The organism is Streptomyces sp. NPDC057424, from assembly GCF_042803315.1.
Lineage (GTDB): Bacteria > Actinomycetota > Actinomycetes > Streptomycetales > Streptomycetaceae > Streptomyces.
On record NZ_JBHVCP010000022.1, the window covers coordinates 56146 to 111781 of the forward strand.

Below are 55636 nucleotides of genomic sequence, written 5' to 3' on the forward strand. Positions count from 1 at the left end.
CGCCGTGATCTTCCGCATGTCCTCGTTCTGCGCGACGGTGACCTGCGCGAGGTGCGCCTGCAGGATGGAGTTGAGCAGTTCGTCGAAGGCGGCGATCTGCTCCTTCGCCCGCAGCAGATGGTCCGAGACGTCGCGGAAGTACGCCTGTATCTCCGGGTCGACCACCCGGATCGGCCGTGTGGCGAGATCTTCGAGCGGCCGGCTGAGCGGCACCACCGCCCGCTTCAGTTCGAGCAGTTCACGCTTGAGCTGGTAGATGCGCCCCGGGTCGGTCCGCGCGCCGGTCTCCGAGAACACGTCCGTCTCGACCTGGTCGATGTCCGCGTGCACCGAGTCCGTGACCGTCAGGTAGTCGTCGACCACGTGGTCCGCGATCGCGTGCAGCACCGCCGACGGGCCCTTGGCGAGCTGGCCGGGATCGGATTCCAGCTCCTCGCGCAGCGGGCCCAGCGAACCGTGCCGGCCGTGCCGCACCGTGATCACGAAGTCCGCGCCGACGAACACCATGATCTCGCCGGTGTTCACCACCTCGCTGGTGGCCGTCAGTTCCTCGTGTTCGACGTAGCAGACCGTCTTGAACACCGCGAAGAGCGTCTCGCCGTAGCGCTCCAGCTTGGGGCGCTGGTGGGCCTCGACCGCGTCCTCGACGGCCAGCGGGTGCAGGTCGAAGAGCTCGGCGATGCCCGCGAACTCCTGATCGGTGGGCTCGTGCAGACCGAGCCAGACGAAGCCCTCCCGGGTCTTGCGCATCCGCTCCACGGTGTCCGCCAGATCGCCGTGCGCGGGGGTGCGGACGCCCTCCCGGTACGTCACGCAGTTCACCACCGAGGAGCCCAGCGGGGACCGGGCCGGGTGACTCAGGTCGACGCGCGGGCGCCGCCGGGCCAGCCGAGCCACCTTGCGAAGACCACCGACCCCACCGAGGCTCGTGACCTTCCGCAGATTCCCTGCCATGGACATCCGGATCTCCCTGCGTGGAACTCATCGCGCCGTTCCTGCGCCTTGGCGCGTCAGTCTGCCAGGCCTGCGTGAGCTGCGGGTAAGCCTGTGGAAACGACCCAATCCGCTTGGTTCCCCGCTGTGGACGAACGACGCGCGGCGCCCCGGTCCGGCCCGGTGGGCGCAGGCCCCTGCCGGGCGGTTCTCGGTGGGGTGGCGTCCGACGCGGTTCTCTGTGCCGGAGAGTCGACGGGTATGGATAAGTCGGACAAGTGGGATGATCGCGGCATGATGCGAACCGACGGGCACCTCCTGGACCACCGGCAGACCGAGGCGGCAGAGCACTTCAGCGCCTTCGCCGCTCTCTTCGACCCCACGACGTTCCGGCACCTCGAAGCGCTCGGTGTCGGATCCGGCTGGCGGTGCTGGGAGGTCGGCGCGGGTACCACCGTGGTGTCCTGGCTGGCGAAGAAGGTCGGCCCGACCGGACGCGTCGTCGCGACGGACACCGACACCGCACGGCTCGCCTCCGCCGCCCGGCCACCCGTCGAGGTGCGGGCCCACGACCTCGGCGCGCAGGAGCCGCCGGGAGAGGGCTTCGACCTGGTGCACGCCCGCCTCGCCCTCGTGCACGTGACCGACCGGGAACGGGCGCTGCGGTCCATGGTCAAGGCTCTGCGCCCCGGCGGGCGCCTCCTCGTCGAGGACGCCGACCCCGCCCTCCAGCCTCTGCTCTGCCCCGACGAGCACGGTCCCGAGCAGCAGCTCGCGAACCGGCTGCGGCAGGGCTTCCGCCGGCTGCTCGCCGACCGCGGGACCGACCTGCCGTGCGGCCGCGCCCTGCCGCGACTGCTCCGGGACGCCGGGCTGACCCGGGTCCACGCCGACGCCTACTTCCCCCTCGCCTCGCCGGCCTGTGCGGCCCTTGAGTCCGCCACGATCCGCCAGATCCGCGACCAGCTCGTCACGGCAGGTCTCGCGACGGACCAGGACATCGACCGGCACCTCGGGAACGTCACGTCCGGCGCGCTCGATCTGACGACGGCACCGATGATCTCGGCGTGGGGGCGCAAGCAGTAGCCGGTGGCCGGTGGCATCGGTCCGGACCGGGGCGGTCAGCCCGGCACGGGCGGTCTGCCGCCCACCTGCTCCACTGCTCGCGCGCCCGCCCGGCAGCCCTCCGCCGCGGCGTCCTCCGGCCCGGCACCCGCGAGCAGGGCGGCGAGGAACGCGCCGGTGAAGGCGTCACCGGCGCCGGTCGTGTCCCGTGGTGTCGCCGGTACGGCCGGAACGCGGGCGCGGACTTTCCCCGAGCGGGCCACGAGTGCCCCCTCATGTCCCTGCTTGGCGACGACCAGCGGCACGCGCAGGCTCAGCTCGGCCGCCGCCTCGGCCGCGTCCGGCAGCCCTGTCAGCAGGCACGCCTCGTCCCGGCTGGGCAGCAGTACGTCCACGCCCTCGACGAGCGCCAGGAACCGTTCGGCGCCCAGCTCCGTGAGGAAGCCGGCCGACGCCGGGTCCAGACTCACCGGCACCCCACGCGCGCGTGCGGCTTTCAGAGCCACCGTCACCAGAGCCCGGCTCGACTCGGAGAACAGGAGGTAGCCCGACAGATGCAGCCGGGCCACGCCGTCGAGCAGCGCGTCCGACCAGTCGGCGGGCCCGAGCCGCAACGACGCGCCGCTGTCCGTGAGGAACGTCCGCTCCGCCGAAGCACCCCCGTCGACCATGCAGATCACCGTGCCGGTCGGCGCCAGCGGGTCGACGACGAGCCGCGCACGCACCCCCTGCGTGACGAGCTCCCGCTCGTGCCAAGCCGCCGCCTCCGCCCCCACGCGCCCCAGCAGCCGCACGTCCCCCGCCCCCCGGTGCGCCGCCCAGCACGCCACATTGGCGCCCGCCCCGCCCGCCACCGTCCGGATCGAGGCAGCCGTGTCCGTACCGGCCGCGAGCGGTCCTCTGTGCCGCGCGACCACGTCGGTGACGACGTCCCCGACGACCAGCAGCCCCGGGCCCACCGCCGAGCCCGCCGCCCCAGAACCCGGTCCCGCTCCCGCGCCACCGGCCACCGTCATCCCCGGGCCCAGGCCGCCGCGATCCGTGCCGCCAGGCGTACGTTCCCGCGGACCGCCGCCAGGTTGGCGCTCAGGGAGGCGCCGTCCGTGTGCCGCACGAGATGGTCGAGCAGGAAGGGCGTGACCGCCTGGCCGGTGACCCCCTCCTCCTCGCACGCGTGCAGCGCGTCCGCGAGCACGCGTGCGTGCAGGTCCGGATCGAGCTGCTCCTCCTCGGGGACGGGGTGGGCGACGATCAGCGCCGACTCCGGCCCGTCGAGTGCGTCCTGAGCCCGCATGACGCCCGCCACCTGCTCCGGCGTTTCCAGCGTCCAGTCCACCGGATGCCCCGAGTCGGAGAGGTAGAAGCCGGGGAACCGGCCGGTGCCGTAACCGGCCACCGCGACACCCAGCGTCTCCAGTCTCTGCAGCGTCGCCGGCACGTCCAGGATCGACTTCACCCCGGCACACACCACCGTGACACGCGTGCGCGCCAGCAGCCCGAGGTCGGCCGACTCGTCCTGCGTCACCGTCCACTCCCGGTGCACCCCGCCGAGCCCGCCCGTCGCGAAGACCCGCACGCCCGCCAGCGCCGCGAGCAGCGCGGTCGCCGACACCGTGGTCGCCCCGCTCGCCCCGGATGCCACCGCGAGCGGCAGATCACGGTGGCCGAGCTTGCGGATCCCGTCCTCGTTCGCGACCCGCTCCAGCTGCTCCTTGTCCAGGCCCACATGAGGACGTCCGTCCAGCACGGCGATCGTGGCGGGGACCGCGCCCTCCTGCCGTACCGCCGTCTCCAGTTCCAGCGCCACCTGGAGGTTGCGCGGCCGCGGCAGCCCGTGGGCGATGATCGTGGACTCCAGGGCCACGACCGGCCGGCGCGCGTCGATCGCCTCCCGCACTTCCTCGGACACCACCAGCACCACGCGCCTGCCTCCTGTCAGCCGGTCAGTCGTCTTCCCTCATCTCTGGCGGGCGGCACGCCGGGCCAAACCCTTGCGGGCCGGCGGAGTCGTCACGAGCCTTGGGTGCATGACGGACCACACAGCACGTCTCGACCACGTCGTCCTCTGGGTGCGCGACCCGCTCGCGGCCGCCGACTTCTACGAGAAGGCCGTCGGCATGGAGGCGGTCCGGCTCGCGGAGTTCGCGGCGGGCGAGGTGCCGTTCCCCTCCGTGCGCGTCAACGACGAGACCATCCTCGACCTCATGCCGCTGAGCTTCGCGGAGCGCATGACGATGCTGCCCGGCTCCGCCGACAGCGCGGGGCACCCGGTCAACCACGTCTGCCTGTCGCTGTCCCGCGGCGACTTCGACGCCCTCCTCAGCCGCCTGGTGGAACGTTCCGTACCCATGTCCGACCTCGCGCACGACTCCTTCGGAGCCCGGGGCAGGGCCACGCGCAGCTTCTACTTCCGCGACCCGGACGGCAACGTCTTCGAGGCCCGGCACTACGACTGACCCGGCCCGGGTCTCAGAAGAGCGGCTCGGGGAGCACCCCTTCCAGGGCGAGCAGCCTCCGTTTGGTCTCCAGGCCGCCCCCGAAGCCGCCTATGCCACCGCCGCTCTCGACGACCCGGTGACAGGGCACCACCACCGGCAGTGGATTGGCGCCCATCGCCATGCCCACGGCCTGGGCGGCGCCCGGCTGTCCCACCCGGCCGGCCAGGTCGCCGTATCCGACGACCGTGCCGTACGGCACGCCCGAGGCCAGTTCGCGCAGGACCTCCCGGTTGAAGCCGGAGATCAGCGACCAGTCCAGCGGCAGGTCGAAGTCGCGTCGCTCACCGGCGAAGTAGGCCTCGACCTGGCGTATCGCCTCGGCCAGCAGCGGGGAGCCGGGCGCCTCGACGGGCTCGGTGCCCAGCCGCGACGCCAGCCGCTCGACCGCCCGGTCCCGCACCGCGTCCGTGGCGTGGAAGACGACGTTGACCAGGCCGCCCCGGCTCGCGGCCAGCAGCAACGGCCCGATCCCGCTCTCGACGACCGCCCACACGACCCGCGGCTCGACCCGCCCTTGGCTGTCCATACGCCCCACAGTAGGACCAGCCACCGACAACGCCGCCCGGGCCGGGCCCCGGATCAGCCGCCCACGGCCTTCCGCACCACATCCGGCTTGTTCGTGATGATCCCGTCGACCCCGTATCCGGCGATCCGCCGGGCCGTCCTCGTGTCGTCGACCGTCCAGGCGAAGACCTCCATCGGCCTGCCGTGCGGTCCGTCGAACGCCTGCACGGAGGACACGTACGCCGGGGAGAGCGAGCTGTGGGAGGGGTTGATCTGGTCGGCGAACTCGGCGTAGCCGAGCAGGTCCGACACCGGCGGCGTTCCCAGGAGGCCGGTTTTCACGCCGGGCTTCAGCTCGTGCACCGTCCGCACACTGTCCGCCCTGAAACTCTGCACGATCAGCCGGCCGGCCAGATGCGACCGGTCGAGCCAGCCCTCGTTGCTGAGGACCTTCAGTGTCTGCCGCTCGATGCCCGGGTACAGCTCCGGGTTCTTGACCTCCAGGAGCAGCTTCTGGTGATGACGCTCCAAGCGCCGCAAAAACTGCGCCAGTGTCGGCACGCGTGCGCCCGCGTACGCGGGTCCGAACCAGCTGCCCGCGTCCAGCCGTGCGATCTCCGCGGCGGTGAAGTCCTTCACCTTCCAGGGAGCCCGGCCGGGGAAGACCTCCTCGGCGTCGGTGGTGCGCCGCAGGTTGTCGTCGTGGATGACGACCAGCTCGCCGTCCCGGGTCCGCTGCACGTCGTTCTCCAGCCAGCGGATGCCCAGCTCCGCCGCTCTGTCCACGGCGGCCAGGGTGTTCTCGGGCGCGTACGCGGAGGCACCCCGGTGCGCGATGACCAGCGGCGACGTGTGCCCTCCCGCGGCCCGCGCGGGGAAGGCGGGGAACAGCAGGGCGGCGGTCCCCAGGAGTGCGGTGGCCGAGGCGGCAACAGCGCGCGCGTGCATGCGTACTCCTCGCGACGGGCGATCGGCGACATCACAGACAGCACAACTGTGACAGCAGAGGGTCAACGCGAGGGGGGCGCAGGATGGCCACACGTAGAACGGAGGTGACCCAACTCCGCTCACCGGTACCGCACAACTGCGGCAAGGGCGTGTTTCTTTGCCGGAAAGTCGTTCGACCATTCCGGTGGGGGTCATACTCTCTGCGTCAACCCTGACCGCTCGGCGGTCCTGGGAGGGGGCGCACATCAGGAATTCCGGGACGTACACGGGCGGGAAGGGCAGCCGCGCATGCAGGGCACGATCGACGGATTCAGCTATGGCCTGGTCACACCCCTGGTGGCCTACTTCATGGCCTGTCTCGGTGGCGCTCTCGGTTTGCGCTGCACCACGAGATCCATGCTCGTCTCGCAGTCCTGGCGGCCCGGCTGGCTCGCCCTCGGCTCCGCCGCCATCGGCTCCGGCATATGGACCATGCACTTCGTCGCGATGATGGGATTCACGGTCCGGGGGACCCCGATCCACTACGACAGGGCGATGACGTTCGCGAGCCTGGCCGTGGCGATCGTCATGGTGGGCGTCGGGATCTTCATCGTCGGCTACAGGGGAGCGCGCGGGACGGCCCTGTTCACCGGCGGGACCCTCACCGGCCTGGGCATCGCGTCGATGCACTACCTCGGCATGGCCAGCATGAGCCTGGACGGGCAGCTGGAGTACAACACCGTCACGGTCGGCATCTCCGTCGCCATCGCCATGGGTGCCGCCACCGCCTCCCTGTGGGCCGCCGGCCAGGTCAGGGGCTTTTTGTGGAGCGTGGGCGCCAGCCTCGTCATGGGACTGGCCGTCAGCGGCATGCACTACACCGGCATGGCCGCCCTCAGCGTCCACCTGCACGGCACGGCCGAACCCACCACGGGAGAGTCACCCGCGGCCCTGCTCGCTCCCATGCTGATCGGCCCGCTCGCCTTCCTGCTCCTCGCGGGCGTCGTGGTGATGTTCGACCCGCTGCTGGTCATGGGGAAGCCCACGGTCGTCCCCGTCGAGCACAAGCCCGGCATCCCCGCCCACACAGACGTCCGGCACTCCGCCCACCGCCTGCGGTTCCGCCCCCGCCGCACCGTGGAGCACCGGGTCTCCCGCACTCCGCAGAACCGCTGATCAGAGACCGTTGTCAGTGCGGGGTCGTACGGTGGATCCCATGCGGCCCGTTTCAAAGATCGAACGCACGGTGGCGCCCTTCGAGGTCGTCAGCCCCTACCAGCCGAACGGCGACCAGCCGACGGCCATCGCCGACCTCGCCCGGCGCATCGAGGCGGGTGAGAAGGACGTCGTGCTGCTCGGCGCGACCGGCACCGGCAAGTCCGCCACCACCGCGTGGATGATCGAGAAGCTCCAGCGCCCCACGCTCGTGATGGCGCCGAACAAGACGCTGGCCGCCCAGCTGGCGAACGAGTTCCGCGAGCTGCTCCCGAACAACGCCGTCGAGTACTTCGTCTCGTACTACGACTACTACCAGCCCGAGGCGTACGTCCCTCAGTCGGACACCTACATCGAGAAGGACTCCTCGATCAACGAGGAGGTCGAGCGCCTGCGCCACTCCGCGACCAACTCGCTGCTCACCCGCCGCGACGTCGTCGTGGTCGCCTCGGTCTCCTGCATCTACGGCCTCGGCACCCCGCAGGAGTACGTGGACCGCATGGTCCCCCTCCGCGTCGGCGAGGAGATCGACCGCGACGAGATGCTGCGCCGCTTCGTGGACATCCAGTACACGCGCAACGACATGGCCTTCACCCGCGGCACCTTCCGCGTCCGCGGCGACACCATCGAGATCTTCCCGGTCTACGAGGAGCTGGCCGTCCGCATCGAGATGTTCGGCGACGAGATCGAGGCTCTCTCCACCCTGCACCCGGTCACCGGCGAGATCATCAGTGACGACGAGCACCTCTACGTCTTCCCGGCCTCCCACTACGTCGCGGGACCCGAGCGCTTGGAGCGGGCCGTCAACGACATCGAGAAGGAGCTGGCCGAACGACTGACGGAGCTGGAGAAGCAGGGCAAGCTGCTGGAGGCCCAGCGCCTGCGCATGCGGACCACGTACGACATCGAGATGCTCCGCCAGATCGGCAGCTGCTCCGGCGTCGAGAACTACTCGATGCACTTCGACGGCCGCTCGCCCGGCTCCCCGCCGAACACCCTGCTGGACTACTTCCCGGACGATTTCCTCCTCGTCATCGACGAGTCGCACGTCACCGTCCCGCAGATCGGCGCCATGTACGAGGGCGACGCCTCCCGCAAGCGCACCCTCGTCGACCACGGCTTCCGGCTGCCCTCGGCCCTGGACAACCGCCCCCTGAAGTGGGAGGAGTTCCAGGAGCGCATCGGCCAGACGGTCTACCTGTCGGCCACTCCGGGCAACTACGAGATGTCCCGCTCGGACGGCTTCGTCGAACAGATCATCCGCCCCACGGGCCTCGTCGACCCGGAGGTCGTCGTGAAGCCCACCGAGGGTCAGATCGACGACCTGGTGCACGAGATCCGGCAGCGCACCGAGAAGGACGAGCGCGTCCTGGTCACCACGCTCACCAAGAAGATGGCCGAGGACCTCACGGACTACTTCCTGGAGCTGGGCATCCAGGTGCGCTATCTGCACAGCGACGTGGACACCCTGCGCCGTGTCGAACTGCTGCGTGAACTGCGCGCGGGTGAGTACGACGTGCTGGTCGGCATCAACCTCCTGCGTGAGGGTCTCGACCTGCCCGAGGTGTCCCTGGTGGCGATCCTGGACGCCGACAAGGAGGGCTTCCTGCGCTCCGGCACCTCGCTGATCCAGACCATCGGCCGCGCCGCGCGCAACGTGTCCGGCCAGGTCCACATGTACGCCGACAAGATCACCCCGGCGATGGAGAAGGCCATCGACGAGACCAACCGGCGCCGCGAGAAGCAGATCGCGTACAACACGGAGCGGGGCATCGACCCCCAGCCGCTCCGCAAGAAGATCAACGACATCGTCGCCCAGATCGCCCGCGAGGACATCGACACCGAGCAGCTGCTCGGCTCCGGCTATCGCAAGGCGAAGAAGGACGGCGGTGGCACCAAGGCGCCCGTGCCCTCCCTCGGCAAGGCCGCCGGTACGGACAGGTCCACCAAGGGTAAGGCCAAGGAGACGGTGCCGACCGACCGTCCCGCGGCCGAACTGGCCGGGCAGATCGAGGAGCTGACCGCGCGCATGCGGGCCGCCGCCGCGGAGCTCCAGTTCGAGATCGCGGCCCGGCTGCGCGACGAGGTCTCCGAGATGAAGAAGGAGCTGCGCCAGATGAAGGAGGCGGGTCTGGCGTGACAGCGTGCGCGTACGCGCAGTGTTGCAAGACCGACACAAAGTGCGGACCGGGGTACGTCACTGTCAGTGCCCCTGCGTAGGGTTCTGGTCAACCGCGACTACGCGGCAACAGGGGACGTTCGAGAGGGGAATCAGCGCGTGACCGTCAACATGACCAAGGGTCAGGCCATCAGTCTGCAGAAGAACGACGGTGGCAGCCTGACTGCGGTGCGCATGGGTCTCGGCTGGCAGGCGGCTCCCCGGCGCGGCCTGTTCGGCTCGCGCACGCGAGAGATCGACCTCGACGCCTCCGCCGTCCTGTTCGCGGACAAGCAGCCGGTCGACGTCGTCTTCTTCCGCCACCTGGTGAGCGACGACGGCTCGGTGCGCCACACCGGTGACAACCTCGTCGGCGGTGTCGGCCAGGGCGGCGACGACGAGGCGATCCTCGTCGACCTCGCGCGCATCCCGGTCCACATCGACCAGATCGTCTTCACCGTGAACTCCTTCACGGGGCAGACCTTCCAGGAGGTGCAGAACGCGTTCTGCCGCCTGGTCGACGAGACCAACGGCCAGGAGCTCGCCCGCTACACGCTCGCCGGCGGCGGCCAGTACACGGCCCAGATCATGGCCAAGGTCCACCGCTCGGGCCAGGGCTGGGCGATGACGGCCCTGGGCAACCCGGCCAACGGCCGTACCTTCCAGGACCTGATGCCGACCATCCTGCCGGTGCTCTGAGAGCACCCGGGCCCCCTGACCGGCTGGCCCGGCGGGCTGTACTCGACTCCACACAATGACACAGGGGGACGAAGGCGATGACGGCCGAGCTGGTGCGGGGGCAGAACCACCCGCTCTCCCAGTCCCGTCTCGAGATCCGGATCTCGGCCGGTACACCGATCGTGGCCGTGGCCGCGCTCGGCGACGAGAACGGCCGGATCCACGGGGCGGAGTGGGTGGCCCACCCGGGCGCTCCCACCCAGCCGGGTCTCGAGGTCTCCCGGCAGGCCGCCGCCGACCATCGCCTCGCGGTGGACCTGGACGCCGTGCCGGAGGCCGTCCACCGTGTGAGCGTGCTGCTCGCCCTGCCCGCCGGGGGGACGGGCCCGGCCCGTTTCGGCGCGGTGGCCGCCCCCTTCGTCGCCGTCACCGGCCTCGACGGCGGCGAGGTCGCCAGCTACACCATCACCGGTCTGGAGGCCGAGTCGGCCGTCATCGCCCTGGAGCTCTACCGCCGGCAGGGCGCTTGGAAGGTGCGCGCCGTCGGCCAGGGGTACGCGGGGGGCCTCGCCGAACTCCTCACCGACCAGGACCTGCCGCAGGCCCACCGGCTCGCCGGCAGCATCGACGACGCGGTGACCCAGGGGCTGGCCCGCTCGGTACAGGCGCCCCCGCCGCGCACGGCGGACGGCGACCGCTCCCGGCAGGCGGCGGCTCCCGCCCTCGGCCCGGACCAGGGCGGCACCGCGCCCCAGCCCGGACCCGTCCCACCGATGTCCCCTTACGGCGGTCAGACGCCGGGCGGTCCCGGGCAGCCCGCCCCGCAGCAGCCGTCGTATCCCCCCTCCACGCCGGACCCGAGCGCCGTCAACCAGCCGTCCGCGCCCGCGACCGGCGGCCCGATCGACTACAGCCACCCCCGCCGCCAGAACGCCGCTCCGCCCCCGCCCCCGCCGTCCGCGCCGCCGTCCGCGCCCGGGCAGCCCGCACAGCCCGTCGCGGGCGACGCGACCGGCTGGTCCATGGAGGAGCGGCTCTACAACCAGGTGTGGGGCATGTTCGAGGACCTGGCCCGCACCACCGCCGCCTACCGCAGCGCTGTCGACTTCGCCGAGTCACGCATGGACAAGGAGCTGGAGCAGGTCCTCTCCGACCCGCGCAGCCGGATCGGCGGGCAGGGCGACGCCGCCCGAGAGGCGGCCCGGGCCCGGCACGCCCAGCTCGTCGCCCAGGCCCGGGAGGCCCTCGACCGTGACCTCACCCAGCTCGCGGCGGAGGCCGACGTCGTCGAACCGGCGCTGCCGCCCGCGTACGCCCGCTGGGACAACCCGGTGTGGCACGCCTACCGGGTGCCGATGGAGATCCCCATGGCTCTGCGCCTGGGCGACCTCCACCTCCCCGAGGCCGACCGGATCCGCATCCCGATGCTGGTCCGGCTGCCGCTGGAGCGCGGGTTGTGGATCGACAGCGGACCGGCCGGATCGTCCGACGGTTCGTTCACCGACTCCCACGCCATGAGCCGTCTCGCCATGGAGACGGCGGTCGCGCTCGCGGCCCGGCTGCTCGCGGTCTACCCGGGGGGTGAGTTCACCGTCCACGTCGTCGACCCGGCCGGGTCGGGAGCGCAGCCGCTGGCGCCCCTCGTGCAGACCGGTGTGCTCGCGGCCCCGCCCGCGCGCGGCGCCGCCGGGGTGGCGGACGTGCTGGGCCGGCTCACCCAGCGGGTCGACCTGGTGCAGATGGCGGTCCGGGGCGGCGCCGCCGACTCCCTCCCGCCCGGCTTCGACACCTCCCAGCAGCTCCTGATCGTCAACGACTTCCCGCACGGTTTCGACGACCGGGCCGTGAACCAGCTGCGGTACCTCGCCGACGAGGGTCCCGCCTTCGGCGTCCACCTGATGATGGTGGCCGACCGGGAGGAGTCCTCCGGATACGGGCCCTTGCTCGACCCGCTGTGGCGTTCGCTGCTGCGACTGACACCGGTGGCCGACGATCACCTCGCCGACCCGTGGGTCGGTCATGCCTGGACATACGAGCCGTCGTCCGTGCCGCCCGGCAGCCAGGTCCTCCATCAGGTGCTCACCCAGGTGGCCACCGCCCGCACCAAGTACACGTAAAGCCCTCTGACCAGGGATTTTGGCCTTTCTTTTACCAAGCACTTTACCTTTTCTTGGGGATTGGGGTACTGTCGACGGCACGGAGGGGAGTACTCCCTGTCTGCTGCGGCGTACCCGTCAATACGGATCAGGCCAGATCCCGGGGCGTCGGCCCATCCTTGGGTGGAAGAGACCTCCGGCAGCGACGACGCTGACATTGCCGTTACGACTGCCGGAGGCGCAGTGGATGTTTCCGTGACCCTATGGGTCCTGACGATCGTGGGTCTCGCCGCCCTGATCGCGGTCGACTTCTTCATCGGCCGCAAGCCGCACGACGTGTCGATCAAGGAAGCCGGGATCTGGACGATCGTCTGGATCGTGCTGGCCGTGCTCTTCGGGCTCGGGCTGCTCCTGTTCGCCGGCGGCCGTCCCGCCGGTGAGTTCTTCGCCGGCTTCATCACCGAGAAGTCCCTCAGCGTCGACAACCTCTTCGTCTTCGTCCTGATCATGGCGAAGTTCGCGGTGCCGTCGCAGTATCAGCAGCGTGTGCTGCTGATCGGTGTCCTCATCGCCCTGGTCCTGCGGGCCATCTTCATCGCCGCCGGTGCGGCGATCCTCGCCAGCTTCGCGTGGGTGTTCTACATCTTCGGGGCCTTCCTCATCTGGACCGCCTGGAAGCTCATCAAGGAGGCCCGGGCGGACGAAGAGGACGAGGACTGGGAGGAGAACAAGCTCCTCAAGGCCGCCGAGCGCCGCTTCGGCGTGGCGGACCGGTACCACGGCACCAAGCTGTGGATCGAGGAGAACGGCAAGCGGGTCATGACCCCGATGCTGGTCGTGATGCTGGCCATCGGCACCACCGACGTGCTCTTCGCCCTCGACTCCATCCCCGCGATCTTCGGCCTGACCCAGGACCCGTACATCGTCTTCACGGCCAACGCGTTCGCCCTGATGGGGCTGCGTCAGCTGTACTTCCTCATCGGCGGCCTGCTGAGGAAGCTGGTCCACCTCAGCTACGGCCTGTCGATCATCCTCGGCTTCATCGGCGTCAAGCTGGTGCTGCACGCGCTGCACGAGTCCGGGGTGCACGTCCCCGAGATCAGCATTCCGGTCTCGCTCGGCGTGATCTGCTCCGTCCTGATCGTCACCACGATCACCAGCCTGCGCGCTTCCAGGAAGCAGGCGGCGGCCGAGGTGACGCAGGGGAAGACCGAAGGCGCTCCGAAGGACAGCATCGACGTCTGACCACGTCGGACGTGGAACAACCATCACCGGGACCGGTGCTCGGCGAATTGCCGACCACCGGTCCCGGTGCTTGCTTGTTTCCTGAGCGCGTTCCCCGGCCCGGGGGCGCCGTGGCCGGCTCGAGACGCCGTGAAGTTCGTGCAGATCATCGACTTCGAGACCAAGCGCCTTGAGGAGATGCAGCAGGTCCTCGAGGAGGCGGGGCGGCACAACGCCGACCGGACGGGCGGTCCCACCCACAGCACCCCCGGCTCACCCCGCAGCGGCCTCCACAGCCGCATCCGCCCGCACCGGACGCGTCTCCGGCAGCAACGCGAAGCACCCGAGGCTGACCAGCGCGATCGCCGTCAGATACGCGGCCACGCCCCAGGGCACCCGCCCGCTCTGCTCGGCCAGGGCCGTCGCCACGATCGGTGTGAGCGCGCCACCGGCCACCCCGCCGAGGTTGTAGCCGACGGCGGCGCCGGTGCAGCGCACCCGCGGCTCGTACAGCTCCGGCAGATACGCGGCGATCACGGCGAACATCGTGATGAACGCGAGCATCGCCCCGAGGAAACCGAGGAACATCGGCAGCGGCGCCCCGGTGGCGAGGAGCGCGACCATCGGGAACATCCACAGAGCGGCGGCCGCACAACCGGCCAGACACAGCGGCCGCCGGCCGTAGCGGTCACCGAGCAGCGCCACCAGCGGAGTGAGAGCGCCCTTCACGAGCACCGCGCCCATGATGCAGGTCAGCATGACGCTGCGGCTCACCCCGAGCCGCTCCGTCCCATAGGCGAGGGACCAGGTCGTCACCGCGTAGAAGATCGCGTAGCCGATCGCGAGTCCCCCGCCGGTCAGCAGGAGGAGCCGCCAGTGGTCGCGGACGACCTCGGCGAGCGGCACGCGCGCGTGGTCGTCGATCCCGAGGAAGCTGGGGCTCTCGGCGAGCGACGACCGCAGCCACAACCCCACGACGGCCAGCACCCCCGCCGCCCAGAACGGCACCCGCCACCCCCACGCGGCGAACTGCGCCTCGGTCAGCGTCGAGGACAGCCCCAGCACCACACCGTTGGCGAGCAGGAACCCCAGTGCGGGCCCGACCTGCGGGAAGCTCGACCACAGGGCGCGTCGTTCGGCAGGCGCGTGCTCCACGGCCAGCAGCACCGCCCCGCCCCACTCCCCGCCGAGCCCCAGCCCCTGGAGGAAGCGCAGCACCAGGAGCAGCAGGGGAGCGGCCACACCGATCGTGTCGTACGTCGGCACGCAGCCGACCGCGACCGTGGAGGCTCCGGTCAGCAGCAGGGAGGCGACGAGGACCGGCCGCCGCCCCCGCCGGTCGCCGATGTGCCCGAACAGCACCGACCCGAGCGGCCGGGCCACGAAGCCCACACCGAAGGTGGCGAACGCGGCCAGTGTCCCGGCCACCGGGGAGAAGGTCGGAAAGAACAGCGGCCCCAGGATGAGGGCCGCCGCTGTGCCGTAGACGAAGAAGTCGTAGAACTCGATGGCCGTGCCCGCCAGGGAGGCGGCCGCGAGGCGCGGCATGGAGGGTGTTCTCACGGTGCGTACGTCGTGCATGCCGCCTCAACTACCCACCGTGACCGTCGGTTACGGGGGCGCGTGGAGGGCTTGGAGGCCCTCAGTACATGACCGTGATGCGCCGGGCGGGTCCGTCCACGCGCACGGTGCCGCCGTACGGGATCACCAGTTGCGGATCGGTGTGCCCGAAGTCCACGTCGAAGACGATCGTGGCCTCGGGGGCGTAGGCCCGCATGGCGCGCAGGACGGCCTCCCGCTGGTCGGCCGCGTAACGGGTGGCTTGCGCAGGGGCGTTGGGCCGTTCCAGGGACCATGTCTTCGGCCGGCCCATGAGCAGGGCCGGGAAGCGGCTCAGCAGCCCGCGCTCGCCCATGCTGCGCAGGGTGTGGAAGACCTCCGTGGCGCTCGGCATGCCCTCCGAGGTCTCCAGGAGCAGCACACCGCCGTCGTACTCGGAGGGGTCGCGCGCGATCTCCCGGTCAGCCATCAGCAGCCAGGCGAGGACTTCCAGGCAGCCGCCCCAACTGCGGCCCTCGACGGCCCGGTCGGGGTTCACCCAGGTCCAGCCGGTGCCGGGCCGGGTCTCGGGTTCCGCGTCGAAGGTCGCCGGGTCCGCCCAGTCCCGGTCGATGTCGCGCCACCGCTCGGCGGGCCTCAACTCGTACGGTCCCGTGGTGAACAGGGCCGCGCGCAGGGACTCGGCGGTCTGCGGATGCATGGCCCCGGGGCGGCCCAGTTCGCACATCACGCTCCCGCCGTGGAAGCCGACGACGCCGCAGGTGCGCAGGAAGGCGAGCAGGTTCGTGTTGTCGCTCATCCCGAAGAACGGCTTCGGGTTCGCCCGGACCAACTCCCGGTCCAGGTAAGGCAGCACGGTGATCTGGTCGTCGCCGCCGATCGACGCGATGACGGCCTTGATCTCCGGGTCGGCGAAAGCGGCGTGGATGTCGGCGGCCCGCTCCTGGGGGGTCGCGCCCATCGTGCGGGTCGCCGGATACTCGACCGGCTCCAGCCCGTACTCCTCGCGCAGCCGATCCAGGCCCAGCTCGTAAGGGAGCGGGAAGAGCCCCGGCAGGCCGGAGGAGGGCGAGACGACGGCTATGCGGTCACCGGGGGACGGCTTGGGCGGACACGTCGGGCTGGTCAGGCTCGTCATGCCGGGAGGCTAAGGCCCGGCGTGCTGCCGGCGCACCGTGATAAACCGGCCGCGCGCACTGGGGAGGTTCGCTCACGCACCGGGGCAGGGCCGCTGTGCGCACTGGGGGAGGTTCGGCTCGCGCGCCGGGGCAGGGCCGCCGCGCACCGTGATAGACCGGCTGTGAGCAGCGGTCCCCACGGGCCGCCCGACCGCCCGACCCTCAACGGACCGGAGGAACCGTGCCCCGCACCCTGGCCCACGCCCCGATCATGATCCTCAACGGCCCCAACCTGAACCTGCTCGGCCGACGCCAGCCGGAGATCTACGGCTCCGACACCCTCGCCGACGTCGAGGCCCTGTGCGCCAAGGCGGCTGCGGCGCACGGCGGCACGGTCGACTTCCGCCAGTCCAACCACGAGGGCGAACTGGTCGACTGGATCCACGAGGCGCGGCTGAACCACTGCGGCATCGTGATCAACCCCGGTGCCTACTCGCACACCTCGATCGCCATCCTTGACGCCCTCAACACCTGTGACGGCCTCCCGGTGCTGGAGGTCCACATCTCCAACATCCACCAGCGCGAGTCGTTCCGGCACCACTCCTATGTCTCGCTGCGCGCCGACGGCGTCATCGCGGGCTGCGGCGTGCAGGGGTACGTGTTCGGTGTGGAGCGCGTCGCGGCCCTGGCGGGGGTGGGCACGGCGGACGCGTGAGCCTGCAGTGCTGTGAACGAACCTCGCACGCCGCCGTGCCGGCGGGTGCCGGGGCCGCCGGCCGAGGGCGGGGATCGACAGGCCGGCGGCCCATCCGCCCAGGAGCCGTCATCCTGCGCGGGGCTGGCACCAGTTGACTGCGCAACGAGGTTCGAGGGGAGCGCACGTGCGGCACCGGCGTGTGCGAACGATTCACACGGGGCGCGTGGGCGGCTCACCACCCACTGCGTATGCGCCCCCGCGCAGCCACTCACCCCCCGCGTGGCGTCACCACCCGCGTGCAAGCGTCACCATCCCCGTGCGTGCGTCACCACCCGCGTGCGTGCCACTCCGGCAGGTGCGGGCGTTCCGCGCCCAGGCTCGTGTCGTCGCCGTGCCCGGGGTAGACCCAGGTCTCGTCCGGGAGGGCACCGAAGATCTTGGTCTCGACGTCGTGGATGAGCCTGGCGAACGCCTTCGGATCCTTGTGGGTGTTGCCCACACCGCCGGGGAACCCGATGTCGCCGGAGAAGGTCGCGCTGTCGAACCAGCGCCCTGGAAGGTCACGGAACCGAACTCGGCGTCGCCCTGGAAGGTTGCCGAATCGAACCTGCACAGCTGTCGTGTCTCCGACTAGAGTGCCCGACTCTCCCGGTAGGGCCTGGTGTTGGCGCCTGGGTGAGTGCTCCTGAGCATGACCATGTCTTAAGCCTCCGGAGTGGAGTGCTGCTGTCACGGATTCTGGTGACGACAGCTCGTGGGCTGTCCGGGCACACGAGCTGCCGCATCTCCGTGCGAGCGGTTTCAACACCTGTGCGTGAACCCTCCTGGCCGCTTCGGACAACAGGGGGTGGAATGCAATCCACTCCTACTGCACGAAGAAGCGAGGGCCTCGTGGGGGAGCCACCCACCGAAGACGCGCTGGTCATCCAGGAATCCCTGGAGCGGCCGGAGATATTCGCCAGGCTTTACGACAGACACGCCGCCGAGATCCACTGGTATGTGATGCGCCGGCTGGGCGACAGCCACGCCGACGACATCACGGCGCAGACCTTCCTCATCGCCTTCCGCAACCGCGCCCGCTACGACGTCGCGCGCGCCAGTGCCCGGCCGTGGCTCTACGGCATCGCGGGCAACCTCATCGGCAGCCACCGCCGCTCCGAGGTGCGGGCGCTGCGGGCGCTGGCCCGTACCGGCGTCGACCCGGTGGCCGAGTCCTGGTCGGAACGGGCCGACGAGCGGGTGACGGCCGAGGCCTCGCAGCAGGCGCTGGCCGGGGCGATCGCGGCCTTGCCCGGGAAGGACCGGCATGTGCTGCTGCTGGTCGCCTGGGCGGACCTCACCTACCAGGAGTGTGCCGACGCCCTCGGGGTGCCGGTCGGCACGGTCCGCTCCCGGTTGAACCGGGCGCGGCGCAAGATGCGGAAGGCGCTCGGCGCCGACCCCACCCTCGTAAGCGACCACAACGAGGCGGTAACCCATGGATGACATGACCAAGCTGCACGAGTGGCGCGCCGATGCGCCGACGCCGGACCGGGCGCGGTTGGTTCCCGGCCGCCAGAAGCTGCTGGGAGCAGCGCAGCAGGGCTCTGCCCGCAGGATGCGGCTGGATTGGCGCGTGACGGCTGCGGGAGGTGCCGCGACAGTGATCACCATCGCGGTGATGGTGGCCATGCTCGTCGGTGGCGGTGGACCCGAGCGCGGCGTGCAGCCTGCCGGCCCCGACCTGACGTCCGCGACGGCACTCCTGGGGCAGGCGGCGGAAGTGGTGTCGCAGCAGCCGGATCTGCATCCGCGAGACGGCCAGTGGGTCTACCTGAAGACCGCGCAGTGCCGATCCGGAGCGTCGGACGCGGCGCCCGATGCCAAGCCCGAGGTGAGCGAGGAGTGGGTCCAGTACGACAGCCCCGTGAGGGAGGACGACAAGGACGGCGACACCGAGCCCTCGCAGCGGCGGCTGTATCGTCTGCTCGCCTCGCTGCCGGACGATCCCGCCGAGATCCGGAAGCAGGCGGCGGACCTGTTCCCCATGGGCAAGGACACCGGCTTGACGCGTGAGCAGGTCGAGACCTTCGCGCTCCTGGCGACCCTCGACGAGGCCTATCCCGTGCATCCGCAGGGGATGGCCAAGCTGTACCGGGCCCTCGCCGCGGACCCCCGAATCGAGGTGGTGCCGCACCTGGTGAAGGACCCCATGGGGCATGACGCCATCGCCATATACCCGGACCTGGGCAGCAAGGCCGTTCAGCGCCGGGAGTACCTCCTCGACCCCGACACCTTCCAGTACCAGGGAACCCAGTCGGTCGCGGTGCGCGACTACGAGGAGAAGTATGAGGACGGCTCGTCGGCCGGGCGCTCGTACAAGAAGGGCGAGGTCACATTCTGCGAGATGAAGATGACCCAGTCCCTCGTCGACCGTGACGGTGAGAAGCCCTGAACCGACCGGGCGGCAGTGGCCCAGTGCTCGTGAGCCTTGCGCGGGCCGACCCGGCGGCGCCGAGCGGCACAGCCGCTGCGCAGAGGTGGAGGGGCCGCCTGGCCCGGCCCGCTCCGCCATCGCGAGCTCGCTGACCGGGCTGAAACTCTGGCGGCAGTCAGACACCTGCTCGTTGTTCTGGTCTTTGTCCAACGCGCCGTCATGGAGCGGCGGCCCATGGTCACCAGCGCGTGCGGCCCGCCGTGGACGGGCCGCTGTGTTGGTGGGTGTATGGGGGGCGTTCCCCCGCGTTCATGGGCGGCGGGCCACGGCGCTGGGATCCGCTCCAGGTCTCGGTTGGTGCTGAATTGAGACGGAAGCGTCCCCGACGGCCACTTCGCCTGCGTGCAGCAGGCCAGGCTGACCGTGGCCACAGCGGTGACCCTGGGCTCGGGTCCGGTACTGGTCACCATCGGAGCCCGGCTCACACTGGGCGAGCGCAGCGGCGCCGCCGGAACCGTCGCGGTGGCGAGCGGCGTCGCCGGTCTGGTGCTGCTGATGGGGGGTGCGGACGGGAGCACCGGCCCCGCTCCCCTCCTGGGTATCGGATACGCGCTGCTCTCCGCCGCCGGCTACGCGGGCGTGACGTTGCTGGGCCGCTTCGCCGGCCGAGAGAACGCGGGTGGCGCGTTCGAGTCCACGGTGACCGGCTTCGCGGTGGGCACGGTGTGCCTTCTGCCGACGGCTCTGCTGGAAGGCCTCCTGCCCGACATGGAGCGTCCGGCATGGACCGCGGGCCTGATCCTCTACCTGGGGGCCGTGCCGACGGCGCTGGCGTACCCGTTGTTCGGCCTCTGCGTCTTACGGGCGACCACGGCCTCCGTCGTCGCCTTGGTGGAACCGCTCACCGCGGCGGTCGTCGGCAGCCTGGTCTTCGGCGACCGGCTCAACGCGATCGTTCTCACCGGCAGGGTTCTTCTGCCGCTCGCCGTGCTGTTCCGCGCCGCCGACGAGCGGTTCGGCCGAGAGGCTTCCCGAAGGGCGCCGAGTGCTGACCACGGCCAGCGCACGTGGCCTCCGGCCATACGGGTCGGGGACTGACGTCGAAGTGCCATGCACAGGGCGGGCGATGGGCCAGCGGCTTCTCGTGATCGCGCAAACCGGTGCGGATGCGCTCTGCCTCTGCCGGGGTGAGGCTGGCGGCATGGCTTCCGCCCGTGTTCGTACCCGCCCGACGAGGACGGCGGGCGGCGGGCCGGAAGAGCGGGGCTACCACCAGGGAGGCAACCATGACTATCCGTACCTACGTCTCAACGACTGTGCGGAACGACCGTGTCGACGACGTTCTCCACGCGCTGGAGGATGTGGATCCGGATGCGATCGTAGCCTCTGTCAACCGATCGGACGCTCCTGACGTCCCCGCCGGCGTATCGGTCTCGCTGACCGGCGATGTCCGTGAGGCGGTGAAGAAGCAGCTCGATGTTATTCCCGATCTGGAGTGCGAGATTGACGTGCGGGACACCGCGGATCTGTGAGCCGGACATGCGGATGGCCCCCCGCCCGGTCTTGGTGACCAAGCGGGGGCCATCCATCTGTGCACCCGCCGGCAGACCCGGAGCCGGAGCTCTGGACGCAACCGTCCGTGGAGCATGGCGCTCATCGAGCGCCGAACGGGCCTGAACGCGCGACCGCCCCCTCTTCGGTTCGAAACGGGGGCGGTCGTCGTTGGACGGTTACCAGCCTCTTGCGCGCCACTCCGCAAGGTGGGGCCGCTCCGTGCCGAGGGTGGTGTCGTCGCCGTGGCCGGGGTAGATCCACGTCTCGTCGGGCAGGACGTCGAACAGCTTGGTTTCCAGGCCGTCCATCAGGGAGTTGAACTCTTCCGGACGTGTTGTCCGACCAGGACCGCCCGGGAAGAGACAGTCCCCGGTGAACACATGGGGGTGCCCGTGCGGGTCGTCGTAGACGAGGGCGATCGAACCGGGCGTGTGCCCGACCAGGTGGCGCGCGGTGAGTTCCACGCGCCCCACCCGGACGGTGTCGCCGTCGTCGACCAGCACGTCGGTCCGTACGGGAATGCCGTCGGCGTCCTCCCGGCCCGCGTAGGTGCGGGCGCCGGTGGCCGCCACGACCTCGGCGAGCGCCTGCCAGTGGTCGCCGTGCCGGTGGGTCGTGACGACGGACGCGATGCCGTCGTCACCGATCATGCCGAGCAGCGTGTCCGCCTCGTTCGCGGCGTCGATCAGCAACTGCTCGTCCGTGGCCCGGCAGCGCAGCAGATAGGCGTTGTTGTTCATCGGACCCACCGCGATCTTGGTGATCATCAGGTCCTTGAGCTCGTGCACATCGGCCGGTCCGCCGACCGTCACCTCTCCGCTGTACGTCATGTCCGCCAGCCTATAGCGGGGGAGCGGCAGCGGTCCTGCAGCCGGGACGCGGCACTACAGCGGGGGCAGCGCGGGAAGAGGCCCCCCGTCCACCGTCAGTGCGGCCCCCGTGCGGCGGCCGGCCAGCCAGCCCAGCAGGTCCGCCGGGGAGCCCGTGACGGTCACCCCCGGTCCGCCCTGCGCGTCCCGTCCCGTCGTCCACGCGCGGGTGCCGTCCGTGAGGCGTGCGGACGGTACGTCCGGGTGCCCGGTGAACCGGTCGGCGAGGAAGTCGATCTCCCGCTCGGTGAAGGCCGCCGGAAGGTCCTCCAGCTCGTATCCGATCCCCAGGTCCACGTGATGCAGCTCCACCTCGGCCCACCGCCGGAACGGCACCCGGGATGCGGAGTCCGTGACCCCGTTGCGCAGCTCCACCGTGCGCGACCAGTCCGCCGGAGCCTCCCCGGTCTCCTGGAAGCGGGCCGCGCTCTCGCGCAGGTCGGCGAGCTGGTCGTCGAGGGCGCGCGGCGCGTCGCGCTCGATGTCCGCGTCCCGGGTTTCCCCGGAGACGTACATGGGGCGCCCCTCGAGCACGTTCACCAGGGCGTCCGCGTTGCGGGCGAGGTGGGCCAGGACATGGCCGCGGCTCCAGCCGGGCAGCCGTGACGGCTCCGTCACAGAGGCGTTGTCCAGTGTGCCGACTGCGGTCAGCAGCCGTTCCGTCGCGTCACGTACAGACGCCAGGTCATGAGCGTGATCAATCATGGTGCTGACCCTAGCTCTGCCACTCCTTCGGGTGAAGGTGGTGAAGCAGTGCCGTAAATCGAAAGCACGTGCTATATGGTCGGACGTGGCGTCGGGCATGCTGGAGAGCCGGGGTTTGTTGGCAACCCGTGAATCCGACCGGCGTTGTCAGTGGCTCCCCCTAGTCTGAGAAAGACGGGGGCCCCGCCCCTGTCACTTCTCTCAAGAAAGGTGCGGACCGGCGTGGCCGACCGTCTCATCGTTCGTGGAGCGCGCGAGCACAACCTCAAGAACGTCTCGCTCGACCTCCCGCGCGACTCGCTCATCGTCTTCACGGGCCTGTCGGGGTCGGGCAAGTCCTCGCTGGCCTTCGACACCATCTTCGCCGAGGGCCAGCGGCGCTACGTCGAGTCGCTCTCCTCGTACGCCCGGCAGTTCCTCGGCCAGATGGACAAGCCGGACGTCGACTTCATCGAGGGCCTCTCCCCGGCGGTCTCCATCGACCAGAAGTCGACCTCGCGCAACCCGCGCTCCACGGTCGGCACGATCACCGAGGTCTACGACTACCTGCGGCTGCTCTTCGCGCGCATCGGCAAGCCGCACTGCCCCGAGTGCGGGCGTCCGATCTCCCGCCAGTCGCCGCAGGCCATCGTCGACAAGGTCCTGGAGCTGCCCGAGGGCAGCCGCTTCCAGGTGCTGTCGCCGCTGGTGCGTGAGCGCAAGGGCGAGTTCGTCGATCTCTTCGCCGACCTCCAGACCAAGGGCTACTCCCGCGCGCGGGTGGACGGCGAGACGATCCAGCTGTCGAACCCGCCCACGCTGAAGAAGCAGGAGAAGCACACCATCGAGGTGGTCGTCGACCGTCTCACGGTGAAGGACTCCGCGAAGCGCCGCCTCACCGACTCCGTCGAGACCGCCCTCGGCCTGTCCGGCGGCATGGTCGTGCTCGACTTCGTCGACCTCCCCGAGGACGACCCCGAGCGCGAGCGCATGTACTCGGAGCACCTGTACTGCGCGTACGACGACCTGTCCTTCGAGGAGCTCGAGCCCCGCTCCTTCTCCTTCAACTCGCCCTTCGGCGCCTGCCCGGACTGCACCGGCATCGGCACGCGCATGGAGGTCGACCCGGAGCTGATCGTCCCGGACCCGGACAAGAGCCTCGACGAGGGTGCCATCCACCCTTGGTCGCACGGCCACACCAAGGACTACTTCGGCCGCCTGATCGGCGCCCTCGCCGACGCGCTGGGCTTCCGTACGGACATCCCCTTCGCCGGACTGCCGCAGCGCGCCAAGAAGGCCCTGCTCCACGGCCACAAGACCCAGGTCGAGGTCCGCTACCGCAACCGCTACGGGCGTGAGCGCCGCTACACCACGGCCTTCGAGGGCGCCGTCCCGTTCGTCAAGCGCCGGCACAGCGAGGCCGAGAGCGACTCCAGCCGTGAGCGCTTCGAGGGCTACATGCGCGAGGTGCCCTGCCCGACCTGTGAAGGCACGCGTCTGAAGCCGGTCGTCCTCGCGGTCACGGTCATGGGCAGGTCCATCGCGGAGGTTTCCGCGATGTCCATCAGCGACTGCGCGGACTTCCTGGGCGAACTGAAGCTGACGGCCCGCGACAAGAAGATCGCCGAGCGGGTGCTGAAGGAGGTCAACGAACGGCTGCGGTTCCTGGTCGACGTCGGCCTGGACTACCTCTCGCTCAACCGCGCGGCCGGCACCCTCTCCGGCGGCGAGGCCCAGCGCATCCGCCTGGCCACCCAGATCGGCTCCGGCCTCGTCGGCGTCCTGTACGTCCTCGACGAGCCGTCCATCGGTCTGCACCAGCGCGACAACCACCGGCTGATCGAGACCCTGGTCCGGCTGCGCGACATGGGCAACACGCTCATCGTCGTCGAGCACGACGAGGACACCATCAAGACCGCCGACTGGATCGTCGACATCGGCCCCGGCGCCGGTGAGCACGGCGGCAAGGTCGTGCACAGCGGCTCACTGAAGGAGCTCCTCGCCAACGCCGAGTCGCAGACCGGGCAGTACCTGTCCGGGAAGAAGGCCATCCCGCTGCCCGGCATCCGGCGCCCGCTGGACCCGTCCCGGCAGCTCACGGTGCACGGCGCCCGGGAGAACAACCTCCAGGACATCGACGTCTCGTTCCCCCTGGGCGTGTTCACCGCCGTCACCGGCGTCTCCGGCTCCGGCAAGTCGACCCTGGTCAACGACATCCTGTACACGCACCTGGCCCGCGAGCTGAACGGCGCGCGGAGCGTGCCCGGGCGGCACACGCGCGTGGACGGCGACGACCTCGTCGACAAGGTCGTGCACGTGGACCAGTCGCCCATCGGCCGCACCCCGCGCTCCAACCCGGCCACCTACACCGGCGTCTTCGACCACGTCCGCAAGCTGTTCGCCGAGACCACCGAGGCGAAGGTCCGCGGCTACCTGCCCGGCCGCTTCTCCTTCAACGTCAAGGGCGGCCGCTGCGAGAACTGCGCGGGCGACGGCACCATCAAGATCGAGATGAACTTCCTCCCGGACGTCTACGTCCCGTGCGAGGTCTGCCACGGCGCCCGGTACAACCGGGAGACCCTTGAGGTCCACTACAAGGGCAAGTCCATCGCCGACGTCCTGAACATGCCGATCGAGGAGGCCACGGAGTTCTTCGAGGCCGTCCCCGCGATCTCCCGCCACATGAAGACCCTGAAGGACGTCGGCCTCGGCTACGTCCGGCTCGGCCAGTCCGCGACCACCCTGTCCGGCGGTGAGGCCCAGCGCGTCAAGCTCGCCAGCGAGCTCCAGCGCCGTTCCACCGGCCGCACGGTCTACGTCCTGGACGAGCCGACCACCGGTCTGCACTTCGAGGACATCAGCAAGCTGCTGACGGTCCTGTCCGGACTGGTGGACAAGGGCAACACGGTCATCGTCATCGAGCACAACCTCGACGTGATCAAGACCGCCGACTGGATCGTCGACATGGGCCCCGAAGGCGGCGCCGGCGGCGGTCTGGTCGTCGCCGAGGGCACGCCCGAGCAGGTGGCCGGTGTCCCGGCCAGCCACACCGGCAAGTTCCTGCGGGAGGTCCTCGGCGCCGACCGCGTCAGCGACGCCTCCCCGGTGAAGGCGCCGCGCAAGACGACGGCCCGCAAGACGGTCGCGGCCAAGACGGCATCGGCCCGCAAGACCGCCACCAAGACGGTCGACAGCACGGCCGCCAAGAAGACGGCGGCCAAGACCACCAAGGCCGCCGCGAAGAAGGCGACCCGGACCGTCAAGGGCTGAGGCCCCTCGCCGAACGCGCCGTGCCCCACAGGAAACCTCCTGTGGGGCACGGCGCGTTCGGTGTGCGAGGCAGGCGTTCTCCTGCCCCCCGGCGCGCTGCGGGCGGTCGCGACGGGGAGGCCGGCTGAGCACCCTCGACGCCACACCGGGCACTCCTGCCTCCGTCAGCCCTCCAGTTCGTGCGCGTACGGCGGTTCCGCCCCGGCCCGCGAGCAGGTGACAGCCGCCGCGCGGGCCGCGAAGCCCAGCAGCTCCGTCCATCCGTCGGGGCCCAGTCCGTCCAGCGCCCGGGCGCTGAGGGCGTCACGTACCGCGAGCCCGTGCAGCAGGGCCGCGTTGACCGTGTCGCCCGCGCCGATCGTGTCCACGACCTCCACGCGTTCGCCCGGCACCGCGTACTCGCCGCCGTCGGCGGTGAAGGCGGTCAGCCCGTCGCCGCCCCGGGTGATCACGACCGCCGCCGGACCGGCCGCCAGCCACTCCTGGGGCGTGCCCCCGAGCCACTCGGCGTCCTCCTCGGACAGCTTCAGCAGTGACACCGCCGGCAGCCAGTTCTCGAACCGTGCCCGGTAGGCGTCCGCGTCCGGAATCAGACCGGCCCTGATGTTCGGGTCCAGCGCGGTGAACACGCCCTGCGCGGCCGCCCGGCGCATCAGCTCCTCGTACGCGCTCGCCCCCGGCTCCAGCACCAGGGAGCAGGTGCCGAAGGACACCGCGCGGGTGCCGGACGGCAGCGCGGAAGGCGCCTTGAACAGCCGGTCCGCCGTCCCGTCGACGTAGAAGGAATACGCCGCCGAGCCGTCCGCGCCGACCGTGGCGACGGCCAGCGTCGTCGGCTCGGTGCCCCGCTGCACCGAGGACACGTCGACGCCGGTCTCGCGCAGCCGGTCCAGCAGGGCCTCTCCGAAGGCGTCGGACGACACCCGGGAGCAGAAGGAGGCGGGGGAGCCGAGCCGGCCCAGCGCCACGGCCGTGTTGTACGGGCCGCCGCCGAGCGCGGGCCGCAGCGCCGCCAGGGCACCCGTGCCCTGCGGTACCAGGTCGATCAGTGCCTCACCGGCGACGACGATCACGACGGGGTTCCCTTCTCGAACAGATCGGAGCAGCCGCACGACGTGCGGTGGACGAAGGTGCAGGGGAGCCGCACGGTCCGGGCGGGCCGGTCCGGCTCGTCGAGACGATCCAGGAGCACGCGGACGGCCCGGGCGCCGATCTCCTTGCCGGGCTGCGCGATCGCGGTGAGCCGGGGCGAGAACAGATCCGCCCAGGCGAAGTCGTCGAAGCAGCACAGCGCGATGTCGCCCGGCACGGACAGGCCGTGCGCGCTCAGGGCACGCAGCACCCCGATGGTCATGGCGTTGTTGCCGGTGACCAGCGCGGTGGGCGGCACGCCCAGGGACAGCAGGGCCGCGGTGGCCTGCTCGGCACCGGCAGACTCCGAGTCGCCGTGCACCAGCAGCCGCTCGTCGTACGGCAGCCCCGCGAACGCGAGACCGCTGCGGTAGCCGGTGATCCGCTCGCTCGTGGTGCTGAGCCCCGGCCGCCCCGCCACCAGCCCGATCCGCCGGTGACCGAGCCCGGCGAGATGGGTGACCAGCCCGGACGTCGGTTCGGCGTTGTCTGCGCACACCTGGTCGAAGCGCGGGCCGCCGTCCTCACCGGGCGCGTCCACCAGCCGGTCCAGGAACACGGCCGGTACGTCGTGCCGCCCCAGGTAGGCGAGCAGCCCGCGCGGATCGGCGGAGGGCGCGACGATCATGCCGTCCACCCGGCGCTCGTGCAGCAGCTGGACGACCTTGCGCTCGTGCTCCGGGTCGTCGTGCGGGTCGGCGATCAGCAGGCTGTAGCCGGCCTCCAGCGCGGCGGCCTCGACACCCTGGAGGATCTCCGTGAAGTACGGGTTGCTGATCGCCGACACCGCCAGTCCGATGGACCGGGTGCGGGCCGTCACCAGGGAACGGGCCAGTGTGTTCGTGGTGTAGCCGAGCTCCTCCACGGCGTCCAGGACCGCCCGGCGGGTGTGCGGCAGTACCGGCCGGGTGCCGTTCAGCACATGCGAGACCGTCGCCACGGAGACACCGGCGCTCCGCGCGACGTCGGACATGGTCGCCATGCCGCTCCCGCCTCCTCTGTCAGGTCCAGGCGGGGAACGTATCGCATCCGACCATGCGACGTAAACGCTTGCGCAAACGTTTACGTCACCTTGAGCCGCAGCATCGGCGGGCTGCTGCCTTGACGAGCCTCTACTCCCAGTCCCAGCCGATCCCCAGGAACCCCGCCCGCACCCGCGGCTCGACCAGATGCACCGACCGGTGCCGGCCGCTCAGCGCCAGGTCCTGGCACCCGCTGCGCGGAGCCGCCGCCGAGTGCTGGGCGAAGCGGTGGCAGCGCACCGGCAGGGCCGCCGCGTCGAAACACACCTGGAGGGCGTACTGGCCGCCGGCCGAGTCGAAGCCGCTGACGTACTCGCGCGACACGCCCGCCGTGCCGTCCTCGACGCCGTAGCGGAACAGGAAGGTGTCCCCGGCCCGCAGCCGGGTGTCGAAGAGCAGCTCGGCCGCGAGCACTCCCGTGTCGCGGTGCCAACGGACGCGTCCGGTACGGCAGTTCTCCAGGGCGTGCACCCGCATGCGCTCGGGCGTGGCTCCCCGGTCGCCGTGGTGGACGGCCACGAAGCGGTCGATGCCGTCCCGGTGGGCGCGCACGATGTGGTGCGACTCGCGCTCGGCCAGCTCGCGCCGCGCCCCGATCCGCAGCCGCTCGTGGTGGCCGAGGGTGTGCAGGCCCCCGTCCGGCGCGCAGCCCAGCTCGGCCAGCAACTGGTCCAGGACCCCGGAGGCCTCGACGAGGGAGCGGTACGAGCGGGCGGCGGACCGTATCCCGGACGATCCGTCCCCGGACTCGGCGAGCAGCCGGATCAGCGACTCCTCGGGAAGTTCCAGGATCTCCTCCAGCGCGCGTACGGCCCGCAGCGACTCGGGGCGCTGCGGACGCCGGGCCCCCTGCTGCCAGTAACTCAGGCTCGTGACGCCGACCTTCACACCGTGGCGGGACAGATGGTGCTGCACGCGCTGCAGGGGCAGCCCGCGGGCGGCGATCGCGGCCCTCAGGGCGACGTGGAAGGGGCCGCCACGCAAGGCCGAGTCCAGTTCCGGGCTGGCGACGTCCGCGTGCTGTGGGGCGTGCGGCATGCAGGGGCCTCTCTCTGAGTCGGCAACGGCTGGTCAGACCGTTCGCGCAGGGCCGTCCCACCGGCGCAGGGCAGGTCTTCACATCCGTACGCCGTCGTTCAGGGCCCCGAGTTCCCCCGCATTACAGCGTGTTGACCTGGTCCCGACAACACCTGATGCCGGACAGTGACGTACGTGCTCCCCGCCGGCTCTGTCCGCACATGCGAACGCCCGGGGCGTGCGCCCCGGGCGTTCGCAGTGCCATGTGCCTCTAGGAGTGGTCGCTTCCGCCCTGTTCCCGGAGGGCCAGGCGCTTGGCCCGGGCGATGTCCGGATCGCGGGGGTCCAGGGCGTCGCGCAGCGCCAACGGCTCGTCCGTGTACCGGCGGGCACGGGCCGCCCGCCGGGTTTTCTCGATCCGCATCTGCTTCATGTGCGCAGCCTTCCGACCCGTGGCCCGCCCGCTCCGCACCGGGAACGACGGTCCGCACCGACAACCTGTGCCTGCACCGGGACGGACTCCGTCCGCCGGACGTCGCCGTGTCCCGTGGGTGAGCCCCATTCCCGCTCCCGGGGGGCCGTAACCCCGGGGCGGGACATGCCGTTGGAAACTGCCCTCCCGCCCGGGCCGTGATCCTGCCCTGCGGCCGCGCCGGACTGTCGGTGCTCGCCAGTAGGGTGTGAGACATGGCCGACCCCTCCAGCTACCGCCCCAAACCGGGTGAGATCCCCGACTCGCCGGGGGTCTACAGGTTCCGTGACGAGCACCGCCGGGTGATCTACGTCGGAAAGGCGAAAAGCCTGCGCCAGCGCCTGGCGAACTACTTCCAGGACCTGGCGGGCCTGCACCCGCGCACTCGTTCCATGGTCACCACGGCCGCGTCCGTGGAGTGGACGGTGGTGTCCACGGAGGTCGAGGCGCTCCAGCTGGAGTACTCGTGGATCAAGGAGTACGACCCCCGGTTCAACGTCAAGTACCGCGACGACAAGAGCTACCCGTACCTCGCGGTGACGATGAACGAGGAGTACCCCCGCGTGCAGGTGATGCGCGGTCACAAGAAGAAGGGCGTCCGCTATTTCGGGCCGTACGCGCACGCGTGGGCGATCCGCGACACGGTCGACCTGCTGCTGCGCGTCTTCCCCGTGCGCACCTGCTCGGCCGGCGTCTTCAAGAACGCCGCCCGCACCGGCCGCCCCTGCCTCCTCGGCTACATCGGCAAGTGCTCGGCCCCCTGCGTCGACCGGGTCTCCGCCGAGGAACACCGCGAACTGGCCGACGAGTTCTGCGACTTCATGACCGGCCGTACGAACACGTACATCCGCCGCCTGGAGAAGCAGATGGCGGAAGCGGCCGACGAGATGGAGTACGAGCGGGCGGCCCGGCTGCGCGACGACATAGGGGCCCTCAAGAAGGCCATGGAGAAGAACGCGGTCGTGCTCGCCGACGCGACCGACGCCGATCTGATCGCGGTCGCCGAGGACGAGCTGGAGGCGGCCGTCCAGATCTTCCACGTGCGCGGCGGACGCGTGCGCGGCCAGCGCGGCTGGGTCACCGACAAGGTGGAGGAGATCACCACCGGCGCCCTCGTCGAGCACGCCCTCCAGCAGCTCTACGGCGAGGAGACGGGCGACGCCGTTCCCAAGGAGGTCCTGGTCCCGGCCCTGCCGGACCCCGTCGAGCCCGTTCAGGAGTGGCTCACCGGGCGGCGCGGCTCGGGTGTCTCCCTGCGCATCCCGCAGCGCGGCGACAAAAAGGCCCTCATGGAGACCGTGCAGCGCAACGCCCAGCAGGCACTCGTGCTGCACAAGACCAAGCGCGCCTCCGACCTGACCACGCGCTCGCGCGCCCTGGAGGAGATCGCCGACGCCCTTGACCTGGACAGCGCCCCGCTCAGGATCGAGTGCTACGACATCTCCCACCTCCAGGGTGACGACGTCGTGGCCTCCATGGTCGTCTTCGAGGACGGACTCGCCCGCAAGAGTGAGTACCGCCGCTTCCAGATCAAGGGCTTCGCGGGGCAGGACGACGTCCGCTCCATGCACGAGGTGATCACCCGCCGCTTCCGGCGCTATCTCGCCGAGAAGGAGAAGACGGGCGAGTGGACGGAGGGCGAGGACGCCCCGGACGGCCCGGGCACGGAGAGCCGGGAGAGCACGGAAAGCACCCTCACCGAGGACGACGGCCGCCCCAAGAAGTTCGCCTACCCGCCCCAGCTCGTGGTCGTCGACGGCGGCGCCCCGCAGGTCGCGGCGGCCCGGCGCGCCCTCGACGAGCTGGGCATCGACGACATCGCCGTGTGCGGCCTCGCCAAGCGGCTGGAGGAGGTCTGGCTGCCCGGCGACGACGACCCGGTGGTCCTGCCCCGCACCAGCGAGGGTCTGTATCTGCTCCAGCGCGTCCGTGACGAGGCCCACAGGTTCGCGATCACCTACCAGCGCGCGAAGCGGTCCAAGCGCTTCCGCTCCAGCCCACTGGACGACGTCCCCGGCCTCGGGGACACGCGCAAGCAGGCACTTCTGAAGCACTTCGGTTCGTTGAAGAAAGTGCGATCCGCCACCATCGACCAGATCTGCGAGGTCCCCGGCATAGGCCGGAAGACGGCCGAGACGATCTCTGCGACCCTCGCCCGCTCGGCCCCGGCCGCACCCGCCGTCAACACGGCGACTGGAGAGATCATGGAGGAAGAACCCGGCACCATGGGTTCCAGTGGGGAACCCATGACGATGGGCGCCCCGGACGAACGACGGGGGCAGGAGACATGAATGTGAACGAGCACGACGGACAACAAGAGCGAGCCGGAGACGGAGCACAGGTGAGTACGGGCACGCCCGACGAGAAGGCCCCGGTCCCGGACGCGGCCATCCCCGAACTGGTGATCATCTCCGGCATGTCCGGAGCCGGGCGCTCCACGGCGGCGAAGTGCCTGGAGGACCTCGGCTGGTTCGTCGTCGACAACCTGCCGCCCGCGCTGATCCCCACCATGGTGGAGCTCGGCGCCCGCTCCCAGGGCAACGTGGCGCGGATCGCCGTCGTCGTCGACGTCCGCGGCCGCCGCTTCTTCGACAACCTCCGCGAGTCCCTGGCCGACCTGGAGGCGAAGAACGTCACGCGGCGGATCGTCTTCCTGGAGTCCTCCGACGAGGCCCTGGTCCGCCGCTTCGAGTCGGTGCGCCGCCCGCATCCCCTGCAGGGCGACGGGCGCATCGTCGACGGCATCGACGCCGAGCGCGAGCTGCTGCGCGAGCTGCGCGGTGACGCCGACCTGGTGATCGACACCTCCAGCCTGAACGTGCACGAGCTGCGCGCCAAGATGGACGCCCAGTTCGCCGGCGAGGAGGAGCCGGAGCTGCGGGCCACGGTCATGTCGTTCGGCTACAAGTACGGCCTGCCGGTCGACGCCGACCTCGTCGTCGACTGCCGCTTCCTGCCGAACCCGCACTGGGTCCCGGAGCTGCGTCCGTACACGGGCCTCAACGACGAGGTCGCCGGGTACGTCTTCAACCAGCCCGGCGCCAAGGAGTTCCTCGACCGCTACACGGAGCTCCTCCAGCTGGTCGCCACCGGCTACCGCCGTGAGGGCAAGCGCTATGTGACCATCGCGGTGGGCTGCACGGGCGGCAAGCACCGCTCGGTCGCCATGTCGGAGAAGCTCGCCGCCCGGCTCGCCGCCGAGGGCGTGGAGACGGTGGTCGTACACCGGGACATGGGACGCGAATGACACGACGTACACCGCGGCTGAGCCGGCTGCGCCGCGTGGTGCCCGAGGGCAACGGCGGAAAGGGCGTCGGCGGCAAGGGCGGCCGGCCCGCCGAGGCCCGGGGCGGCAGAGCGCGCCGCCGGGGCACCCAGCCCAAGGTCGTCGCCCTCGGCGGCGGCATGGGCCTGTCGGCCTCGCTCGCCGCGCTGCGCCGGATCACCGGCGACCTCACCGCCGTCGTCACCGTGGCCGACGACGGCGGCTCCAGCGGCCGGCTGCGCGACGAGCTGGGCGTGCTGCCGCCGGGTGATCTGCGCAAGGCGCTGGCCGCGCTGTGCGGCGACGACGACTGGGGCCAGACCTGGGCCCGGGTCATCCAGCATCGCTTCCAGTCCAAGGGCGACCTGCACGAGCACGCGGTCGGCAACCTGCTGATCGTCGCCCTGTGGGAGCAGCTCGGCGACCATGTCCAGGCCCTCGACCTGGTCGGACGGCTGCTGGGCGCACAGGGGCGCGTGCTGCCGATGTCCGCCGTGCCCCTGGAGCTCCAGGCCCTGGTCAAGGGCCATGACCCGGCGCTCCCGGAGGAGGTCGACACGGTCCGCGGCCAGGCGACCGTCGCCCTCACCCCGGGCGAGGTGCAGTCCGTGCACCTCGTGCCGTGCGACCCGCCGGCCGTGCCCGAGGCGGTCGAGGCGGTCCTTGACGCGGACTGGGTGGTGCTCGGCCCCGGCTCCTGGTTCTCCTCGGTCATTCCGCACCTGCTCGTGCCCCAGTTGCTGGACGCGCTCTCGCAGACGAAGGCCCGCCGGGTACTCTCCCTGAACCTCGCGCCGCAGCCCGGAGAAACCGAGGGCTTCTCCCCGCAGCGTCATTTGGAGGTTTTGGGACGACACGCCCCTAAACTCGCCCTGGACGTGGTGCTGGCCGACGAGGCCGCCGTGCCCGACCGTGACTCCCTGACCGATGCCGCCAAGCGGTTCGGGGCCGCGGTCGAGCTGGCGCCGGTGGCCCGGCCCGACGGCACCCCGAGGCACGACCCGGAGCTGTTGGCCGCCGCGTACGACCGTATTTTTCGGATGCATGGAAGGATCGGCCCATGGCGATGACGGCAGCGGTGAAGGATGAGATCTCCCGGCTCCCCGTCACCCGGACCTGCTGCAGAAAGGCGGAGGTCTCCGCCATTCTGCGGTTCGCCGGCGGCCTTCACCTGGTGAGCGGTCGGATCGTGATCGAGGCGGAGCTGGACACGGCGATGGCGGCCCGCCGGCTCAAGCGCGACATCCTGGAGATCTTCGGCCACAGCTCCGAACTGATCGTGATGGCTCCGGGCGGGCTGCGCCGTGGCTCGCGTTACGTGGTGCGGGTCGTGGCGGGCGGCGACCAGCTCGCTCGCCAGACCGGCCTGGTCGACGGGCGGGGCCGCCCGATCCGCGGCCTGCCCCCGCAGGTGGTCTCGGGGGCCACCTGCGACGCCGAGGCCGCCTGGCGTGGCGCGTTCCTGGCGCACGGCTCGCTCACCGAGCCCGGCCGCTCCTCCTCCCTGGAGGTGACCTGCCCCGGCCCGGAGGCAGCGCTCGCCCTGGTAGGCGCCGCCCGGCGCCTCCAGATCCCCGCGAAGGCCCGCGAGGTGCGCGGCGTGGACCGGGTCGTCGTCCGGGACGGTGACGCGATCGGCGCCCTGCTGACCCGCCTCGGCGCGCACGAGTCGGTGCTGGCCTGGGAGGAGCGCCGGATGCGCCGCGAGGTGCGTGCCACGGCGAACCGGCTGGCCAACTTCGACGACGCCAACCTGCGCCGCTCGGCGCGCGCTGCCGTCGCGGCCGGGGCGCGGGTGCAGCGCGCCCTGGAGATCCTCGCCGACGACGTGCCCGAGCACCTCGCCGCCGCCGGCCGGCTGCGCATGGAGCACAAGCAGGCCTCCCTGGAGGAGCTGGGCGCGCTCGCCGATCCGCCGCTCACCAAGGACGCGGTCGCCGGCCGGATCCGCCGCCTGCTGGCGATGGCCGACAAGCGCGCCTCCGACCTCGGCATTCCGGGCACGGAGGCCAACCTCAGCGAGGAGCTGGCCGACAACCTGGTGGGCTGATCCCACACGCCGTCAGAAAGCCGGTGCAGGGGCCCATTTGGGTGACCGGCACCGGCTTCTGCGTGTCGCTGAGGCGCCCTTGACTCGATCATGGTCTGTCATGAGCCTGGCATCTGTTCGCTGCTGCGGCGGACCCACGCTAGGGGGGTTCATGAGACGAAGAGCGAGATCGATCCTCGCTGTCGGCGCGCTCCTGATCGGCGGAGCGGGCTTCGCACCCATCGCCCAGGCACAACCGGGGAGTTCGACCCCGTCCGACCCGGACGAAGTCAAGGTCTTCCGCGCCGAGGTCACCCATAAGCAGGTACCCCTGCTGCTGGCGGCCGGCCAGGACGGCCACGAACTGAGTGAGCGGGTGCCCGAGAAGGGCACCGCGACCGTCGAGGTCTACCTGACGGACCAGCAGGCGAAGAAGCTGGAGAAGCAGGGCGTCGGCCTCACCGAGCACGAACTCTCCACCCGGGCCGAGGCCCGCGTCGAGGACGCCGCCGAGGGTGTGTTCCGCCCGTACAGCGGCAAGGGCGGCCTGCGCGAGGAACTCCTGCGGACCGCGCAGGAGAACCCGGGCCTCACCAAGGTCGTCTCCATCGGCAAGACCATCAAGGGCCAGGACATCCTCGCGCTGAAGCTCACCAAGCGTGCGAAGAAGACGAAGGACGGCTCCAAGCCCTCCGTCCTCTACATGTCCAACCAGCACGCGCGCGAGTGGATCACGCCGGAGATGACCCGGCGTCTGATGCACCACTACCTGGACAACTACAAGAAGGACCGGCGCGTCAAGAAGCTCGTCGACTCCACCGAACTGTGGTTCCTGCTGTCGGCCAACCCCGACGGCTACGACTACTCCTTCGCGGACCCCGCCAACCGGCAGTGGCGCAAGAACCTGCGGGACGTCAACGGCGACGGCACCATCACCACCGGCGACGGCGTCGACCTCAACCGCAACTTCGCCTACAAGTGGGGCTACGACGACGAGGGCTCGTCCCCCAACCCCACCAGCCAGACCTACCGCGGCGCCGGCCCGGGCTCCGAGCCGGAGACCCAGGCCCTGGACGCCTTCCAGAAGCGGATCGGCTTCACGTACGGCATCAACTACCACTCCGCCGCCGAACTCATCCTCTACGGAGTCGGCTGGCAGGTGGCCACGCACACCCCGGACGACGTCCTGTACGAGGCGCTCGCCGGTACGCCCGGCAACTCCGCGATCCCCGGCTACCACCCGCAGCTCTCCTCCGAGCTGTACACCACCAACGGTGAGGCGGACGGCCACGCGGCGAACGTCAACGGTCTGGCGATGTTCACCCCCGAGATGTCGACCTGCCAGAGCGCCTCGGACCTCGACCCGAACGACGAGTGGAAGAGGGCCGACTGCCAGTCGGTCTTCACCTTCCCGGACGACGAGAAGCTGATCCAGCAGGAGTTCGCCAAGAACGTCCCCTTCGCGCTCTCCGTCGCCGAGTCCGCCGCCCACCCCGACCGGCCGTTCTCGTCGGTGGGTCTGAAGGCTGCCGACTTCACCCCGGCCGCGTTCGGCACGTCGTACTCCCGCGGCGCCGACCAGGAGGTGTCCGTCGTCGTACGGAAGTCGGTGCGCGACAAGGAGCTCAAGTACCGCGTCAACGGCGGCCGCACCGAGGACATGGCGCTCAGGCCCTGGAAGGGCGGCGAGACCTACGGCGGTGAGGACAACCTCTACTTCGACGAGTACCGGGCCAAGGTCAAGGACGGCGAACCGGGCGACAGGGTCGAGGTGTGGTTCACCGGCGAGGCCAGGAGTGGCAAGAAGGTCTCCAGCGAGCGCTTCACCTACACCGTCGCAGAGCGGCCCCGGGCGAACGCCCTCGTCGTCGCCGAGGAGGGCGCTGCCGCCACGCAGGCGCGGACGTACGTCGACGCGCTCAAGGCGAGCGGCCGCAAGGCGATCGTCTGGGACGTGGCCGAGCAGGGCGCGCCGGACGCGCTGGGTGTGCTGAGCCACTTCGACACCGTCGTCCACTACACGGGCACGAACGCCCCGGGTGTCGCCACCCAGCTCCAGCTGCGGGCCTTCCTCAACGAGGGCGGCCGGCTGATCGAGGCCGGTGAGCAGGCCGGCGGCACCGTGGACCTCGGCGGCGGCGCGCTGTCGGACGACTTCAGCCAGTACTATCTGGGCGCCTACACCCGCACCGCCACCCCCGGGGCCACCGGCTTCACCGGCTCCGGCGAGCTGGGCGGCGTCACGAGCCCGCTGGGCGCGGCCCCCGGCAACCCGCTGGACAAGGCCGGCACCTACAGCGTCACCTCCGACGAACTGGGGGCCGACACGTTCCCGCAGTTCGCGAGCAAGGGTGCCGGGCAGTTCGCCGGCACGGTCAATCCGTACGGGCCGTACGCGGGCTCCTCGATGGCAGCCGCCGTCCACACCGACGACGCCTACAAGCGCCTCACCCGCACCGTGGACCTCACCGGCACCGCCGCGGCCGAGAAGCCCACCCTGCGCACCCAGCTGCTGTGGGACACGGAGCCCGGCTACGACCACGTCATCGTCGAGGCCCGCACCACGGGTGCCGACGACTGGACGACCCTCCCCGAGGCGGGCGGCGCCACCAGGACCACCGTGCCGACGGAGTGCCAGGGCGGGTTCTACGTCAACGAGCACCCCTGGCTGAAGCACTACCTGACCGTGACGGAGGACGGCTGCACCGCGACCGGTACCACCGGCACGTGGAACAGCCTCACCGGCGCCTCCAGCGGCTGGCAGCAGGTGGACTTCGACCTGGGCGCCTACGCCGGCAAGACGGTCGAAGTCTCGGTCAGCTACGTCACCGACCCGGGCAGCGGCGGGCACGGCGTCCTCGCCGACGACGCCTCGCTCGTCGTCGGCGGCACGGCGAAGGAGACCGAGGGTTTCGAGACCTCGCTCGGCGCCTGGAAGGTCGCCGGACCGCCCGCGGGCAGCCCGGCCGTCCTCAAGGACTGGGCGCGCACCGGAGCCCTGTTCCAGACGTACGGCGCGGTCACCACGGACGACACCGTGCTGCTGGGTTTCGGCCTGGAGCATGTCACCGCAGCGGCCGACCGGGCGGCACTGATGAGGAAGGCACTCGCGTCCCTGGACAGGTGACCTCCCTGGTCAACAGGGCGCGTCATGGGTAGCCACTTCGAGTGATCTTGCCTTCGGCGGGGGCGGTCCGTACCCCTACTGGCGGGTACGGGCCGCCCTGCCGTGTATGAGGCATCTGGATGTCACCACCGGGGCTTCAGGGAGGTAGGGTCGTAGGCGGTCGGGGACATCCCAAACAGAGCTCGCCGGCACTTCATGGCCGGCGTACCAACGAGGAGATCGGTTCGTGACGATCCGCGTAGGCATCAACGGCTTCGGCCGCATCGGTCGTAACTACTTCCGCGCGCTCCTGGAGCAGGGTGCAGACATCGAGATCGTGGCTGTCAACGACCTGGGTGACACCGCGACCACAGCTCACCTGCTGAAGTACGACACGATCCTGGGCCGCCTCAAGCAAGAGGTCACCCACACCGCCGACACGATCACCGTCGACGGCAAGACCATCAAGGTCCTCGCCGAGCGCAACCCCGCCGACATCCCGTGGGGCGAGCTGGGCGTCGACATCGTCATCGAGTCGACCGGCATCTTCACCAAGAAGGCCGACGCCGAGAAGCACATCGCCGGTGGCGCGAAGAAGGTCCTCATCTCGGCTCCGGCCAAGGACGAGGACGTCACCATCGTGATGGGCGTCAACCACGACAAGTACGACCCGGCGAACCACCACGTCATCTCCAACGCCTCCTGCACCACCAACTGTGTGGCGCCGATGGCGAAGGTTCTCGACGAGAACTTCGGCATCGTCAAGGGCCTGATGACGACGGTGCACGCGTACACCAACGACCAGCGCATCCTGGACTTCCCGCACAAGGACCTGCGCCGCGCGCGTGCCGCCGCCGAGAACATCATTCCGACCACCACGGGTGCTGCCAAGGCCACCGCGCTGGTCCTGCCGCAGCTCAAGGGCAAGCTGGACGGCATGGCCATGCGTGTCCCGGTCCCGACCGGTTCGGTCACCGACCTGGTCCTCGAGCTGTCCCGCGAGGTCACCAAGGAAGAGGTCAACGCCGCCTTCCAGAAGGCCGCGGAGGGTGAGCTCAAGGGCATCCTCGAATACACCGAGGACCCGATCGTCTCCTCCGACATCGTGAACGCCCCGGCGTCCTGCACCTTCGACTCCTCCCTGACCATGGTCCAGGAGGGCAAGAACGTGAAGGTCATCGGCTGGTACGACAACGAGTGGGGCTACTCCAACCGCCTCGTGGACCTTACGGTCTTCGTCGGCAACCAGCTCTGATCAACCCAGCAGGCACGTCCATGTGAAGCAGGGCTCGGGCGGCGCGAGGACGCGCCGTCCGAGCCCTGACTCACGTACAGATCAGAGCTGTTCGATCACGAGCGCTTTCGAGCGATCACGAGCTCTTTCAGGAGTCCCTCATGAAGACGATCGACGAACTCCTCTCCGAAGGAGTGGCGGGCAAGCGGGTCTTCGTCCGCGCCGACCTGAACGTGCCGCTGGACGGCACCACCATCACCGACGACGGCCGCATCCGGGCCGTGCTGCCCACCGTCAAGGCCCTCGCCGACGCGGGCGCCCGCGTGGTCGTCGCCTCGCACCTGGGCCGCCCCAAGGGCGCCCCGGACCCGGCCTTCTCCCTCGCCCCGGCCGCCGCGCGCCTCGGTGAGCTCCTCGGGTCGGACGTGGCCTTCGCGACCGACACGGTCGGCGAGTCCGCCCGGGCCACCGTCGCCGGCCTCGCCGACGGCCAGGTCGCGGTCGTCGAGAACCTGCGCTTCAACGCCGGTGAGACGAGCAAGGACGACGCCGAGCGCGGCGCCTTCGCCGACCGGCTCGCCGCCCTCGCGGACGTCTACGTCGGCGACGGCTTCGGCGCGGTGCACCGGGGGCACGCCTCGGTCTTCGACCTTCCGGCCCGCCTGCCGCACTACGCCGGCTACCTCATCGCCACCGAGGTCGGCGTCCTGAGGAAGCTCACCGACGACGTCAAGCGGCCCTACGCCGTCGTCCTGGGCGGCGCCAAGGTGTCCGACAAGCTCGCCGTCATCGACCAGCTGCTCGGCAAGGCCGACCGCCTGCTCATCGGCGGCGGCATGGTCTTCACCTTCCTCAAGGCCAAGGGCCACGAGATCGGCACGTCCCTGGTCCAGGAGGACCAGCTCCCGGCCGTCCAGGAGTACATCGAGCGCGCCGAGAAGACCGGCGTCGAGCTGATCCTGCCCGTGGACGTCGTGGTCGCGCCGGAGTTCCCGGACCTCAAGACCAAGGCTCCGGCCGGGCCCAGCACCGTCGCCGCGGACGCCATGCCGGCCGGCCAGATGGGCCTGGACATCGGCCCCGAGTCACGCAAGCTGTACGCCTCGAAGATCGTCGACGCCGCCACCGTCTTCTGGAACGGCCCCATGGGCGTCTTCGAACACCCCGATTTCGCCGAGGGCACCAAGGCGGTCGCCCAGGCTCTCCTCGACTCCCGGGCCTTCACGGTGGTCGGTGGTGGCGACTCCGCCGCCGCCGTCCGCATCCTGGGCTTCGACGAGAACGCATTCGGCCACATCTCGACCGGTGGCGGCGCCTCCCTCGAATACCTCGAGGGCAAGACGCTCCCCGGCCTCGCCGCACTGGAGGACTGACCCTTTATGAGCACGCGCACGCCGCTGATGGCGGGCAACTGGAAGATGAACCTCAACCACCTCGAGGCCATCGCCCACGTCCAGAAGCTCGCCTTCGCCCTGGCCGACAAGGACTACGAGGCCGTCGAGGTCGCCGTCCTGCCGCCCTTCACCGACCTGCGCTCCGTGCAGACCCTGGTCGACGGCGACAAGCTCAAGATCAAGTACGGTGCCCAGGACATCTCGGCGCACGACAGCGGTGCCTTCACCGGCGAGATCTCCGGCCCCATGCTGGCCAAGCTCAAGTGCACGTACGTCGCCATCGGCCACAGCGAGCGCCGCCAGTACCACGCCGAGACCGACGAGCTGGTGAACGCCAAGGTCAAGGCCGCCTACAAGCACGGCCTGACCCCCATCCTGTGCGTCGGCGAGGAGCTGGAGGTCCGCGAGGCGGGCCATCACGTCTCCCACACCCTCGCCCAGGTCGAGGGCGGTCTGAAGGACCTCCCCGCCGAGCAGGCCGAGACCGTCGTGATCGCCTACGAGCCCGTCTGGGCCATCGGCACCGGCAAGGTCTGCGGCGCCGAGGACGCCCAGGAGGTCTGCGCGGCGATCCGCGGCAAGATCGCCGAGCTGTACTCGCAGGACCTGGCCGACAAGGTCCGCATCCAGTACGGCGGCTCGGTCAAGGCGGGCAACGTCGCGGAGATCATGTCCCAGGCCGACATCGACGGCGCCCTGGTCGGCGGCGCATCGCTCGACGCCGACGAGTTCGTCAAGATCGTGCGCTTCCGTGACCAGTGAGTAGGCCGTAGCGGCGATCCGTCGTACCCTTGCGGGGTCCAGCGCTGTGCTGGGCCCCGCGTCGTCCATCCGCATCCGAGGAAGTTGGTCCAGCCGTGGTTCTGGGGTTCTCCATCGCCCTGATCGTCTTCAGCCTGCTGCTGATGCTGCTGGTGCTGATGCACAAGGGGAAGGGCGGCGGCCTCTCCGACATGTTCGGTGGCGGCATGCAGTCCTCCGTCGGCGGCTCCTCGGTCGCCGAGCGCAACCTCGACCGGATCACCGTCGTGGTCGGTCTGATGTGGTTCGCGTGCATTGTCGTGCTCGGCATCCTGATGAAGGTGAACAACTGACCGATCCGCAATCCGCACGGAACTCGTACGTAGGGCCCCATGTTCGGTACGCGCAGCTGAGCGCGGCCTATCATGGGGCTTGCGTCTAGGTGTGAGGGTTGTAACTCCAATCACTGGACGCGCGTTGGGCCTTACGTAGACTGAGGCGCTCGCAGCGAAGCGGAACGCCGACTCGCTTCGCGGCACCATCACGCAGGGAGTTACGACCGTGGCAAGTGGCAACGCGATCCGGGGAAGCCGGGTCGGGGCGGGGCCGATGGGCGAGGCCGAGCGCGGCGAGTCCGCGCCGCGGCTGCGCATCTCCTTCTGGTGCTCCAACGGACACGAGACCCAGCCGAGCTTCGCCAGCGACGCGCAGGTGCCCGATACCTGGGACTGTCCCCGCTGCGGATTCCCGGCCGGCCAGGACCGGGACAACCCCCCGGACCCGCCGCGCACCGAGCCCTACAAGACGCACCTGGCGTATGTGCGGGAGCGGCGCAGCGACGCGGACGGCGAGGCGATCCTCGCCGAGGCGCTCGCCAAACTGCGGGGCGAGATCTAGGAATCGAGACCGGCCGGACACCCACAGGTGCCCGGCCGAGCTGCTGTCCCGACCCTCGCCGCCGACCCGATTGTCAGTGGCGCCCTCTACGGTTTGTGCATCGGACGAGCCGTCAGGGGGAGCGGTGGCGAAGGTAGAGGTGGTCGGGGGCACCCCTCTGCTCGAAGAGCTCGGGGGAGTGCGCGCGCCCGCGTGGCGCGGGGGCTTCGGACGGCTGTGGAGCGCCGCCGTGCTGTCCAGCTTCGGCGACGCGCTGCGGACGGCCGCGCTGCCCCTGCTGGCCGTCACCCTGACCGATGATCCGCTGCTCATCGCCTCCGTCACGGCCTGCGGCTATCTGCCCTGGATCGTCTTCGGCCTGCTCGGCGGGGCCGTCGCCGACCGGGTGGACCAGCGGCGGGCCATGTGGACGGTGGACGCGTTACGCGGGCTGCTGGTCGCCGCCTTCGCGCTGGCCATCGCACTCGGACACGCCTCGATCGGCCTGCTCATCGTGCTGGCCGTCGCCCTCACCACCCTCCAGACCCTCTTCGACAACGCCGCCACGGCGCTGCTGCCCGCTCTGGTCGAGCGGGACGCGCTCGGCAGCGCCAACGCCCGGCTGATGACCGGCCAGCGCATCGCCGGCGGTCTGTTCGGCGGTCCTGTCGTGCCGTTGCTGCTGGCGGCCGGGACAGCCGTGCCGTTCGCGGCCGACGCCGTGACCTTCCTCGTGGCCGCCGCGCTGATCGCCGCCCTGCCGGCCGCCGAGTCCGACCGGAAGCCGAGGCCTGCGGGCAGCACACTGCGCCGGGAGATCGCCGAGGGCCTGCGCACGCTGTGGCGCGACCGCGCCCTGCGCGCCCTGTGCGCCGCCACGGCCCTGTGCAACATCGGCATGGGCACCCAGCTCGCCATGCTGGTCGTCCTCGTCACCGGCTGGCTCGATGCGGGCCCCGCCGGATACGCGGCGGCGGGCACCGCCTTCACCCTGGGCAGCCTGGCCGGGGGAGTGGTGAACGGCCGGCTGGTGGAGCGGCTCGGCCGGCTCCGGTCGGTGCTGCTCGCCGGCTCGGTGCAGACCGCGCTCCTCGTCGTCATGGGCACCGTGCGCAGCCTGGCCGTGCTGGTGGGCGCGCTGGCCGTCTTCGGGCTCCTGGGCATGGTGTGGAACATCAACACGACGACGCTCATGCAGGAGCGCAGCCCCGCCCGGCTCCTGGGCCGGGTCAGCTCGGCCTTCCGGACCCTGGCCTTCGCCGGAGTGCCCCTCGGCGCCCTGCTGGGCGGCGCCGTCGCAGCCGCCTGGGGGCCCAGCACCCCACCCCTGCTCACGGCCGCCTTCTTCGCCCTCGCCGTCCTCGCGCTGACACCCGTGCTCAAGGCGAACGTATCTGTTGTTGGGCCGGAGGACGGCACCACGACAGCCGGTGCCACGCGCTGCTCCATTAGGTTGGGACCGGCAGCGGGGCAAGGTACGCAGGCAGAACACGAAAGAAGGCTGAAGTCCGAGATGAACGCAGACGGCCGTACCAGGCTCAACCGGACGCCCGAGTGGACGGCACTGGCCAAGCACCGCGAGGAGCTCGGCGAAGTCCGGCTGCGTGAGCTGTTCGCCGCCGACTCCGGCCGCGGCACCGCGTACACCCTCCGGGTCGGTGACCTGTACGTCGACTACTCCAAGCACCTCGTCACCGACGACACCCTGCGGCTGCTGCGCGAACTGGCCGCCGCCACCGACGTCTTCGGACTCCGGGACGCCATGTTCCGCGGCGAGAAGATCAACACCACCGAGGACCGGGCCGTGCTGCACACCGCGCTGCGCGCCCCGCGGGACGCGGTGATCGAGGTGGACGGCGAGAACGTGGTGCCGGACGTGCACGCCGTGCTCGACAAGATGGCGGACTTCGCGAACCGGGTGCGTTCGGGCGAGTGGACCGGCCACACCGGCCGCCGGATCCGCAACATCGTCAACGTCGGCATCGGCGGCTCCGACCTCGGCCCCGCGATGGCCTACGAGGTGCTGCGCGCCTTCACGGACCGCTCGCTGACGGTGCGTTTCGTGTCGAACGTGGACGGCGCCGACCTGCACGAGGCGGTACGGGACCTGGACCCGGCGGAGACGCTGTTCGTCATCGCCTCCAAGACCTTCACCACCATCGAGACGGTCACCAACGCCACGTCCGCGCGCTCCTGGCTGCTGGACGCGCTCGCCGACGAGGCCGCAGTGGCCAAGCACTTCGTGGCGCTGTCGACGAACGCCGAGAAGGTCGCCCAGTTCGGCATCGACACGGCCAACATGTTCGAGTTCTGGGACTGGGTCGGCGGCCGCTACTCGTACGACTCGGCGATCGGCCTGGCCCTGATGATCGCCATCGGCCCGGACCACTTCCGCGAGATGCTCGACGGGTTCCGCATCGTCGACGAGCACTTCCGGACCGCCCCCGCCGAGTCCAACGTGCCGTTGCTGCTGGGCCTGCTGGGCATCTGGTACGGCAACTTCCACGACGCCCAGTCCCACGCCGTCCTGCCCTACAGCCACTACCTGTCGAAGTTCACCGCCTATCTCCAGCAGCTGGACATGGAGTCGAACGGCAAGTACGTCGGCCGGGACGGGCGCGAGGTGGAGTGGCAGACCGGCCCGGTCGTGTGGGGCACGCCCGGCACCAACGGGCAGCACGCCTACTACCAGCTCATCCACCAGGGCACGAAGCTGATCCCGGCGGACTTCATCGGCTTCGCCCGGCCGGTCCGCGAGCTGAGCGAGGAGCTGAAGGCGCAGCACGATCTGCTGATGGCCAACTTCTTCGCCCAGACGCAGGCGCTCGCCTTCGGCAAGACGCCCGATGAGGTGCGGGCCGAGGGTGTGCCTCAGGAGCTGGTGCCGCACAAGACGTTCCAGGGCAACCACCCGACGACCACGATCCTCGCGCCCGAGCTGACGCCGTCCGTTCTCGGCCAGCTGGTCGCCCTCTACGAGCACAAGGTGTTCGTGCAGGGCGCGGTGTGGAACATCGACTCCTTCGACCAGTGGGGAGTGGAGCTCGGCAAGGTCCTCGCCAAGCGCGTCGAGCCCGCGCTGACCGAGGGCGCCGAGGTCCATGGCCTGGACGCTTCCACCGAGGCGCTGGTCGCCAGGTACCGGGAGCTGCGCGGCCGGAAGTGACGGGCGCCGGACGGGAAGCGGGCGGCAGCGCGGCGTCCGCTTCCCGTGGGCTCCCGGGCGATCATCACGGCGAGTGCTCGGGGGAGCGCGAAGTGGCCCGCGCACGCGGCACCACCCGCAGCACCCGTACGCACCCCACCCGCAGGCGCCGTACCGCCCGCAAGCCCCGTACGGCGGCTGACCGGCGAAGCCGCCGGGCTCAGGCCACCGCGCTCAGCGTGTCCGCGAGGCGCCGCCTGGCCGCCCGGGCCGCGGGGACGGCGGCCAGCAGGGCCGCGCAGAGTACCGCTGCCACGCCGAGCGGCACCATCAGGATCGCGGAGGGGACTTGGGCGATGCCCGCGCCGATGCCGCTGGACCGGCCCTGGGAGTCGATCAGCCAGTGGGCGAGCGGCAGGCCCAGGGCGGTGGCGGCGAGGACGGCCGCCAGGGCCGTGAGGCCGGTGGCCGTGACGGTGATCGCCGTGATCTGCCGGGGGGACAGGCCGATGGCCTTCAGAGCCAGCAGGTCCCGTTCGCCCTCGCGGACGGTGCCGCCGATCGCGGTCAGCAGCTCGATGAGCCCGATGAGGGCGAGGACGGCGATCAGCCCGGCCACGACCGCGCGCAGCGGGGACAGCCCGTCCGCGGGGTTGGCAACCGTGTGCACGTCCAGGTGGCCGCGCCCGGCCGCGGCGAGCCGGTCGGCGGCCTCCCGCGGGTCGGCGCCGGGGTCGAGGCGGAGCTCGTAGAGGGTGGGGCGGAGCCCCGGGTCGTTCGCGCGGAGGGTGTCGAGGGACGTGGAGATGACCCGGCCGGCGTTCTCCGGCTCGATGCTGCGGCCCACGATGTGCAGGATCTGCGGCTGGTCGCCGACGGTCATCCGGACCCAGTCGCCGACGCGCACGTCCAGCAGGTCGAGCAGCCCCTGCCCGGCCACGGCCTCGTCGGCGCCGCGGGCGGGGCGGCCCTCGGCGAGGGTGTACGGGTAGGGATCCTGGTGGGTGCCGAGGCCGCGCAGTGCGATGGTCGCCGTCTGTCCGGGGACCAGGGCGGCGGTCTCGACGCCCGGGTAGGCGGCGGCCACCCCCGGGTCCCGTTCCAGGAGCGTGCGGGTCTGCTCCTCGCTCAGGCCGGCGTCGGCACGGACACTGAGGGTGGTGGGCAGGCCGATCCGCTCGGGTTCGCGGTGGAAGCGGTCGATGGTGGTCCAGGCGCTCATCGCGACGACGATCAGCAGCAGGGGCAGCGTGAGCCGGGCGACGGTGGCCAGGGAACGGGGGCGGCGGGTGAACGCCTTGTGCCAGCCCAGCACCAGCGCGGGCGGAATCCGCACGCCGAGTGCCCGGCGCGCCACGCCGGACAGCCGTCCGCCCGAGGTCGCTGCGGGCCTCGGTACCGGCACCGGCGGCACCCGTCCGGCCCGCCAGGCGGCCAGCCCGGTGGTCGCGCCGATGAACAGCACCGCGCCGGCCGGCACCACGAGCAACGCCACGGTGTGCCCGGGCAGCCCCTGCCACACGCCGACCGCGTCCCCGAGCCGCCCCGGGATGCGGCTGCCCAGGGCCTCGGCGAGGCCGGCGGCGGCCAGGGCGCCCAGCAGGGCGTAGGCAAGGTGCTGGAGCAGGAAGATCCGGACCACCTGGCCGGGGGTGAAGCCGATGGCCTTCAGGACGGAGAGGTCGCGCAGGTGGCCGCGGATGCGGGTGCCGATCGCCCCGTGCACGGCGAGCCCGGCCGCGGCCAGCGCGCCCAGCCCGAACAGGCCCAGCACCTGACCGAGCAGCCGGTTGTCGCCCTGCGCCTCGGCCCGCGCCTGCTGCCAGGTGGAGACCTCGCCGATCGCCCCGGCTCCCAGCACCGTCACGGCGCGCTGGACGACGTAGGACGTGTCGCCCGGGTCCGTCAGCCGCAGCCCGATCACCTGGCCGCCGGGGTCCGGCACGGCCGACGGCAGGGCCCACACCAGGCCCGGCTGCTCACCGGGCCGGTAGCGCGGCTCGGCGCTGTCGGCGAGGCCGACGACGGTCAGCTCGCGGGCGGTGCCGGGCACGGCGAGGGTGTCGCCGGGCTCGGCCAGCAGGGCGCGGGCGAGGCGGCTCTCCAGGACGACCCCGTTCGGGGTCGAGGGGTCCAGCCAGTGGCCGGAGACGATCGGCGGGCGGCCGACGGAGGGCCGTTCCGGGGTGCCGCGGAGTTCGACAGCGGCGCGGCTGCCCCGGGAGGAGACCGTGGTGGCGGCGGTGGGGTAGGGGCCGGCGACGGAGTCGACGCCGTCCAGCGCGGTGAGCTTCCCGGTGTCGGCCGTGGTGTCGGTGTGCAGCCACACGTGCGCGCCGTGCGACGTGGTGAAGACGCGCTGCCAGGGGTTGGTCGCGTAGCCGAACAGGGCCGTGGCCAGCAGCAGGGAGGCGACGATGCCCGCGGTGGCGAGGACGAGGAACAGTGCCTCGCCGCGGTGGGTGCGCAGATCGGAGTGCGCCCAGCGCAGGGTGGCTCGCACGGGCCTCAGCCCCTCGGCGCGCGCATCGCGCGCTCGTCGTCGAAGCGCATGTCCGCGCGGTCGTGGACGCGCATGCCGGCACCGTCGTCGCTGACCCGCATGTCAGTCCTTGAGCTCCAGCACACCGGATATGCCGGCGCGGCGCGGCGGGGTGGAGCCGCCGTCGAGTTCCGCGTCGTCGGCGATCCGGCCGTCGAAGAAGCTGATCACCCGGTCCGCGGCGCTCGCCAGCCGGGCGTCATGGGTGACCAGCACGATCGTCTGGCCGCGCTGGTGGAAGCGGGACAGCAGCCGCATCACCTCGCGGGTGCCCTTGCTGTCGAGGCTGCCCGCGGGCTCGTCGGCCAGCAGCAGCGGCGGGTGGTTGACCAGGGCCCGGGCCAGGGCGACGCGCTGCTGCTCACCGCCGGACAGCTCGCCCGGCATGCTGCGCTCCTTGCCCGTCAGGCCCAGCTCGGCCAGCAGCGCCTCGCGCTCGGCACGCGCCTGCTTCGGCGGGGTCCCGGCGAGCAGGGCGGGCAGCTCCACGTTGTCGGCGACGGACAGGTTCGACACGAGGTTGAAGAACTGGAAGACGATCCCGATCCGCTTCCTGCGCTCCACCGCCCAGCGCGCCTCGCTGTAGGCGCCGGTGGACTCGCCGTCGAGCCAGATGTGGCCCGCGTCCGGCCGCTGGAGCCCGCCGAGGAGATGCAGCAGCGTCGACTTGCCGGCGCCGGACGGGCCGGTGATCGCCACGAACTCGCCCTGCCGTACGCACAGGCCGACCCCGCGCACGGCATGCGCCGGGGCGCCCTCGCCGTGGTGCGTCTTCACCAGGCCCTCGGCGCGCAGCACGGGAGCGGGACGGTCGTCGCTCACTCCAGCTCCTCCAGCTCTTCCTGGCACCGTTCCAGCCAGTCGAGGTCGGCCTGCAGGTGCAGCATCGCCCCCTCGATCAGCAGATGGGCGATGCGATTGTCGCGGTTCTCGGCGGCGGCCAGCTTCGACATCTGACGCATGGTGTTCAGGTACTGGCGCCGCTGCTCGTTGATCAGGGAGATCTGCTCGGCGAGACCGGTCTGCGGTGCGAGTGCCAGCTTCATGAAGAACTCGTCCCGCACCCGCGGCTCGTCCTCGGGTTCCTCGAACCAGGCGCGCAGCGCCTCCCGCCCGGCGTCGGTGAGGTGGTAGACCTTTTTGTTGGGCCGGCTGGACTGCGCCACGTCCTCGCCCTCGATCAGTCCCGACTTCTCGAGGCGGCCGAGGGTCACATAGATCTGGCCGATATTTGGCTGAGGGTACGCGGAGCCCAGCAGTTGCTCAAGGTCCTGCTTGAGCTCGTAGCCATGGGCGGGTCCGCGGGCGAGGAGTGCCAGGAGGGGCAGGCGCACGCGTGCAGTCCTCCTGTCTGGTCCAATGTGCTCCAGGCCCTAGTATCGCCCATACCTAACAGGTATACATGGCCTCTGTTCCGGGCAAGGGTGCCCAGCGCCGGTGTACAGGGAGGAACCTATGCGGTGGATCCATGCCGCGGGTAGGGGCCTCCTCGTTCTCGTCGTGGTCCTGACCGGCTACGTCGCCGCCGGAGCACAGGCGGGCCAGCCCCCGGAGGGCGGCCGAGGCCCCCTCACCCTGGCCACCGCCGGAGACCTTACCGGCTACCTCGGCCCCCTGCTGGAGGGCTGGAATCGTACCCACCCCGGCGAGAAGGTCACCCTGGTCGAGCTGCCGGACTCGGCCGACGAGACCCAGGCCCAGATGGTCACCGACCTGCGCGACGGTGACCGCAGCCGGTTCGACGTCCTCAACATCGATGTCAACTGGACCCCGGAGTTCGCCGCGGCGGGCTGGATCAGGCCGCTGCCCCGGGACCGCTTCCCCCTGAGGACCTTCCTCCAGCCGGTCGTGGACACGGCGACCTATGACGGGCAGCTCTACGCCGTCCCGTACGTCACCAACGCCGGCCTGCTGCTCTACCGCAAGGACGTCCTCGCGAAGGAGGGCGTCGAGCCGCCGCGCACCTGGGCGGAGCTGGAGCGGTACGCGAAGACCATCGCCCCGAAGTACGGCCTCGACGGCTACGCCGGGCAGTTCCTGCCGTACGAGGGCCTCACCGTGAACGCGGCCGAGGCCGTCTACTCGGCGGGTGGCTCGATCCTCGGCGACGAGGGCGAGCGCGTCACCGTCGACTCGGCGGCGGCCCGCGAGGGCATCGGGTTCCTGGCGCGCGGGGTGCGCGAGGGCTGGATCCCCAGGGAAGCGCTGACGTACAAGGAGGAGGAGTCCAAACAGGCCTTCCAGGACGGCCGGCTGCTCTTCCTGCGGAACTGGCCGTACGCCTACGTCGGCGCCTCCGCACCCGGCTCGAAGGTCGCCGGGATGGTCGGCGCCGTGCCCCTGCCCGGGCCCGACGGGCCGGGGACGAGCGTCCTCGGCGGCTCCAACCTGGCCGTCAGCGCGCATGCGCGGCACCCCGACTCGGCGGCCCGCCTGATCGCGTACCTCACCAGTGAGCGCGTCCAGCGTCAGGTCCTCACCCGGGGTGCGCTGCCGCCCGTCCGGGCCGATCTCTACAAGGACGCCGAGCTCATCCGCAGGTTTCCGTACCTGCCGACGCTGCGGACGAGCGTGCTCGCGGCCGAGCCGCGTCCCAAGAGCCCGCGCTACGACCAGGTGAGCCTCGTCGTGCAGGCGGTCGTGCACGACGCGATGGCCGGGCACCAGACGCCCGCCGCTGCGGTGCGGCGGCTGGCGCGAGAGCTCGCGGCCATCTCGCGCGGTTAGCGCGCTCGGCGCCTCCCTCTACTTACTTGTTAGGTAACGCCGGGGTCTCATCTTGTTCGGCATCACCCGATAAGTGCCGATTTGGCCACCTCAACCCGTCGGTAGCTTCTGCCTTTTCATTGACACCCTCTCGACACGCCTACTTAACATGCATGCATAACCGCTGCCCTCCTCAGAGACAGGTCGATGGGTTGAACAGGCACCACTGGTGGCGTGACGCAGTGATCTATCAGGTGTACGTCCGCAGCTTCCTCGACAGCACCGGCGACGGCATCGGCGACCTCGCCGGTGTTCGCGCCGGACTGCCGTACCTCAAGAAGCTCGGCGTCGACGGGATCTGGCTGAGCCCCTTCTATCCCTCGCCGCAGCACGACCACGGCTACGACGTGGCCGACTACTGCGACGTCGACCCGCTCTTCGGCGACCTCGGCGAGTTCGACCAGCTGGTGGGGGCCGCGCGGCGGCTCGGCATCAAGGTGCTGCTCGACATCGTCCCGAACCACTGCTCCAGCGAGCACCCCTGGTTCCGCGAGGCGCTCACCGCGCCCGCCGGCAGCCCCGCCCGGGCCCGCTTCCACTTCGCCGACGGCCGCGGACCGGACGGCGCCGAGCCGCCCAACAACTGGCACTCCATGTTCGGCGGTCCCGCCTGGAGCCGGGTGACCGAGCCGGACGGGACGCCCGGCCAGTGGTACCTGCACATGTTCGCCCCCGAACAGCCCGACTGGAACTGGCGCAACCCCGAGATCGGCGCCGAGTTCGACCGGGTCCTGCGCTTCTGGCTGGACCGGGGCATCGACGGCTTCCGCATCGACGTCGCCGCCGGTCTCTACAAGCACCCGGAGCTGCCCGACTCCGACGACCCGGAGGCCGACGCCCGTACCCGCGACTCGGTCAACCCGCTCGCCTGGAACCAGCCCGAGGTGCACGAGGTGTGGCGGCGCTGGCGCTCCATATGCGAGGAGTACACCGAGCGCGACGGCTGCGAACGCCTCCTCGTCGGCGAGGTGTCCGTCCCGACCGCCCGCGAGCACGCGCAGTACGTCCGCTCCGACGAGCTGCACCAGGCCTTCTTCTTCGACCTGCTCAGCGCCTCCTGGGACGCCGACGCCTTCCGGAAGGTCATCGCCGAGGCCATACAGGACATCGCCGGGACCGGCTCGACCGTCACCTGGGTCCTCAACAACCACGACCAGGTCCGCACCGTCACCCGGTACGGCGAACCCGCCTCCGAGGGCGCCGGCGTCGGGGCCGCCCGCGCCCGCGCCGCCGCGTTGCTGATGCTGGCCCTGCCCGGCGCCGCGTACATCTACCAGGGCGAGGAGCTCGGCCTGCCCGAGGTCGTGGACCTGCCCGACGACGTGCTCACCGACCCGATCTTCCGCCGCACCGGCAGCCGGGCCCGCATCCGCGACGGCTGCCGGGTCCCGCTGCCCTGGTCGGGCCAGGCCTCGCCGTTCGGCTTCACGCCCGGTGTGGAGAGCGCCAAGCCGTGGCTGCCGCAGCCGGAGTACTTCGCCGAGTACGCCACCGACCGCGCCCTCGCCGACACCCGCTCCTTCTGGCACCTGTACCGCGACGGCCTGCAACTGCGCGCCGCCCTGCCCCAGTTGGGTGAGGGCACCCTGCGCTGGCTGGATGCCCCGCCCGGCGTCCTGGCCTTCGAACGCGGCGACCTGGTGTGCGCCGTCAACTTCGGTACCGCCCCCACCCCCGCGCCGGTCCCCGGCTCCCCCCTGCTCGCCAGCGGCCCCTGCCCGCCCGGAGTGCTCTCCGGCTCGACGGCCGCCTGGTGGATCCGTTCCTGACCGCCCTACAAGCGACATCCGCGCAAGCGAACTCCCCGCAAGCGAACCCTCCGAAGGGACATCAACGATGATGCGACGACGTACCACCCTGCTCACCGGCTGCACCGCCCTCGTCCTGGCGCTCGGCGCGACCGCATGCGGCGGCGGACCCGTCTCGGCCGGCGGCGGCGACAAGGCCCTCAGCGGCCAGTCGATCACCGTGGCCGGCGTCTGGTCCGGCACCGAGCAGAAGAACTTCCAGAAGGTGCTGGACGCCTTCACCGAGAAGACCGGCGCCAAGACGCAGTTCGTGTCCACCGGCGACAACGTCTCCACCGTCGTCGGCAGCAAGATCGAGGGCGGCAACGCCCCCGACGTCGTGATGGTCCCGCAGGTCGGCGTGCTCAAGCAGTTCGCGCAGCAGGGCTGGCTCAAGCCGCTCTCGAAGAAGACCGAGCAGGCCGTGGACGCCGACTACGCCCCCGTGTGGAAGAAGTACGGCAGCGTCGACGGCACCCTCTACGGCCTGTACTTCAAGGCGGCCCACAAGTCGACCGTCTGGTACAGCCCCGACGCCCTCGAGCAGGCCGGCGTGAAGCCCCCGAAGAGCTACGACGAGATGCTCGAGGCGGGGCGGACCGTGTCCGACTCCGGCCTGGCCGCGTTCTCCGTGGCGGGGCAGGACGGCTGGACCCTCACCGACTGGTTCGAGAACGTCTACCTCTCCCAGGCGGGCCCCGAGAAGTACGACGCCCTCGCCGCCCACAAGCTCAAGTGGACCGACGCGTCCGTCGTCGACGCCCTCACGACCCTCGGCAAGCTCTTCAAGGACAAGCAGCTCATCGCCGGCGGCCAGAAGGGCGCCCTGAACACCGACTTCCCCGGCTCGGTGGAGAAGGTGTTCGGCCCGGAGCCCGAGGCGGGCATGGTCTACGAGGGCGACTTCGTCGCCGGCGTCGCCAAGGACCAGTTCGGCAGGAAGGTCGGCCAGGACGCGAACTTCTTCCCGTTCCCGGCGGTCGGCGGCGGCGAGGCACCGGTCGTCAGCGGTGGTGACGCGGCCGTCGTCCTCAAGGACGGCAAGAACCAGAAGGCCGCCCAGGCCCTCCTGGAGTACCTCGCGACCCCCGAGGCCTCGGCCGTGTGGGCCGGGGCGGGCGGCTTCCTCTCCCCGAACAAGAAGCTCGACCTCGCCTCCTACGGCGACGACGTCACCCGCGCCACCGCCAAGTCCCTCGTCCAGGCCGGGGACTCGGTCCGCTTCGACATGTCCGACCAGGCCCCGGCGGCCTTCGGCGGCACCAAGGGCTCCGGCGAGTGGAAGCTGCTCCAGGACTTCCTGCGCGACCCGTCCGACCCGAAGGGCACCGCGGCGAAGCTCGAGGCCGCGGCGGCCAAGGCGTACCAGGACTGATACGCCATGACAGCGACCCTCGTGAAAGAGACGAGCTCCCCGCCGCCCGGCCCGGTCGCCGACCGCACCCGGCGACTGCGCCGGCGCGGGAAGATCATCGCCTTGCTGTTCGTGCTGCCCGCGCTGTTGCTGCTCGGCGCGCTCGTCGTCTACCCCGTGCTGTTCAGCATCGGCCGCAGCCTCTTCGACGCCTCCGGGACGACCTTCGTCGGCGGCGACAACTACGCCGAGATGTTCCGCGACCCGACGACCCTCAAGGCCGTTCGCAACACAGCCATCTGGGTCGTCATCGCCCCGGCCCTGCTCACCGGCCTCGGCCTCATCCTGGCCGTCCTGGTGGAGAAGGTCCGCTGGGCCACCGCCTTCAAGCTGCTTCTCTTCATGCCGATGGCGGTCTCCTTCCTCGCCGCCGGCATCATCTTCCGCCTCGCCTACGACGAGGACCCCGACAAGGGCGTCCTCAACGCCGCCGTGGTCTCCGTCCACGACGCCTTCAAGGAAGAGTCCTCGTATCCGACGGCCCGGGCGCGTGACGGGCAGGGCATGACGAAGGACAAGGACGGCTCGTACCGCACGAGCACGAGTGTGTCGCCCGGGGACGCGGTGGCGCTGGGCCTCGTCGGCGTGCAGCCCGGCGACCTGCCGGGCGGTGCGCAACCCGCGTACGCGGCGGCGGGACGGAAGGCCGCCGCCGACGAACTGCGCGGAGTCGTCTACCTGGACTTCACGCCCGGCGGGGGAGGGGAGCAGGGCAAGGTCGACCGGCGGGAGAGCGGACTGCCGCAGATGAAGGTCGAGGCGGTCCGCGACGGCAAGCAGGTCGCCTCGACGACCACGGCCGCCGACGGCTCCTTCCGCTTCGAGGGACTCCAACCGGGCTCCTACGAGGTGAGACTGCCGTCGTCCAACTTCGCCCAGCCCTACGACGGAGTCTCCTGGCTCGGGCCGGCGCTGGTCACCCCGGCGATCATCGGCGCCTACCTGTGGATCTGGACCGGCTTCGCCATGGTGCTGATCGGGGCGGGTCTGTCGACGCTGCCGCGGGACGCCCTGGAGGCCGCGCGGATGGACGGCGCGAACGAGTGGCAGATCTTCCGGCGGATCACGGTGCCGCTGCTGGCACCCGTCCTCTCGGTCGTGTTCATCACCCTCGTCATCAACGTGATGAAGGTCTTCGACCTCGTCTACATCATCGCGCCCGGGCCCGTGCAGGAGGACGCGACCGTCCTCGCGACACAGATGTGGCTGGTGTCGTTCGGCGGCGGCAACAACCAGGGGCTCGGCAGCGCGCTCGGCGTACTGCTCCTGCTGCTGGTCGTCCCGGCCATGGTGTTCAACGTCCGCCGTTTCCGAAGGAGTCAGCGATGAACGCGGTTCGGCGCGGGTTGGGCAACGGGGTCGTCCAGGCCTTCCTCGTCATTGTGGGCCTCGTCTGGATGACGCCCCTGGCCGGGCTGTTCCTGTCCTCGCTGCGGTCCGCCGAGGACACGGCGAAGGGCGGCTGGTGGACGGTGTTCTCCAGCCCCGGGCAGCTGTCCCTCGACAACTACTCGTCGCTGCTGGGGAACGCCGGGATCACGCAGGCGTTCTGGAACACGGTGCTGATATCGGTGCCGACGACGGTGCTGGTCGTGGTCGTCGCGGCGCTCGCCGGGTACGCCTTCGCCTGGCTGGACTTCCCCGGGCGGGAGGCGATCTTCCTCGTCGTGGTCGCGCTGCTGGTGGTACCCGTGCAGATCGGTCTGCTGCCGGTCGCCAAACTCTTCGGGCAGCTGGGCCTGTTCGGCACGATCCCCGGCGTCGTCCTCTTCCACGTGGCCTACGGTCTGCCGTTCGCGGTGTTCCTGCTCCGCAACTACTTTGCCGAGATGCCGAAGGAGATGCTGGAGGCGGCGCGCATGGACGGCGGCAGCGAGTGGCGCATCTTCATACGCCTGGTCCTGCCCGTCGGACGGCCGGCGATCGCCTCCCTGGCCATCTTCCAGTTCCTGTGGGTGTGGAACGACATGCTGGTGGCACTGCTGTTCGCGGACAGTGCTTCTCAGCCGCTGACCGTGCAACTCCAGTCCCAGATACGCCAGTTCGGGAGCAACATCGACGTCCTGGCACCGGGGGCGTTCGTGTCCCTGGTCGTCCCCGTCGTCGTGTTCTTCGCATTCCAGAGGCACTTCGTGCAGGGCGTGATGGCGGGCTCGGTCAAGTAGCCGCCGCACCTGCACGAACAGAGGGCTCCGCCCCTGAACCCCCGGACACAGGCGGGGGTTCAGG

Annotated in this window: 45 protein-coding genes and 2 pseudogenes (1 of these 47 cut by a window edge); 30 read left to right on the forward strand and 17 right to left on the reverse strand. The window is 70.8% G+C overall.

The window, feature by feature from the left end; translation table 11 throughout:
* Positions 1-960: the 5' portion of a magnesium and cobalt transport protein CorA gene (locus ACFU3E_RS19350; protein ID WP_384159283.1), read on the reverse strand. Its footprint begins 168 nt before the window's first position; 960 of the gene's 1128 nt are visible here — the first part of the coding sequence; it begins with the start codon at positions 958-960; the stop codon falls past the left edge of the window.
* Between the two features lie 267 nt (positions 961-1227).
* Here ACFU3E_RS19350 and ACFU3E_RS19355 point away from each other — a divergent pair, with 267 nt between their 5' ends.
* The gene (locus tag ACFU3E_RS19355; RefSeq protein WP_384159285.1) at positions 1228-2019 is read left to right on the forward strand and encodes a methyltransferase; all 792 of its coding nucleotides are present in this window, start codon (positions 1228-1230) and stop codon (positions 2017-2019) included.
* A gap of 35 nt (positions 2020-2054) precedes the next feature.
* Here the strand turns inward: ACFU3E_RS19355 and ACFU3E_RS19360 are convergent, their stop codons facing one another.
* Positions 2055-3014, reverse strand: a complete 960-nt coding sequence (locus ACFU3E_RS19360; protein WP_384159288.1) for a carbohydrate kinase family protein — start codon at positions 3012-3014, stop codon at positions 2055-2057.
* The gene (locus tag ACFU3E_RS19365; RefSeq protein WP_384159291.1) at positions 3011-3919 is read right to left on the reverse strand and encodes a pseudouridine-5'-phosphate glycosidase; all 909 of its coding nucleotides are present in this window, start codon (positions 3917-3919) and stop codon (positions 3011-3013) included. Before ACFU3E_RS19365 ends, ACFU3E_RS19360 begins: the two co-directional genes overlap by 4 nt.
* A gap of 106 nt (positions 3920-4025) precedes the next feature.
* Between ACFU3E_RS19365 and ACFU3E_RS19370 the strand changes: the two genes are divergently transcribed.
* A complete protein-coding gene (locus tag ACFU3E_RS19370) occupies positions 4026-4454 on the forward strand; it encodes a VOC family protein (RefSeq protein ID WP_384159294.1) in 429 nt (142 codons plus the stop codon).
* Positions 4455-4467: 13 nt separating this feature from the next.
* On the opposite strand, the gene ACFU3E_RS19375 is transcribed toward ACFU3E_RS19370, so the two are convergent.
* Both ACFU3E_RS19375 and ACFU3E_RS19380 read right to left on the reverse strand, forming a co-directional pair.
* Positions 4468-5022, reverse strand: a complete 555-nt coding sequence (locus ACFU3E_RS19375) for a methylated-DNA--[protein]-cysteine S-methyltransferase (RefSeq protein ID WP_384159297.1) — start codon at positions 5020-5022, stop codon at positions 4468-4470.
* A 53-nt stretch (positions 5023-5075) separates the two neighbouring features.
* A complete protein-coding gene (locus ACFU3E_RS19380) occupies positions 5076-5948 on the reverse strand; it encodes a glycerophosphodiester phosphodiesterase (RefSeq protein WP_384159300.1) in 873 nt (290 codons plus the stop codon).
* Positions 5949-6236: 288 nt separating this feature from the next.
* On the opposite strand from ACFU3E_RS19380, the gene ACFU3E_RS19385 reads away from it, so the two are divergent.
* The 5 genes from ACFU3E_RS19385 to ACFU3E_RS19405 all read left to right on the forward strand — a co-directional run bounded on the left by ACFU3E_RS19385 (position 6237) and on the right by ACFU3E_RS19405 (position 13319).
* Positions 6237-7103: an MHYT domain-containing protein gene (locus ACFU3E_RS19385; protein WP_384159303.1), complete on the forward strand. Its 867-nt coding sequence runs from the start codon at positions 6237-6239 to the stop codon at positions 7101-7103.
* Positions 7104-7143: 40 nt separating this feature from the next.
* The gene (uvrB, locus tag ACFU3E_RS19390; protein WP_384159306.1) at positions 7144-9282 is read left to right on the forward strand and encodes an excinuclease ABC subunit UvrB; all 2139 of its coding nucleotides are present in this window, start codon (positions 7144-7146) and stop codon (positions 9280-9282) included.
* 138 nt (positions 9283-9420) lie between these two features.
* On the forward strand, positions 9421-9999 hold the full coding sequence (locus tag ACFU3E_RS19395) for a TerD family protein (RefSeq protein WP_384159308.1): 579 nt from the start codon (positions 9421-9423) through the stop codon (positions 9997-9999).
* A 77-nt stretch (positions 10000-10076) separates the two neighbouring features.
* Positions 10077-12095, forward strand: coding sequence for a TerD family protein (locus tag ACFU3E_RS19400; RefSeq protein ID WP_384159311.1), 2019 nt, complete (start codon positions 10077-10079; stop codon positions 12093-12095).
* Between the two features lie 222 nt (positions 12096-12317).
* Positions 12318-13319, forward strand: coding sequence for a TerC/Alx family metal homeostasis membrane protein (locus ACFU3E_RS19405; RefSeq protein WP_384159314.1), 1002 nt, complete (start codon positions 12318-12320; stop codon positions 13317-13319).
* Between the two features lie 252 nt (positions 13320-13571).
* Here the strand turns inward: ACFU3E_RS19405 and ACFU3E_RS19410 are convergent, their stop codons facing one another.
* Together ACFU3E_RS19410 and ACFU3E_RS19415 are read right to left on the reverse strand one after the other, a co-directional pair.
* Positions 13572-14846 carry an MFS transporter gene (locus ACFU3E_RS19410; protein WP_384159317.1) on the reverse strand — a complete coding sequence of 425 codons (1275 nt, stop codon included), beginning with the start codon at positions 14844-14846 and terminating at the stop codon, positions 13572-13574.
* 94 nt (positions 14847-14940) lie between these two features.
* Positions 14941-15996 carry a S66 peptidase family protein gene (locus tag ACFU3E_RS19415; protein WP_384159320.1) on the reverse strand — a complete coding sequence of 352 codons (1056 nt, stop codon included), beginning with the start codon at positions 15994-15996 and terminating at the stop codon, positions 14941-14943.
* 221 nt (positions 15997-16217) lie between these two features.
* Here ACFU3E_RS19415 and aroQ point away from each other — a divergent pair, with 221 nt between their 5' ends.
* A complete protein-coding gene (gene aroQ / locus ACFU3E_RS19420; protein WP_384159323.1) occupies positions 16218-16691 on the forward strand; it encodes a type II 3-dehydroquinate dehydratase in 474 nt (157 codons plus the stop codon).
* A gap of 307 nt (positions 16692-16998) precedes the next feature.
* Here aroQ and ACFU3E_RS19425 read toward each other — a convergent pair.
* Positions 16999-17202 (reverse strand): annotated as a pseudogene (locus tag ACFU3E_RS19425) (MBL fold metallo-hydrolase); the annotation flags it as partial.
* Positions 17203-17564: 362 nt separating this feature from the next.
* Here ACFU3E_RS19425 and ACFU3E_RS19430 point away from each other — a divergent pair.
* The 4 genes from ACFU3E_RS19430 (at position 17565) to ACFU3E_RS19445 (ending at position 20621) form a co-directional block, all read left to right on the forward strand.
* Entirely contained in the window at positions 17565-18158 is a 594-nt protein-coding gene (locus ACFU3E_RS19430) for an RNA polymerase sigma factor (protein ID WP_384159326.1), read from the forward strand.
* Positions 18151-19107 carry a CU044_5270 family protein gene (locus tag ACFU3E_RS19435; RefSeq protein WP_384159330.1) on the forward strand — a complete coding sequence of 319 codons (957 nt, stop codon included), beginning with the start codon at positions 18151-18153 and terminating at the stop codon, positions 19105-19107. Before ACFU3E_RS19430 ends, ACFU3E_RS19435 begins: the two co-directional genes overlap by 8 nt.
* Before the next feature lie 384 nt (positions 19108-19491).
* Entirely contained in the window at positions 19492-20187 is a 696-nt protein-coding gene (locus ACFU3E_RS19440; protein WP_384159332.1) for a DMT family transporter, read from the forward strand.
* Positions 20188-20375: 188 nt separating this feature from the next.
* Entirely contained in the window at positions 20376-20621 is a 246-nt protein-coding gene (locus ACFU3E_RS19445; RefSeq protein ID WP_030967227.1) for a hypothetical protein, read from the forward strand.
* Between the two features lie 198 nt (positions 20622-20819).
* Here ACFU3E_RS19445 and ACFU3E_RS19450 read toward each other — a convergent pair whose 3' ends face one another.
* On the reverse strand, positions 20820-21473 hold the full coding sequence (locus ACFU3E_RS19450) for an MBL fold metallo-hydrolase (RefSeq protein WP_384159335.1): 654 nt from the start codon (positions 21471-21473) through the stop codon (positions 20820-20822).
* Positions 21474-21527: 54 nt separating this feature from the next.
* Positions 21528-22217: a maleylpyruvate isomerase family mycothiol-dependent enzyme gene (locus ACFU3E_RS19455; RefSeq protein ID WP_384159338.1), complete on the reverse strand. Its 690-nt coding sequence runs from the start codon at positions 22215-22217 to the stop codon at positions 21528-21530.
* Positions 22218-22439: 222 nt separating this feature from the next.
* Between ACFU3E_RS19455 and uvrA the strand changes: the two genes are divergently transcribed.
* Entirely contained in the window at positions 22440-25466 is a 3027-nt protein-coding gene (gene uvrA / locus ACFU3E_RS19460; RefSeq protein ID WP_384159341.1) for an excinuclease ABC subunit UvrA, read from the forward strand.
* Positions 25467-25630: 164 nt separating this feature from the next.
* Here the strand turns inward: uvrA and ACFU3E_RS19465 are convergent, their stop codons facing one another.
* The 4 genes from ACFU3E_RS19465 to ACFU3E_RS19480 all read right to left on the reverse strand — a co-directional run bounded on the left by ACFU3E_RS19465 (position 25631) and on the right by ACFU3E_RS19480 (position 29069).
* The gene (locus ACFU3E_RS19465; RefSeq protein WP_384159344.1) at positions 25631-26539 is read right to left on the reverse strand and encodes a carbohydrate kinase; all 909 of its coding nucleotides are present in this window, start codon (positions 26537-26539) and stop codon (positions 25631-25633) included.
* Complete coding sequence (locus ACFU3E_RS19470) at positions 26536-27579, reverse strand: LacI family DNA-binding transcriptional regulator (protein WP_384159347.1); 1044 nt, start codon at positions 27577-27579, stop codon at positions 26536-26538. The genes ACFU3E_RS19465 and ACFU3E_RS19470 overlap by 4 nt, the downstream gene beginning before the upstream one ends.
* 130 nt (positions 27580-27709) lie before the next feature.
* Entirely contained in the window at positions 27710-28657 is a 948-nt protein-coding gene (locus tag ACFU3E_RS19475) for a hypothetical protein (RefSeq protein WP_384159350.1), read from the reverse strand.
* A 250-nt stretch (positions 28658-28907) separates the two neighbouring features.
* Positions 28908-29069 (reverse strand): hypothetical protein, encoded by a 162-nt coding sequence (locus tag ACFU3E_RS19480; RefSeq protein ID WP_384159353.1) that lies wholly within the window; start codon positions 29067-29069, stop codon positions 28908-28910.
* Positions 29070-29323: 254 nt separating this feature from the next.
* Here ACFU3E_RS19480 and uvrC point away from each other — a divergent pair, with 254 nt between their 5' ends.
* The 12 genes and pseudogenes from uvrC (at position 29324) to pgi (ending at position 44919) form a co-directional block, all read left to right on the forward strand.
* Positions 29324-31399: an excinuclease ABC subunit UvrC gene (gene uvrC, locus ACFU3E_RS19485; RefSeq protein ID WP_384159355.1), complete on the forward strand. Its 2076-nt coding sequence runs from the start codon at positions 29324-29326 to the stop codon at positions 31397-31399.
* Positions 31396-32355, forward strand: a complete 960-nt coding sequence (rapZ, locus tag ACFU3E_RS19490) for an RNase adapter RapZ (RefSeq protein ID WP_384159358.1) — start codon at positions 31396-31398, stop codon at positions 32353-32355. The genes uvrC and rapZ overlap by 4 nt, the downstream gene beginning before the upstream one ends.
* Entirely contained in the window at positions 32352-33443 is a 1092-nt protein-coding gene (yvcK, locus tag ACFU3E_RS19495; RefSeq protein ID WP_384159361.1) for a uridine diphosphate-N-acetylglucosamine-binding protein YvcK, read from the forward strand. The genes rapZ and yvcK overlap by 4 nt, the downstream gene beginning before the upstream one ends.
* A complete protein-coding gene (gene whiA, locus ACFU3E_RS19500; protein ID WP_184845043.1) occupies positions 33434-34423 on the forward strand; it encodes a DNA-binding protein WhiA in 990 nt (329 codons plus the stop codon). Before yvcK ends, whiA begins: the two co-directional genes overlap by 10 nt.
* Positions 34424-34574: 151 nt before the next feature.
* Positions 34575-37529, forward strand: coding sequence for a M14 family zinc carboxypeptidase (locus ACFU3E_RS19505; protein ID WP_384159364.1), 2955 nt, complete (start codon positions 34575-34577; stop codon positions 37527-37529).
* A 226-nt stretch (positions 37530-37755) separates the two neighbouring features.
* Complete coding sequence (gene gap / locus ACFU3E_RS19510; protein ID WP_384159367.1) at positions 37756-38763, forward strand: type I glyceraldehyde-3-phosphate dehydrogenase; 1008 nt, start codon at positions 37756-37758, stop codon at positions 38761-38763.
* Between the two features lie 140 nt (positions 38764-38903).
* Complete coding sequence (locus tag ACFU3E_RS19515) at positions 38904-40115, forward strand: phosphoglycerate kinase (RefSeq protein WP_384159370.1); 1212 nt, start codon at positions 38904-38906, stop codon at positions 40113-40115.
* A 6-nt stretch (positions 40116-40121) separates the two neighbouring features.
* Positions 40122-40898 (forward strand): triose-phosphate isomerase, encoded by a 777-nt coding sequence (tpiA, locus tag ACFU3E_RS19520; RefSeq protein WP_384159373.1) that lies wholly within the window; start codon positions 40122-40124, stop codon positions 40896-40898.
* A gap of 95 nt (positions 40899-40993) precedes the next feature.
* On the forward strand, positions 40994-41230 hold the full coding sequence (gene secG, locus ACFU3E_RS19525) for a preprotein translocase subunit SecG (RefSeq protein ID WP_384159376.1): 237 nt from the start codon (positions 40994-40996) through the stop codon (positions 41228-41230).
* Between the two features lie 208 nt (positions 41231-41438).
* The gene (locus ACFU3E_RS19530) at positions 41439-41774 is read left to right on the forward strand and encodes an RNA polymerase-binding protein RbpA (RefSeq protein WP_003957010.1); all 336 of its coding nucleotides are present in this window, start codon (positions 41439-41441) and stop codon (positions 41772-41774) included.
* Positions 41695-43107: pseudogene (locus ACFU3E_RS19535) on the forward strand (MFS transporter); the annotation flags it as partial. The gene ACFU3E_RS19530 and the pseudogene ACFU3E_RS19535, both read left to right, overlap by 80 nt.
* 159 nt (positions 43108-43266) lie before the next feature.
* A complete protein-coding gene (gene pgi / locus ACFU3E_RS19540; protein ID WP_384159406.1) occupies positions 43267-44919 on the forward strand; it encodes a glucose-6-phosphate isomerase in 1653 nt (550 codons plus the stop codon).
* A gap of 199 nt (positions 44920-45118) precedes the next feature.
* On the opposite strand, the gene ACFU3E_RS19545 is transcribed toward pgi, so the two are convergent.
* The 3 genes from ACFU3E_RS19545 to ACFU3E_RS19555 form a co-directional block, all read right to left on the reverse strand.
* Positions 45119-47401, reverse strand: coding sequence for an FtsX-like permease family protein (locus ACFU3E_RS19545; protein WP_384159379.1), 2283 nt, complete (start codon positions 47399-47401; stop codon positions 45119-45121).
* A gap of 102 nt (positions 47402-47503) precedes the next feature.
* Positions 47504-48262, reverse strand: a complete 759-nt coding sequence (locus ACFU3E_RS19550; RefSeq protein WP_384159382.1) for an ABC transporter ATP-binding protein — start codon at positions 48260-48262, stop codon at positions 47504-47506.
* Entirely contained in the window at positions 48259-48774 is a 516-nt protein-coding gene (locus ACFU3E_RS19555) for a PadR family transcriptional regulator (RefSeq protein WP_384159385.1), read from the reverse strand. Before ACFU3E_RS19555 ends, ACFU3E_RS19550 begins: the two co-directional genes overlap by 4 nt.
* Positions 48775-48895: 121 nt before the next feature.
* On the opposite strand from ACFU3E_RS19555, the gene ACFU3E_RS19560 reads away from it, so the two are divergent.
* From ACFU3E_RS19560 to ACFU3E_RS19580, 5 genes are all read left to right on the forward strand, one after another.
* Positions 48896-50167, forward strand: coding sequence for an ABC transporter substrate-binding protein (locus ACFU3E_RS19560; protein ID WP_384159388.1), 1272 nt, complete (start codon positions 48896-48898; stop codon positions 50165-50167).
* Between the two features lie 152 nt (positions 50168-50319).
* The gene (locus ACFU3E_RS19565) at positions 50320-51975 is read left to right on the forward strand and encodes a glycoside hydrolase family 13 protein (RefSeq protein WP_384159391.1); all 1656 of its coding nucleotides are present in this window, start codon (positions 50320-50322) and stop codon (positions 51973-51975) included.
* A 67-nt stretch (positions 51976-52042) separates the two neighbouring features.
* The gene (locus ACFU3E_RS19570; RefSeq protein ID WP_384159394.1) at positions 52043-53368 is read left to right on the forward strand and encodes an ABC transporter substrate-binding protein; all 1326 of its coding nucleotides are present in this window, start codon (positions 52043-52045) and stop codon (positions 53366-53368) included.
* A gap of 6 nt (positions 53369-53374) precedes the next feature.
* Positions 53375-54736 (forward strand): ABC transporter permease subunit, encoded by a 1362-nt coding sequence (locus ACFU3E_RS19575; protein WP_384159397.1) that lies wholly within the window; start codon positions 53375-53377, stop codon positions 54734-54736.
* Positions 54733-55572 carry a carbohydrate ABC transporter permease gene (locus tag ACFU3E_RS19580; RefSeq protein WP_384159400.1) on the forward strand — a complete coding sequence of 280 codons (840 nt, stop codon included), beginning with the start codon at positions 54733-54735 and terminating at the stop codon, positions 55570-55572. The genes ACFU3E_RS19575 and ACFU3E_RS19580 overlap by 4 nt, the downstream gene beginning before the upstream one ends.
* Positions 55573-55636: the final 64 nt, after the last annotated feature.

What these genes read in the sequence shown, in the direction of transcription:
- ACFU3E_RS19515 (WP_384159370.1), top strand. Translation starts at nt 38,904, where the DNA reads ATGAAGACGATCGACGAACTCCTCTCCGAAGGAGTGGCGGGCAAGCGG.
- ACFU3E_RS19375 (WP_384159297.1), bottom strand. Translation starts at nt 5,022, where the DNA reads ATGGACAGCCAAGGGCGGGTCGAGCCGCGGGTCGTGTGGGCGGTCGTC.
- uvrC (WP_384159355.1), top strand. Translation starts at nt 29,324, where the DNA reads ATGGCCGACCCCTCCAGCTACCGCCCCAAACCGGGTGAGATCCCCGAC.
- ACFU3E_RS19435 (WP_384159330.1), top strand. Translation starts at nt 18,151, where the DNA reads ATGGATGACATGACCAAGCTGCACGAGTGGCGCGCCGATGCGCCGACG.
- ACFU3E_RS19470 (WP_384159347.1), bottom strand. Translation starts at nt 27,579, where the DNA reads ATGGCGACCATGTCCGACGTCGCGCGGAGCGCCGGTGTCTCCGTGGCG.
- ACFU3E_RS19400 (WP_384159311.1), top strand. Translation starts at nt 10,077, where the DNA reads ATGACGGCCGAGCTGGTGCGGGGGCAGAACCACCCGCTCTCCCAGTCC.
- ACFU3E_RS19475 (WP_384159350.1), bottom strand. Translation starts at nt 28,657, where the DNA reads ATGCCGCACGCCCCACAGCACGCGGACGTCGCCAGCCCGGAACTGGAC.
- ACFU3E_RS19560 (WP_384159388.1), top strand. Translation starts at nt 48,896, where the DNA reads ATGCGGTGGATCCATGCCGCGGGTAGGGGCCTCCTCGTTCTCGTCGTG.
- rapZ (WP_384159358.1), top strand. Translation starts at nt 31,396, where the DNA reads ATGAATGTGAACGAGCACGACGGACAACAAGAGCGAGCCGGAGACGGA.
- yvcK (WP_384159361.1), top strand. Translation starts at nt 32,352, where the DNA reads ATGACACGACGTACACCGCGGCTGAGCCGGCTGCGCCGCGTGGTGCCC.
- ACFU3E_RS19355 (WP_384159285.1), top strand. Translation starts at nt 1,228, where the DNA reads ATGATGCGAACCGACGGGCACCTCCTGGACCACCGGCAGACCGAGGCG.
- ACFU3E_RS19570 (WP_384159394.1), top strand. Translation starts at nt 52,043, where the DNA reads ATGATGCGACGACGTACCACCCTGCTCACCGGCTGCACCGCCCTCGTC.
- ACFU3E_RS19575 (WP_384159397.1), top strand. Translation starts at nt 53,375, where the DNA reads ATGACAGCGACCCTCGTGAAAGAGACGAGCTCCCCGCCGCCCGGCCCG.
- ACFU3E_RS19380 (WP_384159300.1), bottom strand. Translation starts at nt 5,948, where the DNA reads ATGCACGCGCGCGCTGTTGCCGCCTCGGCCACCGCACTCCTGGGGACC.
- ACFU3E_RS19565 (WP_384159391.1), top strand. Translation starts at nt 50,320, where the DNA reads ATGCATAACCGCTGCCCTCCTCAGAGACAGGTCGATGGGTTGAACAGG.
- tpiA (WP_384159373.1), top strand. Translation starts at nt 40,122, where the DNA reads ATGAGCACGCGCACGCCGCTGATGGCGGGCAACTGGAAGATGAACCTC.
- ACFU3E_RS19410 (WP_384159317.1), bottom strand. Translation starts at nt 14,846, where the DNA reads ATGCCGCGCCTCGCGGCCGCCTCCCTGGCGGGCACGGCCATCGAGTTC.
- ACFU3E_RS19370 (WP_384159294.1), top strand. Translation starts at nt 4,026, where the DNA reads ATGACGGACCACACAGCACGTCTCGACCACGTCGTCCTCTGGGTGCGC.
- ACFU3E_RS19455 (WP_384159338.1), bottom strand. Translation starts at nt 22,217, where the DNA reads ATGATTGATCACGCTCATGACCTGGCGTCTGTACGTGACGCGACGGAA.
- whiA (WP_184845043.1), top strand. Translation starts at nt 33,434, where the DNA reads ATGGCGATGACGGCAGCGGTGAAGGATGAGATCTCCCGGCTCCCCGTC.
- ACFU3E_RS19445 (WP_030967227.1), top strand. Translation starts at nt 20,376, where the DNA reads ATGACTATCCGTACCTACGTCTCAACGACTGTGCGGAACGACCGTGTC.
- ACFU3E_RS19360 (WP_384159288.1), bottom strand. Translation starts at nt 3,014, where the DNA reads ATGACGGTGGCCGGTGGCGCGGGAGCGGGACCGGGTTCTGGGGCGGCG.
- ACFU3E_RS19450 (WP_384159335.1), bottom strand. Translation starts at nt 21,473, where the DNA reads ATGACGTACAGCGGAGAGGTGACGGTCGGCGGACCGGCCGATGTGCAC.
- ACFU3E_RS19415 (WP_384159320.1), bottom strand. Translation starts at nt 15,996, where the DNA reads ATGACGAGCCTGACCAGCCCGACGTGTCCGCCCAAGCCGTCCCCCGGT.
- pgi (WP_384159406.1), top strand. Translation starts at nt 43,267, where the DNA reads ATGAACGCAGACGGCCGTACCAGGCTCAACCGGACGCCCGAGTGGACG.
- ACFU3E_RS19385 (WP_384159303.1), top strand. Translation starts at nt 6,237, where the DNA reads ATGCAGGGCACGATCGACGGATTCAGCTATGGCCTGGTCACACCCCTG.
- uvrB (WP_384159306.1), top strand. Translation starts at nt 7,144, where the DNA reads ATGCGGCCCGTTTCAAAGATCGAACGCACGGTGGCGCCCTTCGAGGTC.
- ACFU3E_RS19480 (WP_384159353.1), bottom strand. Translation starts at nt 29,069, where the DNA reads ATGAAGCAGATGCGGATCGAGAAAACCCGGCGGGCGGCCCGTGCCCGC.
- ACFU3E_RS19505 (WP_384159364.1), top strand. Translation starts at nt 34,575, where the DNA reads ATGAGACGAAGAGCGAGATCGATCCTCGCTGTCGGCGCGCTCCTGATC.
- ACFU3E_RS19580 (WP_384159400.1), top strand. Translation starts at nt 54,733, where the DNA reads ATGAACGCGGTTCGGCGCGGGTTGGGCAACGGGGTCGTCCAGGCCTTC.